General features: G+C 33.9%; 50 protein-coding genes and 1 other annotated feature (2 of these 51 cut by a window edge). Of the genes, 45 read left to right on the top strand and 5 right to left on the bottom strand.

The window, feature by feature from the left end; translation table 11 throughout:
* The 11 genes from CHB72_RS14735 to CHB72_RS14685 all read left to right on the top strand — a co-directional run.
* Window positions 1–258, top strand: partial view of a transposase gene (locus CHB72_RS14735; protein WP_089283647.1) — the final stretch only. It extends 501 nt beyond the left edge of the window; only the last 258 of its 759 coding nucleotides appear in the window; its start codon lies beyond the left edge, outside the window; it ends in the stop codon at window positions 256–258.
* Between the two features lie 142 nt (window positions 259–400).
* Window positions 401–1258 carry an AraC family transcriptional regulator gene (locus CHB72_RS14730; protein WP_089283646.1) on the top strand — a complete coding sequence of 286 codons (858 nt, stop codon included), beginning with the start codon at window positions 401–403 and terminating at the stop codon, window positions 1256–1258.
* Window positions 1258–1710: a hypothetical protein gene (locus CHB72_RS14725; protein WP_089283645.1), complete on the top strand. Its 453-nt coding sequence runs from the start codon at window positions 1258–1260 to the stop codon at window positions 1708–1710. The genes CHB72_RS14730 and CHB72_RS14725 overlap by 1 nt, the downstream gene beginning before the upstream one ends.
* A 271-nt stretch (window positions 1711–1981) precedes the next feature.
* On the top strand, window positions 1982–2524 hold the full coding sequence (locus CHB72_RS14720; RefSeq protein WP_141131433.1) for a hypothetical protein: 543 nt from the start codon (window positions 1982–1984) through the stop codon (window positions 2522–2524).
* A 424-nt stretch (window positions 2525–2948) separates the two neighbouring features.
* Window positions 2949–4136, top strand: coding sequence for a M20 metallopeptidase family protein (locus tag CHB72_RS14715; RefSeq protein ID WP_089283643.1), 1188 nt, complete (start codon window positions 2949–2951; stop codon window positions 4134–4136).
* A gap of 71 nt (window positions 4137–4207) precedes the next feature.
* Window positions 4208–5752, top strand: coding sequence for an AbgT family transporter (locus CHB72_RS14710; RefSeq protein ID WP_089283642.1), 1545 nt, complete (start codon window positions 4208–4210; stop codon window positions 5750–5752).
* Between the two features lie 256 nt (window positions 5753–6008).
* Window positions 6009–6257: a binding site (T-box leader), on the top strand.
* Between the two features lie 60 nt (window positions 6258–6317).
* Window positions 6318–8015, top strand: a complete 1698-nt coding sequence (ilvB, locus tag CHB72_RS14705) for a biosynthetic-type acetolactate synthase large subunit (RefSeq protein ID WP_089283641.1) — start codon at window positions 6318–6320, stop codon at window positions 8013–8015.
* Window positions 8008–8304 carry an acetolactate synthase small subunit gene (gene ilvN / locus CHB72_RS14700; protein WP_089283640.1) on the top strand — a complete coding sequence of 99 codons (297 nt, stop codon included), beginning with the start codon at window positions 8008–8010 and terminating at the stop codon, window positions 8302–8304. The genes ilvB and ilvN overlap by 8 nt, the downstream gene beginning before the upstream one ends.
* A gap of 188 nt (window positions 8305–8492) precedes the next feature.
* Complete coding sequence (locus CHB72_RS14695; RefSeq protein WP_089283639.1) at window positions 8493–9005, top strand: peptidase dimerization domain-containing protein; 513 nt, start codon at window positions 8493–8495, stop codon at window positions 9003–9005.
* A 778-nt stretch (window positions 9006–9783) separates the two neighbouring features.
* Window positions 9784–10329 carry a sigma-70 family RNA polymerase sigma factor gene (locus tag CHB72_RS14690; protein ID WP_089283638.1) on the top strand — a complete coding sequence of 182 codons (546 nt, stop codon included), beginning with the start codon at window positions 9784–9786 and terminating at the stop codon, window positions 10327–10329.
* Entirely contained in the window at window positions 10322–11668 is a 1347-nt protein-coding gene (locus tag CHB72_RS14685; protein WP_089283637.1) for a hypothetical protein, read from the top strand. Before CHB72_RS14690 ends, CHB72_RS14685 begins: the two co-directional genes overlap by 8 nt.
* A gap of 382 nt (window positions 11669–12050) precedes the next feature.
* Here the strand turns inward: CHB72_RS14685 and CHB72_RS14680 are convergent, their stop codons facing one another.
* Complete coding sequence (locus CHB72_RS14680) at window positions 12051–12953, bottom strand: LysR family transcriptional regulator (protein WP_176431391.1); 903 nt, start codon at window positions 12951–12953, stop codon at window positions 12051–12053.
* 306 nt (window positions 12954–13259) lie between these two features.
* On the opposite strand from CHB72_RS14680, the gene CHB72_RS14675 reads away from it, so the two are divergent.
* The 12 genes from CHB72_RS14675 (at window position 13260) to CHB72_RS14620 (ending at window position 28030) form a co-directional block, all read left to right on the top strand.
* Window positions 13260–14708: a YfcC family protein gene (locus CHB72_RS14675; RefSeq protein WP_089283635.1), complete on the top strand. Its 1449-nt coding sequence runs from the start codon at window positions 13260–13262 to the stop codon at window positions 14706–14708.
* A 17-nt stretch (window positions 14709–14725) separates the two neighbouring features.
* Entirely contained in the window at window positions 14726–15901 is a 1176-nt protein-coding gene (locus CHB72_RS14670) for a M20 family metallopeptidase (RefSeq protein WP_089283634.1), read from the top strand.
* 211 nt (window positions 15902–16112) lie between these two features.
* On the top strand, window positions 16113–16556 hold the full coding sequence (locus tag CHB72_RS14665; RefSeq protein WP_089283633.1) for a MarR family winged helix-turn-helix transcriptional regulator: 444 nt from the start codon (window positions 16113–16115) through the stop codon (window positions 16554–16556).
* Between the two features lie 19 nt (window positions 16557–16575).
* The gene (gene arsM, locus CHB72_RS14660) at window positions 16576–17388 is read left to right on the top strand and encodes an arsenite methyltransferase (protein WP_089283632.1); all 813 of its coding nucleotides are present in this window, start codon (window positions 16576–16578) and stop codon (window positions 17386–17388) included.
* A 13-nt stretch (window positions 17389–17401) separates the two neighbouring features.
* Window positions 17402–17899, top strand: a complete 498-nt coding sequence (locus tag CHB72_RS14655; RefSeq protein WP_089283631.1) for an arsinothricin resistance N-acetyltransferase ArsN1 family A — start codon at window positions 17402–17404, stop codon at window positions 17897–17899.
* A gap of 18 nt (window positions 17900–17917) precedes the next feature.
* Window positions 17918–18151 (top strand): hypothetical protein, encoded by a 234-nt coding sequence (locus CHB72_RS14650; RefSeq protein ID WP_089283630.1) that lies wholly within the window; start codon window positions 17918–17920, stop codon window positions 18149–18151.
* 655 nt (window positions 18152–18806) lie between these two features.
* A complete protein-coding gene (locus CHB72_RS14645; RefSeq protein WP_089283629.1) occupies window positions 18807–20828 on the top strand; it encodes an ATP-binding protein in 2022 nt (673 codons plus the stop codon).
* A gap of 1 nt (window position 20829) precedes the next feature.
* Window positions 20830–22191: a sigma-54-dependent transcriptional regulator gene (locus tag CHB72_RS14640; RefSeq protein WP_089283628.1), complete on the top strand. Its 1362-nt coding sequence runs from the start codon at window positions 20830–20832 to the stop codon at window positions 22189–22191.
* Between the two features lie 263 nt (window positions 22192–22454).
* Window positions 22455–23885, top strand: a complete 1431-nt coding sequence (locus CHB72_RS14635) for an APC family permease (RefSeq protein WP_089283627.1) — start codon at window positions 22455–22457, stop codon at window positions 23883–23885.
* An 83-nt stretch (window positions 23886–23968) separates the two neighbouring features.
* A complete protein-coding gene (locus tag CHB72_RS14630; RefSeq protein WP_330397049.1) occupies window positions 23969–25351 on the top strand; it encodes an aldehyde dehydrogenase family protein in 1383 nt (460 codons plus the stop codon).
* A gap of 30 nt (window positions 25352–25381) precedes the next feature.
* Entirely contained in the window at window positions 25382–26758 is a 1377-nt protein-coding gene (gene gabT, locus CHB72_RS14625) for a 4-aminobutyrate--2-oxoglutarate transaminase (protein ID WP_089283626.1), read from the top strand.
* Window positions 26759–27172: 414 nt separating this feature from the next.
* Entirely contained in the window at window positions 27173–28030 is an 858-nt protein-coding gene (locus CHB72_RS14620) for a DegV family protein (RefSeq protein ID WP_089283625.1), read from the top strand.
* Between the two features lie 140 nt (window positions 28031–28170).
* Here the strand turns inward: CHB72_RS14620 and CHB72_RS14615 are convergent, their stop codons facing one another.
* Window positions 28171–28686: a hypothetical protein gene (locus CHB72_RS14615; RefSeq protein WP_089283624.1), complete on the bottom strand. Its 516-nt coding sequence runs from the start codon at window positions 28684–28686 to the stop codon at window positions 28171–28173.
* A gap of 475 nt (window positions 28687–29161) precedes the next feature.
* Here CHB72_RS14615 and CHB72_RS14610 point away from each other — a divergent pair, with 475 nt between their 5' ends.
* The 4 genes from CHB72_RS14610 to CHB72_RS14590 all read left to right on the top strand — a co-directional run bounded on the left by CHB72_RS14610 (window position 29162) and on the right by CHB72_RS14590 (window position 33126).
* On the top strand, window positions 29162–30058 hold the full coding sequence (locus CHB72_RS14610; RefSeq protein WP_089283623.1) for an EamA family transporter: 897 nt from the start codon (window positions 29162–29164) through the stop codon (window positions 30056–30058).
* Window positions 30059–30466: 408 nt separating this feature from the next.
* Entirely contained in the window at window positions 30467–30913 is a 447-nt protein-coding gene (locus tag CHB72_RS14600) for a helix-turn-helix transcriptional regulator (protein ID WP_089283622.1), read from the top strand.
* Window positions 30914–30923: 10 nt separating this feature from the next.
* The gene (locus CHB72_RS14595) at window positions 30924–32204 is read left to right on the top strand and encodes a coproporphyrinogen-III oxidase family protein (RefSeq protein WP_089283621.1); all 1281 of its coding nucleotides are present in this window, start codon (window positions 30924–30926) and stop codon (window positions 32202–32204) included.
* A gap of 19 nt (window positions 32205–32223) precedes the next feature.
* On the top strand, window positions 32224–33126 hold the full coding sequence (locus tag CHB72_RS14590) for a radical SAM protein (RefSeq protein ID WP_089283620.1): 903 nt from the start codon (window positions 32224–32226) through the stop codon (window positions 33124–33126).
* Between the two features lie 257 nt (window positions 33127–33383).
* Here CHB72_RS14590 and CHB72_RS27780 read toward each other — a convergent pair whose 3' ends face one another.
* Complete coding sequence (locus tag CHB72_RS27780; RefSeq protein WP_278277844.1) at window positions 33384–33515, bottom strand: hypothetical protein; 132 nt, start codon at window positions 33513–33515, stop codon at window positions 33384–33386.
* Between the two features lie 270 nt (window positions 33516–33785).
* Here CHB72_RS27780 and CHB72_RS14585 point away from each other — a divergent pair, with 270 nt between their 5' ends.
* The 15 genes from CHB72_RS14585 (at window position 33786) to gdhA (ending at window position 52071) form a co-directional block, all read left to right on the top strand.
* A complete protein-coding gene (locus CHB72_RS14585) occupies window positions 33786–35018 on the top strand; it encodes an efflux RND transporter periplasmic adaptor subunit (protein ID WP_089283619.1) in 1233 nt (410 codons plus the stop codon).
* A gap of 34 nt (window positions 35019–35052) precedes the next feature.
* Window positions 35053–36249: an ABC transporter permease gene (locus CHB72_RS14580; protein WP_176431389.1), complete on the top strand. Its 1197-nt coding sequence runs from the start codon at window positions 35053–35055 to the stop codon at window positions 36247–36249.
* A gap of 18 nt (window positions 36250–36267) precedes the next feature.
* Complete coding sequence (locus tag CHB72_RS14575; RefSeq protein ID WP_089283617.1) at window positions 36268–36858, top strand: hypothetical protein; 591 nt, start codon at window positions 36268–36270, stop codon at window positions 36856–36858.
* Window positions 36859–36862: 4 nt separating this feature from the next.
* Window positions 36863–37537 carry an ABC transporter ATP-binding protein gene (locus tag CHB72_RS14570; protein ID WP_089283616.1) on the top strand — a complete coding sequence of 225 codons (675 nt, stop codon included), beginning with the start codon at window positions 36863–36865 and terminating at the stop codon, window positions 37535–37537.
* Window positions 37538–37710: 173 nt separating this feature from the next.
* Window positions 37711–38385, top strand: coding sequence for a response regulator transcription factor (locus CHB72_RS14565; protein WP_089283615.1), 675 nt, complete (start codon window positions 37711–37713; stop codon window positions 38383–38385).
* 1 nt (window position 38386) lies between these two features.
* Entirely contained in the window at window positions 38387–39877 is a 1491-nt protein-coding gene (locus CHB72_RS14560; protein WP_089283614.1) for a sensor histidine kinase, read from the top strand.
* 58 nt (window positions 39878–39935) lie between these two features.
* Window positions 39936–41036 carry a TolC family protein gene (locus CHB72_RS14555; RefSeq protein ID WP_089283613.1) on the top strand — a complete coding sequence of 367 codons (1101 nt, stop codon included), beginning with the start codon at window positions 39936–39938 and terminating at the stop codon, window positions 41034–41036.
* A gap of 665 nt (window positions 41037–41701) precedes the next feature.
* Window positions 41702–42703, top strand: coding sequence for a LacI family DNA-binding transcriptional regulator (locus CHB72_RS14550; RefSeq protein ID WP_089283612.1), 1002 nt, complete (start codon window positions 41702–41704; stop codon window positions 42701–42703).
* Between the two features lie 52 nt (window positions 42704–42755).
* Window positions 42756–44252, top strand: coding sequence for a sugar ABC transporter ATP-binding protein (locus CHB72_RS14545; RefSeq protein ID WP_089283654.1), 1497 nt, complete (start codon window positions 42756–42758; stop codon window positions 44250–44252).
* Between the two features lie 15 nt (window positions 44253–44267).
* On the top strand, window positions 44268–45257 hold the full coding sequence (locus tag CHB72_RS14540) for an ABC transporter permease (protein ID WP_330397047.1): 990 nt from the start codon (window positions 44268–44270) through the stop codon (window positions 45255–45257).
* A 48-nt stretch (window positions 45258–45305) separates the two neighbouring features.
* Window positions 45306–46301 carry a sugar ABC transporter substrate-binding protein gene (locus CHB72_RS14535; RefSeq protein ID WP_089283611.1) on the top strand — a complete coding sequence of 332 codons (996 nt, stop codon included), beginning with the start codon at window positions 45306–45308 and terminating at the stop codon, window positions 46299–46301.
* A 96-nt stretch (window positions 46302–46397) separates the two neighbouring features.
* Window positions 46398–47438: an NAD(P)-dependent alcohol dehydrogenase gene (locus CHB72_RS14530; RefSeq protein WP_089283610.1), complete on the top strand. Its 1041-nt coding sequence runs from the start codon at window positions 46398–46400 to the stop codon at window positions 47436–47438.
* Window positions 47439–47465: 27 nt separating this feature from the next.
* Complete coding sequence (gene xylB, locus CHB72_RS14525) at window positions 47466–48938, top strand: xylulokinase (protein ID WP_089283609.1); 1473 nt, start codon at window positions 47466–47468, stop codon at window positions 48936–48938.
* Between the two features lie 449 nt (window positions 48939–49387).
* Window positions 49388–50407 (top strand): GIY-YIG nuclease family protein, encoded by a 1020-nt coding sequence (locus CHB72_RS14520; protein WP_089283608.1) that lies wholly within the window; start codon window positions 49388–49390, stop codon window positions 50405–50407.
* 329 nt (window positions 50408–50736) lie between these two features.
* Entirely contained in the window at window positions 50737–52071 is a 1335-nt protein-coding gene (gene gdhA, locus CHB72_RS14515) for an NADP-specific glutamate dehydrogenase (RefSeq protein WP_089283607.1), read from the top strand.
* A gap of 149 nt (window positions 52072–52220) precedes the next feature.
* Here the strand turns inward: gdhA and CHB72_RS14510 are convergent, their stop codons facing one another.
* The gene (locus CHB72_RS14510) at window positions 52221–52562 is read right to left on the bottom strand and encodes a hypothetical protein (RefSeq protein WP_089283606.1); all 342 of its coding nucleotides are present in this window, start codon (window positions 52560–52562) and stop codon (window positions 52221–52223) included.
* A 600-nt stretch (window positions 52563–53162) separates the two neighbouring features.
* Here CHB72_RS14510 and CHB72_RS14505 point away from each other — a divergent pair.
* Window positions 53163–54821, top strand: coding sequence for a PucR family transcriptional regulator (locus CHB72_RS14505; protein WP_089283605.1), 1659 nt, complete (start codon window positions 53163–53165; stop codon window positions 54819–54821).
* A 79-nt stretch (window positions 54822–54900) separates the two neighbouring features.
* Here the strand turns inward: CHB72_RS14505 and CHB72_RS14500 are convergent, their stop codons facing one another.
* On the bottom strand, window positions 54901–55593 hold the full coding sequence (locus CHB72_RS14500; RefSeq protein ID WP_089283604.1) for a cyclase family protein: 693 nt from the start codon (window positions 55591–55593) through the stop codon (window positions 54901–54903).
* A gap of 428 nt (window positions 55594–56021) precedes the next feature.
* Between CHB72_RS14500 and ftcD the strand changes: the two genes are divergently transcribed.
* Both ftcD and CHB72_RS14490 read left to right on the top strand, forming a co-directional pair.
* Complete coding sequence (gene ftcD, locus CHB72_RS14495; protein ID WP_089283603.1) at window positions 56022–56930, top strand: glutamate formimidoyltransferase; 909 nt, start codon at window positions 56022–56024, stop codon at window positions 56928–56930.
* A gap of 335 nt (window positions 56931–57265) precedes the next feature.
* Window positions 57266–57671, top strand: the 5' portion of a protein-coding gene (locus CHB72_RS14490) for a dihydroorotase (protein ID WP_089283602.1). 1010 nt of this gene lie beyond the right edge of the window; only the first 406 of its 1416 coding nucleotides appear in the window; the start codon lies at window positions 57266–57268; its stop codon lies off the right edge, out of view.

Below are 57671 nucleotides of genomic sequence, written 5' to 3'. Positions count from 1 at the left end.
ATAGAAAGTTTTAAGCTTTTTCATGAAGAAAGCAAAAATGAAAGGTGTATAGATATTAATGAAAAGAAAAAAATTTCAGATAGTGAAGCTATAGAAATGATAAAAAGAGTATGTATCGTATCTCACTGTATGGATGTTCAAAGAATAGAAAAAGAGCAAAAGAACAAATGTTTAAGTTTGCTTAAAGAAAATGGACTATCAACGAGGCAAATTGCCAGATTAACGGGTGTAGGTAGGAGTATAGTATTAAAAGCTTAATAATGTGTATGGTTTATAGTGAACAACAACCAGAAGAACCGTCCCTATGGTTCTTTGTGGTTCTATAATCTCTCTTTATCGGGCAAGAAAAGAGAGGTGACCAAATCAGATATAGTATATTTTATTATTAGGAGTTGAAGGAATGGAATGGATTGAACGATTAAACAGTGCTGTAAATTACATTGAAGAGCATATGAGTGAAAATATCGATTATGAAGAAGTTGCAAAGATTGCATGTTGTTCGACATATCATTTTCAAAGGATGTTTTCATATATGGCAGATATACCGCTGTCCGAATATATACGCCGCAGACGAATGTCATTAGCAGCAGTAGATTTACAGAGTGGTGATAAAAAAGTAATTGATATTGCAGTTAAGTACGGATATAATTCACCGACCGCTTTTAACAGGGCTTTCAAAAACGTTCATGGAATAGCACCGTCTCAGGCAAAAGAAAATGGCATTGTTCTAAAGGCATTTCCGTCTATCAGCTTCAAGATAACCATAAAAGGAGATGTTGAAATGAATTACAGAATTGAAAAGAAAGAAGCTTTTCGAATTATTGGTATTTCCGAACCATTGCAGCCCGAGATTGAGAAGAACTTTGAAATTGTACCAAAGATGTGGGAAAATGCAGCAATGAGCGGATTAATACCTAAACTTGTCGCCATGATGGAAGGCATGCCGATGGGCTTGCTAGGAGTATGTTCATGCAATGAAGCAAATAATTGGAGATACTATATTGCAGTCACCAGTAATAAGTCAATTGATGATACCCTTGAAGAATATATGATACCGGCATCAACATGGGCTGTGTTTTCAGGCCAAGGAACCAATCAGTCCATACAGGAATTAGAAAAAAGAATTATAACAGATTGGCTACCGACTTCAGGATATGAATATGCAAATGCTCCTGATATTGAGGTATATTTGTCTGCTGATCCTCAAAATGCTAAGTATGAGGTATGGATTCCGGTTGAAAAGAAGGTGAAATACTAATGGTACATCTTGTATATTGTGATGATAAAGAAAAGGTATTAGAAAAAATATTAAATGGTTCCAAGACAATGATAATTAGAGCTGCTTCAGGAAGAAAGATCCCTCATAGCAGGGTATTCGATAATGAGACATTATACTTTATGAAAAAAGGTACAGGAAAAATTTCAGCAACAGCTACAGTAAAATCAGTTCGGAATGTTATTAAATTGTCTGAAGAGGAGATAGTACAAACACTTGCTGACAACCAGAAAAAACTGAATTTGTCTAAAAATCAACAGGAACGGTGGCATAAGAAATGTATGTGCCTGGTTGAATTTGAGGATGTAGAAGAAATTGAACCACTTGATTTTGATCATCAGGCTAACATGGATGATTGGCTTATCATTGAGAAAATTGAGGATGTAGTTGTTGGCACAAGTATTCCGTACAATTACGACAAGTCAAAGTTTTAAATCGAAGTTTTAGCATGCTCTAGCAGACGACCATAGGAACCGTCCCCATGGTTGTGTAGGAACCGTCCCCATGGTTGCATGTAGGAACCGTCCCCATGGTTGCATGGTTGTTTGTGGTTGTTATAGTATATACGCCCTACTTTTTTGAAAAAATAGGTAATTGTAATCATTGAAGTTGTTTGATAAATATAGTAATATATGTAATATTTATGAATTTCTTAATAAAAGATGGTTCGTAAAACTAAAAATCAGGAAGGAAAGGATGGGAACTATGGCAACATATGCAGTAACGTCAAAACATTATCGGATTATAGGGATTGTATTATTAATTATTGGATTCCGGATGTCAGTGGCCAATATTACGGGATTAATAGAACAAGTAAGCAATTTCCCAAAAGAAATGACTGTGGCCGGAGATTTTTTATTTCAGGCACAATCAGCAGGCAAATATACAATCAAAACACGAGCTGGTTCGTCAACCAGTAAAAAAACAAAATACAGCATTCATTATGAATCTGTGAATGGGCAATATGAATTAAATGAGGCATTGCCGGAAGGAACTGCAATCATTCAATCCCAATTGGCAGGCAAGCAAACAAAGAGAACGGTATTTACTTTTGGCAACGAGTATTATGTAGGAAGAACAGAAGAGATGACACCCGAGCAAGGCCTCAAAGAACTGAAAAAAAGTGTAATCGATGATAAAATTCCACTTGTTATAATCGGGATAGCTTTATTCGCTGCAGGCATTTGGTTCCAGTTTGTGGCGAATTCCAGGAAAAAAACAGGTCCTATTGAAAAAGTTAATGTATAATTTTATCTGTAAGTTGAGGAAGGTGAACTGTATTTGAGAAGCTGCCCGTGACGAGGGCGCAGTATGCCTATGAAGCTGTTCCGGCATTCTGGGAGCAATGTGAAGAAGAACGAACAAAGAAAAGGAGTAAAAGGACTTGAACCCTCGTGGTTGAAGTTTTTTTGTTTTGTTATGCGACTTTTTATATTAATGAAGCATACTACAAAATAAAATGAGACGATAAACCGGTTCTCGGCTCCCGCATAGAAACGTTTCCAAAAATCTTAATTTTCTATATTTTCCTCTGATGCTTGCTCATTTTATTAAAATAGTGTATTATAATCAAAACGTCAAAAAGTTCACGGTAGAAAAACATATTTACATGTGCTGTGAACAATTATTTATTAGGTTTAATATTTAAAAATTGCATAGGAGGGTGATAGCAATGCATACAGAAAAAATTATAGCACTTTCTAAAAAATATTACGGTGATATGGTTGAGTTGAGACACCAATTTCACATGTATCCGGAAATAGGCTTTCAAGAAAAAAGGACCTCTCAGACTATTGTAAAAGTATTAGAGAAACTAGGGATTGAATTTACTGCAAATGTAGCTAAAACTGGTGTAGTAGGATTAATCAAAGGAAAGCATCCAGGAAAAACGGTTTTACTTAGAGCCGATATGGACGCTCTAACTCTACAAGAAGAAGCTAATGTCTCTTATAAATCTCAGGTTCCAGGTCGAATGCATGCTTGTGGACATGATGGACATACTGCTGGACTTCTAGGGGCAGCTATGATTTTGAATGAATTGAAGGATGAATTAAGAGGAACCATCAAACTGGTGTTTCAACCTGCGGAAGAAGATGACGGTGGAGCAAAACCTATGATCGAGGAAGGGGTTTTAGAAAACCCAAAGGTTGATGCTGCCTTTGGCTGTCATTTATGGGGAGGTGCTTTAGAAGGACATATCCATGTGAAGCACGGCGCTGCCATGGCAGCGCCAGATAAATTTGTTTTTAAAGTAATTGGCAAAGGTGGGCATGGTGCTATGCCACATCTAGCTGTTGATTCTATCAGTATTGCTGTTCAAGCCATTAACAATATGCAGACGATCATAAGTCGTCGTATCAATCCCCTTACTCCAGCAGTGATTTCCTTCTGTTCCATCCATGGAGGGGAAAGCCATAATATTTTACCTAATGAAGTAGAGGTAGTAGGAACCATTCGTGTCTTTAATCAGGATTTAAGGCATTGGATTCCTAAAACCATGGAAGAGATATTGGATGGTGTAACAAAACCTCAAGGAGCTAGTTATACATTTGAATATATCGAGCGTTTTCCACCCCTTATTAACGATTATGAAATGACAGATTTAGTCGGTAAAGCTGTTGAAAAAATCGTTGGCGTTGAAAAGGTATCGGAGGCACCTGAACCTAATATGGGAGGAGAGGATTTTGCTTACTTTTGCCAAAAAGTGCCCGCTTCCTTCTTCTTTGTTGGAATATCAAAGGATCCTAAAAATCCTGTATGCCACCATCACCCTGAATTTCAATGGGATGATAAAAACCTGTTGACTGTAGCTCAATCTATGGCACAGGTTGCAATTGACTTTTTATGTAATAATAACTAGTTATTTTATGCAGTTGTTACTGACACGGAGACAATCTGCATCATACATAAATAAAATTAAGGAGTGATTTCATGACTAGTTCTATCAAAGAACAAAGTAAAAAAAGCTGGTTTGAGAAAGTATTAACAGCAATAGAGGTTGCAGGAAATAAGCTTCCTGACCCCGTAACACTATTTGTAATTTTTTGTACCGCAATTATTTTAATCTCTTGGATAGCTTCTTCTTCTGGGGTATCTATTATTCATCCTGCCTCTGGTGAAACTGTTACTGTCGTAAACTTAATGAGTCGAGATGGCATGATCCGAATATTGACTGGATTTGTTTCAAATTTTCAGTCCTTCCCACCTCTTGGGCTAGTATTGGTAGTTATGATTGGAGCTGGTGTTGCTGAGAAATCAGGATTAATGCAAACTGCTATGAAAAATTCCATCAGTAAGGTTCCAGCTAATCTGGTTACAGCTACAATTGTCTTTGTCGGTATAATGGCAAATGCCGCTGGAGATGCAGGATTTATCGTTCTACCTCCTTTAGCAGCTGTTATATTTTTAAGTATCGGTCGTCATCCAGTTGTAGGTATATTTGCTGCTTATGCAGGGGTTGCTGGTGGTTTTGCTGCTAATCTGATGATTAATATGGCGGATATTTTAGCTGCTAGTTTTACTATACCAGCTGCTCAGGTGATTGATCCTAATTATCAAGGTACTCCAGCTATGAACTGGTACTTCATTATGGTTTCTACTCTCTTTTTAGTTGTAGCAGCTGTATTTGTTACAGAGAGAATTATCGCACCTCGTTTTGGAAAGTACGATGGCGTCCTTGAAGAAGATACTGAGACAAAAATAAATTCGCAAGAAAGAAAGGCATTAAAATGGGCTGGAGTATCTATAGTTTTTCTTATCATTGCTCTTATATCCTTAAGTATTGGAGAAAATGCCTTTATGAAGGACCCTGAAACTGGTTCTATCTTGGCTGCTAGTTCACCGCTAATGAGGGGGCTGGTACCTATTGTCACTCTAATATTTCTAGTTCCAGGCTTAGTGTATGGTAAGTTAACTGGAAGTATTAAGAATGATAAGGAAGCTGTTACAATGATGGGAGATTCCATGAGGGATATGGGTCCATATATTATTCTTGCCTTTGTAGCATCTCAATTTCTAGCATACTTTAACTGGAGTAATATCGGTATTATAATGTCCGTAAAAGGAGCAGAATTTTTACAAAATGCTGGTTTTACAGGTATAGGATTAATTATTGGATTTATTATTCTTTCATCCTTTATTAATATATTTGTTGGAAGTGCCTCAGCAAAATGGGCAATCATGGCCCCTATATTTGTTCCAATGTTCTTGTTGTTAGGCTACAATCCAGCTTTAACACAGATGGCTTACAGAATTGGAGATTCATTGACAAATCCTTTGAGCCCGTTATTCCCTTATTTCCCAATTCTATTGGCTTTTGCTCGTAAATACGATAAGAAAGCTGGCATAGGAACAATGATTGCCAATATGTTACCTTACTCTATTGTATTTGCACTTATATGGACCATACTGCTTGTTATTTTTATGCTGTTCAACATTCCACTAGGTCCTGATACTGGTATATATTACACGATGTAAAATATTAAAAGAATAATTTAGAACTTCGAAAGCAGTGGCTTAACTTTTGCCACTGCTTTCCATTTGTCTTGTAGATTTCATTTGTTAGGAATTCAAATACCTTGGGGGGCTTTAGGAGACGATAATTTAATGATAGTTAGAAGATATGAACAATCTATATCACAAATAATGTCAAAAATAAAGAAAATTTCAAAAATAGCTATTGACAAAAACCTTTGCAGATAATAAAATACTAGTTAAATAATTTAATTATTCGTTAAAGGCATTGATGAGGAGGAGTACATATATTCCGAAGTAAAGAGAGGAAATGGTGGTGGAAATTTTCCCTGAAGAATATATGGAAGCTAGCCTTTGAGCCGTGGACCGAAATTGTAAAAGAGTAGACTTCAACGGAGTCCCACCGTTACAGGGGAAGTAGTATCGGAGTAATCCTGTACTATATCAAGCTGTGTACTTTTTTGTACAAAATTGGGTGGTACCGCGGAGATCAACCTTCGTCCTTTTTATAGGATGAAGGTTTTTTTATTTTTGTTAGAGGGAAAATTCATGTAAGGAGGAAAAAATAATGAGGTATAGTGGAGCAGAGATTATTATAAAACTATTGGAAGAACAAGGGGTTGACAAAATTGCTGGGATACCTGGAGGGGCTAATCTTCCTATGTACAGTGTCCTTGCTAAAAGCAACAAAATACAGCATATTCTTGTAAGACATGAGCAGGCTGCCGGGTTTATTGCCCAGGGCATAGCTAGAACTACTGGGAAAGCTGCCGTTTGTTTTGCTACTTCCGGGCCAGGGGTAACAAATTTACTTACAGCTATTGCTGATGCAAAACTGGATTCCGTTCCTGTTGTTGCAATTACAGGCCAAATACCTTCTTCCTTAGTAGGTACCGATGCTTTTCAAGAGGTAGACACCTGTGGATTAGCAATACCTATAACAAAACACCATTTTTTTGTATCTTCAGCAAAGGAGTTAGTTCATATCCTTCCTGAAGCCTTTAGAGTAGCAGAAGAAGGAAGACCTGGACCTGTGATTATTGACATTCCTAAAGATGTTCAATTGGAGGAGATAGAAATTGCAAATTGGTCGTTGGAAGATGTGGCTGCTACCATTGTTGATGTTGAAAAAAATATACCCACAGCAAGCTTGGAAGATGTAGATAAGATTGCCCAAATGATTAATGAATCCAGAAAACCTTTACTATATATTGGAGGAGGAATACTACAGTCAAATTCCCATAAACTACTCTATGATTTTGCTAAGAAAAATACGATTCCAGTGGCTTCTACTTTAATGGGACTAGGATGTTTTCCTTCAAATGACAGCCTTTTTTTGGGCATGTTGGGTATGCATGGAGCACCCTATACCAACCTAGTATTAAACGAAACAGATCTATTGATTGCCTTTGGTGTTCGTTTTGACGACAGAGCCACAGGAAAGATTGCCGAATTTTGTCCTAAAGCCTCCATCATACATGTAGATATTGATCCTGCTGAACTAGATAAAAATAAGTCTACTAATTTTTCAGTGGCGGCAGATATTCGGATGGTATTGGATGAATTAATTCTATTGATTGACAAAAATCCTCGTGAAGAATGGATGGCGGAAATTGAAGCAATAAAAAAAGCCAACCCATTTCCAATAAGTCAAAATAATGATTGCTGGCATCCCCTAAATCTCATTCGAAAAATAGGTGCTTTGGTAGATCCTGATACCATAATAACAACGGATGTTGGGCAGCATCAAATGTGGGTTGCACAGTCCTATCCCTTTCAGCAGCCCCGTACCCTGCTAACATCTGGGGGCTTGGGGACAATGGGCTTCGGATTGCCTGCTGCCATAGGGGCTGCTCTGGCAAATCCCGAGAAAAAGGTTATCTGTATTAGTGGAGACGGTTCTATCCTAATGAATATTCAAGAATTGGCAACCTTGGCCGATCTAAAGTTGAATGTTACTGTGATTATATTGAACAATGGAGTATTGGGCATGGTAAGACAGCTGCAGGAACTATTTTTTCAACAAACCTATATTGCTACTAGATTTATCACCAACCCTGATTTTGCTTCCATGGCAAAATGTTTTGGTATAAAGGGTTATGATCTAAAAAATCAGGGAAATCTAGAAGCTATGTTGGAAAAGATATTGTCGACGTCGGAACCCTGTGTCATAAACATACCTATTGATTTTAGAGAAAACGTTATGCCTACAGTACCACCTGGTGCAGGGAATCATCAGATGATAGGAGGAAAAAAACATGGATAAAGCAAAGGATGTTATTATACAATTAACAGTAAACAATCATGCAGGAGTGATGTCCAACATTACAGGACTTTTTACACGAAGAGCCTTTAATCTTGAAGGAATTTTATGTGGTAGATTAAAAAATACAAAGACGAGTAAAATGTACCTGTTGATTAATAACGATAATCGAATTGACCAGATTGTTAAACAATTAAAAAAGCTCTATGATGTACTAGAAGTATCCATATGTGAAAACTGTGACTATAATATTTTCGACAATGTTCATGAGCTGATGCAAGGAAAACAATAGCTATAGCTACTATATGGTCTATTTAACAGGAGTCTTTTCATGAATACGGATAGACATTGGATTTGTTCAAGAGTCCTGTGATAGTATGGCAAGCAGAAAAAACAAATAAATTGGAAATTCTTTAGCATATCTACCGTAAAATAAGCAATATTAAACCAGCCCAGTGACGATATGTAAATAACTAGGAATTGACCAAAGAATTTTGTGGGAGCTTTTCTCCTATCTATACTTTCTTTAACGTAGGTATTGTAAATGGAGGAACCATGATTAATGCAGTACCAGATTATGCAGAAATTAAAGTAGATATTCGATTTGTTAGTGATGATGTTGTAGAGGATATAAAAGAAGATTTAGTCAAAATAGTAAGCTCAAATACTATTGAAGAGGCAAAGTCTGAGCTGATTATAGACAATATTTTTTCTGCCTTTAGTAATGAATACAATAAAAAATTTTATGAATTTGTTAAATCGATTTCTATTAAAAATGAATTGGGAGAACCTGAGGGATTTTTATTAGGTGGTGCTTCTGATGCTGCATATATATCAAAAGCTGGTGTGCCTTGCCTTTGTGGCATGGGTGTAAAGGGTGTAAAGGGTGAGTGGAATCATACCAATAGAGAATATGCTATAATCGACTCTGCTTTAGAAAGAATAATCCTTATTGTAAGTAGTATATTAGAACTGGAAAATAAAGAATTATAAGTAAAAAAAGCAGGAGACTAAGGGACAGGTGATTTGTCCCACTAATATAGTGGATTTCACATATAAATTGCATGACAACATTAGAGTATCGTGATTTTCTGTTAAGATCAGTTGCATAAATATAGCGCTAATCACAATGGATTGACGCTGCACATTTTAATTATTTCCACTGTCTGTCTGGCAGTTCATAAAAAATGACTGCGGTTTTTTAAATGTAAACATGTTTTCATAAACAGTAGTAAAAAAACTAGATTAATTAATATCTTCAGATAGCGTGAAGCAGTAGTTTCGAAATTCTTTTGGTAAGCGATTAATAACTCGTCACATTGACGGCTATTAATCGCTTTTTTGTAGGGGGTAATTGATATATACTGGTTTTAAAGACCTGTTTTGCTATCAATTCGGCATGAAAGGTATTAGTGAAATAGGAACTTGTTCTTTTGGCTATATTAAATAATTGTGAAAGAATGATGAAAAGTACAATGATATGACTTTGGGGAATTAACAAATATAGGAATAATGTCACAGCCTAGAAAAGCATTTACTATTTTTGTAAGACATGACATATACACATGTAATTGAGCCATCATTTTAGTAGCATCATTGCAAAAAATATATAGCAGAGGTGCTTTCAGTGAAATGTATTTAACTAAAAAAGATATTGCTATTAATTGTTATTTTAGTAGGCTATGTAGAAATTTTAAGAGAAAAATAACATTTTGTGCGTAGTAATATATGAAAGGCCAGACATAAAAAAAACAAATAGGAGGTGAAGATTTTGCAGTATTCACAAAGTGCACTTGTGGAAGGAATAAAAACTAAAGATGTATTTGTTTACAACTATATGATAAGCAAATATACAAAAACAATTTATTGCCTAGCTTATAATATTTTATCGCCATCACTTAATAAACAAGATATTGAAGAATGTGTGTCGGATGTATTTTTAGACGCATGGATAAAAATTAATGAATTTGATCAAGAAAAGGGGAATTTTAGAACATGGCTTTTAGTTTTAACAAAGTATAAAGCACTTACATATAGACGTAGAAAAACAACAAAAAGAGTTGTTGATATTGAGGAGTTTGAAATAAAAGATAGCTATAATCTGGAGCAACAATTTTTTCTAAGACAAGATCAAGAAAAAGTTATAAAAGTAATCAATTCTTTTAACCCAATAGATAAAGAAATATTTTTTAGAAGATATTTTTTAAATGAAAAAATAGGTGATTTGGCAAAAAACTTTAATTTATCTAGATCTGCTATAGACAATAGACTTTTGAGAGGTAGAAAAATTATAAAGGAGGCATTAAATTATGAATGAGGATAAATTGATTCAATTGTTAAATAGTTTGGATGATGACTTGGTGGAAGAGGAAATTGATAAACTACTAGAAGGAGTGGAGATAGATATGGATTCTATAAATAAAAAAGCTCACAAAAAACTAAATAATAATAATAAAAAGGTTAAGGGCAAAAAAAGATTTTTATATGTAGCAGCCTGCCTATGTTTTTTTAGTATAACTACTATATATGCTAATGACATTTCGCAAGTAGTAAAGGCATTCTTTAATAAAACACCAATATACTCAACGATTGTTGATGGAGAAGCCTATTATTTAAAAGAAAGGTATTCTTTAGATGATAATATTATCCTAGAAAATGTAATGGTGTCAGAAGGAAACCTAGAAATGGAAATAACTACAGATTTAAGTTTGGATGAATTAGGGGGCATAAGCATAAATGTTATACCAAAAAATAATCCTAATATAGTCTATTTTCCTGGAGGTTACTCTCAGGAGGGCAATGAATACTTCTTTGACTTTATGAATCAAACAGAAGAAAATTATAATATTACGCCTTTTAAAGATTTTACATTAAGCATTGCAGGAAATTCCTATGAAGTTTCATTAGAAAAAGCCAAAAGTTTAGATATTAATAGCAAAATCTACGCTTCTAATGTAGCTGCAAAGGGCTTGGAAGGTGTAAATATTGGTGCTAAAATCATTGAAGGCAATGATAAGGTAAATGTCCAATTGATTACATCCTTTGAAGACAAAAATTTAAAATTAACTAATTTTGGTAAACCAAAAGAAACAAACATTTCATTAACAGTGGAAAATCGTGGTGAAGATGGCTTGATAGGCTCAAGGAGTTCATCAGTAACAGAGGATCTTTACGTATTTGATGAAACGGGTAATGAATATAAGCTTGAAATTCCGCAAAACTCAAAAGGGTATCCAGTAACGATATTTGAAACAAACGCACCAAACAATAAAGACCTGACACTAAAATTACCTGCAATCACTGCCTCCTATCATGAAACAATTGACTCATTTTCATTGGATATTCCGAATGAAGGGGAAGTGAATTTAAATAAAGAAATTAATTTCAGGATTCAAAAGGCTATTGTTAAAAATATTAATAGAATATCACCAACATCTGCTGAGATAGAATTTCAGTTAAATACAGGTGTGAATGAAAATATTAATATAAGCTCATTTCATTTTCATAGCCCTGACATGAAAAAAATGTCTACTGAATTTAATGGGGACAAAGCCATAATGACTTTAGAATTTGATGAAAGTCTTGTTACTACTAATCTTGAAATAAGCTATCCTGATTTTGTGATGAATGGAAACTGGATCATTGATATGAAGTAAGGAGAATAAAAAATATAGTAGAAGAGACCATGCATTTCAGCAAAGATATAAAGCTATATTATGGAGTAAAGATAATGATTCACTGCAACGAATTAGGTGCATACACCAATCCTTGTAGGGGCTATAACTAGTTTTTAACATCTCCTGTGGGGAACTAACAATTTATAAAATAACGAAAAATATTAAACCATCTGTGTTTTATTATACAGATGGTTTAATTTATGGATTCCTTTTATGAGTTGCTATTTTATCGAGGGTATATTCTATTAAGCCTGTGCCTCCCCATTTCCCATGACCTGGAATAACTTACATGAAAACGGATAAATACTATATTTTTTGTTCCTTAAGTCTTTTAAGGATTAAATGAGATTTTTAGATTAATTTATTTTGATAAAAAAATCTCATTTTGTGAATTAATACGAGATGAACACTCATTCATTACATAATCTATAAAGGTTTTTGCTGCTGGTTGTTCTAAAGCTTTATTTCGGTAAAGCATAAAGGTTTTTCGCAACATAGGCTGTCCATCAGGCCAAGTCAAAGGATAAAAGAAAATAGAACGCCGGTTTTTAACATGCATTTTAGGTACAATCGTCCACCCAAAACCATGAGATACCATTTGAATACTGGCTTCTATTGAGTTTACTAGTATAATATTAGAAGGTGGTGGAGAGGAAAATTGTCTTTGCCACCAATAGAAAAATTCTTTATCTAACTTTGTAATTATTGTTGTGTCATCTTGAATCCAAGGTATAGAGGGTAGTTGATTAAATTCGATAGGAAATGCAGATATAATACCATAGGGCTCCTCCAAGATAACATGCTTTTTTTCCTTCCAATCCATATCTCCTCTGCGAATGATTACGTCAACGAGGTTTTCTTGCAGCATATTAGGAAGCTGTAAAGTACTTGACCCTGTTTTCAAAATAATTTTCACATCTGGGAAGCGATGTTGATATGTCTTGAGAATTGGTGCAAGTTTGAATTGAGCAAATACGGTACTAATCCCTAATCGCAGGGTTCCACATATGGGGTCATTTATATTTTGAAGGGTATTTTTTAATAGCTCTAGCTTTTCTAGCATTTCATGGGCATATTTCAATATCTGCTCACCTTGTGTAGTGAAGGAAACTCCATTAGAATGACGGTTCAGTATTTTTACACTAAATTCCTTTTCTAATTTGTTTAAACGATAAGTAAGAGAAGGTTGGGAAATATAAATACGTTCTGCTGTTTTGGTAAGACTTCGTTCTTCATCAATAGTTTTAAGGATAGTACAGTCCATTGAGTCCACATAATCACCCTCTTATGTAATAAAAAATACAATATTTTAATTATTTTAATAATTATACTACAGAGGGAGGAACTGAACAAGCTTTCCAATCATATTAAGACAATATTAATAATAGCTACAGAAGATAAGGCAAAAAATGCAAGGAAAAGTAAGCCATAAAAAAAATCTATGGCTAGGTGATAAAATATTGCTATTTCTGTTGGTGCTTTTTTTATATTAAAATACTTATAATGGCTTATCTAAAGATTACTTTGTTTGAAAATTAAAAAAATTATAATTAAAAGGGAGGATAAAATGATGTCAACAGTTAACGTGAGAAGTGAAAAAAACCTGAAAGCACCAGAAAATCAAGAAAACAGAAAACTCTTCAAGGTACCACATTCATTTGTTATTATTCTTTTTATCATAATATTTGCCACAGCACTTACCTGGATAGTGCCGACTGGAGAATTTGAGAGGTTTGAAAATGATTTAGGAATAACGGTAGTAAATCCAGAAACCTTTAAATATATTGATTCTTCACAAGTTAATCCACTTGGTATACCGTTGTATATCATAGAAGGCTTCATCAAATCTGCTGACTTGTTTTTTCTAATTATACTTTCTGGCGGTGCCTTTAATGTTATTACTAGTAGTGGAGCCTTACAGGCTGCAGTAGGTAAAGTAGCAAAGAAATATTCAACCAAAGAGTCAATATTTATTCCAATACTAACACTTCTATTTGGCTTGATCTGCACTACGCAAGGGGTTAATTTATTTATTGGCTTTGCTCCAGTAACTGTTATGATAGCTAGGGCCATGGGATTTGATTCAATCGTGGGGGTAGCCATTATATTATTGGGAGGCGCAGTGGGGTTTTCCACCGGCACCCTTAATCCCAGTACTACGATAGTTGCACAAAAACTGGCGGATTTGCCCCTTTACTCAGGAATAGAATTTCGTATTTTTAGTTTTATTGTGTATATGATCATTACGAATATATTCTTGATACGTTATGCTAAGTCGGTTAGAAAAAATCCACAATTAAGTCCTATGTATGACTTAGATATTATGGATCAATCCATAGTAGATAGAGACTTAGACTCGTTTGGAGATATGAATTCAAGAAATTGGCTGGTCATGCTTTCTTTGATTGGTACTTTAGCAGTAATCGTTTATGGTGGGGTCAAATTGAATTGGGGCCTGATTGAAAGTTCGGCAGCATTTTTATGGCTAGGGATTATTGCGGGAATAGCTGCCGGATATGGACCCAGTAAAATTGCTTCATGTTTTGTGGAGGGTGCAAAAAAAATGGTTGCAGCAGCTATGATTATTGGATTAGCAAGAGCTGTACCAGGAGTGCTGACAGCAGGTAAAATCATAGATACGATTGTCTACGGGTTAGGCAGTGTGTTGAGTACGATTCCTAAATTTGCACAGGGCATGGCGATGTACATTGCTAATAATTTTATAAATCTATTTGTTACATCAGGAAGCGGACAGGCTGCAGCAACGATGCCTATTATTATCCCCTTATCAGATATAGTGGGTATTTCAAGACAAACCTCTATATTGGCCTTTAATTTTGGAGATGGTTTTAGTAACTATATTATGCCAACCTCCACAGCTCTCATGGGGATTTTAGGGGTTACCAATATTCCTTATGATAGGTGGATGAAATTCATGTGGAAGATGTTTTTAGTATGGGTATTAACTGGATGTATCTTAGTTTTCATAGCACAAATGATAAATTTAGGACCAATGTAAAGAATTGGAGGTTTTTTATGAAGGATAAATTATTTTTAACTATTGATCATATGAAATCTGAATTGATAAGTATGTCAGATTACATTTTTGATAATCCAGAGTTAGCATTTAAAGAAGTTAAGGCATCAAAAATATTAACTGAGTATTTAGAAAAAAATGGATTTGTCGTAGAAAAAGGATTGGGTTCTTTAAGTACAGCATTTAGAGGTGTTTATGAAAATGGCCAAGAGGGACCTACAGTAGGACTTTTATGTGAATACGATGCACTTGAAGGCTTAGGACATGGTTGTGCTCACCATATGCAGGGACCAAGTATTGTAGGGGCAGCGGTTGCCATTAAAGAAATTATCAAAGAACAACCTTATAAATTAGTGGTCTATGGTACACCAGGTGAAGAAGGGGGCGGCGGCAAAATCATCATGTTAAGAGAAGGATATCTGAGGGATATTGATGTGGCACTTATGATGCATGGTGGTCCTGCTACCCAAACAGATATTAAATCATTAGCGGCATCAAGTATAAAGATTACATTTCATGGGAAAAGTGCACATGCTGCTCTAAAACCTGAAGCTGGAAGAAGTGCTCTTGATGCACTATTACTTACATTTCAAGGAGTAGAGTTCTTGAGAGAACATGTTCTTGAAGATACGAGAATGCATTACACTGTGATGGAAGCGGGTGGACCCTGTAATGTAGTTCCGGCAAAAGCGGTAGGCTCTTTTATTCTACGCTCCTACAATTCTGTCTATCTAAAGGAAGTCGTTAGGCGATTTGAAAAAATTGTGGAGGGTGCCTCTTTAATGACAGAGACAACCTATGAAATCGAAACTGAGAAAACACTTGAAAGTAAGGTGCCAATATATAAATTGAACGATCTGCTCATGAAGAATGCTGAACTAGTGAATGCTCCTGTCAGAAGATCAGCAAGAGAAAAAACAGGCTCAACCGACTTTGGCAATGTTACTTATGTTTTACCTGGTTCCTGTATCAGAATAGCTTTTGTCGATGAAAATGCATCCTCACATTCAATTGATTTTATTAACGATGGCAAATCGGAAAGAGGACATAATGCTGTTATAACTGGAACAAAAATATTGGCTGGAACAGTGACTGATCTTATTAACAATCCCCAAATTGTTAAAGAAATTCAGAATGAATTTGAATACACAAAAGAAAAAATGAATATTTTTTAAAATTTCACAATACCGCTTTAAAAGGCAGTATGCATAAATTTATTTTAAGGGACTGTACAAATTTTGTATAGTCTTTTTTTGCTGTTTTGTAAAATATCAAGAGTTACCGGCAACAGTGACTTTTGAAATGAATAATTTTTTAAATAAATGTAAAAAACAATAATTGCAATATACAATTAAATATGATAGGATAATTTTAGGAGGGATCAACATGAATGAAGAGACAAAAGAAGAAAAACTACGGGAATTTATTAGAGTTTTATTAAGGAATATGAATATGCTAGAAAAAAATGAGTCTAGCTGTTGTCAAGTTACACTATCACAGTGTCATGCCATTGTTGAGATTGGTAGGGTAGAAGAAATATCCTTAAATCAATTGGCGACAATACTTAATTTAGACAATAGCACAATGAGTAGAACAATTAATAGTTTAGTAAAAGATGGGTTGGTAGAAAGAGAAACAGATGCTGATGATCGTCGATATGTAAGGATTAAGCTAACCAATGAAGGGATAGCTGTATTTAAGAACATTGAAGAGAGCATGAACGCATATTTTCAGCAAATACTTAAATCTATCGCAGAAGAAAAACATACGCAAGTAATGGAAAGTATTGATTTATTATTAGAGGCAGTGAAAAAAAATAAATGTTGTTAAAAAAGAGGAGGAAAGAAAGATGGAGTTTAATGTAAAGGAAAAAGTGAAGGACTACTATGGTAGTATTGCAAAAGAAGTGATGGAGAAAAAGGGAGGAAGCTGTGGCTGTAATTCGTCCTGCTGTGGTGATGTAAGCAATACCTCCATGATTTATGATTTAGAGTACTTGGCTGATTTGCCGGAGGCGGCTTTAACAGCTTCATTAGGATGTGCTAATCCATTGGTTTTGGCAGAGTTAAAAGAGGGAGAAACGGTATTGGATTTAGGAAGCGGTGGAGGTATTGATGTATTAATGGCCTCTAAATATGTTGGTGAGAAAGGCAAGGTATATGGCTTAGATATGACAGATGAAATGTTACGTTTGGCCAATTCTAATAAAGAAAAAATGGGAGTGGAAAATGTAGAATTTTTCAAGGGTTATATTGAGGAAATACCATTGCCAGATGATAGTATTGATATTATAATCTCTAACTGTGTCATTAATTTGGTAGAAGACAAAGAGAAGGCATTAAAGGAAGTAGCTCGGGTATTAAGACCAGGGGGTAGAATTGCCATTGCAGATATTGTTCAACTGAAGGATGTTTCTGCTGAAATTAAAACTATGGCAGAATCCTGGGTAGGTTGTATAGCTGGTACACTTAAAGTAGATGAATATGAAAAAGTGTTAAAAAAGGTAGGTTTTAAAGATATAAAAATAGAACCTATTCATGTATATACTAAAGCATTAATAGAGGATATTATCGCTAGTAAACACTTTAAGCAAGATATCGATATAAATTGGGACAGCTTAGATAGTGCCTTTGCAGGGGCTAATATTAAGGCAATAAAGTAAAGGAAGGGAAAATATGTGCTACTTTACGAGAATAGCTAATATAGATGATATACCCTATATAACACAAATTTACAACGAGGGAATAGAAGATAAAATTGCTACTTTAGAAACTGATTCTAAAACAGAGAAAGATATGGAAGCATGGTTAACCAATCGAAGTGAAAGTCATAAGGTTATTGTTATAACAGATCAAAGAGGAAAAATATATGGGTGGGCTTCATTAAATACTTTTAATAATAGATGTTGCTATAGTGGTGTTGCAGATTTTTCTATTTACATTAAACGAGACATGCGTGGTAAAGGACTGGGAAAATTACTGCTGGATGCATTGGAGAAAACGGCAAAAAAAGAAGGTTTTCATAAGCTGGTTTTAAGTGCATTTGATTCTAATGAAGCAGGAAAAAGACTTTATAAGAGTAGAAATTTTAGAGAAGTAGGCACCTATATAAAACAAGGATTGTTGGATGGTCAATGGGTAGATATAACGGTCATGGAGAAATTATTAGATTAAATCAATAGTTGCAAGTAAATGTTCATGATAAAAGGATATCGCTTAATCTACACATACAATTTGGAAAAGGATAGTAAAAAATTAGTGCAGCCTATCATTCAGTTTTCCTATATTAATGGGGCTGAAAGACTGGAGGTTGCTTTTACAGACTATCGTAATTTATTGACCTATAAAACAATTGAAATAACGGATGATGTAGAGGGTTGGCAGAACTATGAAGAAATAATTGATGACATTATGAATAATGGTTAAGTGATTTAGGCAACTTGTTGATTTTTTTAAAATCAGAGGGAATTAATCAATAAATCGGTAAGTTACGGTGACAACTTGAATGCTTTCTCTGGCTTCATTTTATTTAGTACAGGTATAAATAGGTTACAAGTGTGCTGATTACCTTTAATAGTTAAACTAAAAGAAGAAGAGGAAAGTTTTGAAAAGAAAAATTAACAGCCTTTGGTAAAGCTAAAGGTTAAAAGGACGATCGACAGAAGGGTTCTATGATAAATGTTGGAGTGTAAATCTGAACATTTACTATATAGAACCTTATTTTTAACAATATAATTAAACTAACTTAAATTGATAAGCACTTCTTTAATTAGGAATGACTCCAATAAGTGCTCTATATCGATATTTATTATCAATTATTTACTTGTTTTTTTCAAGCATAATGTTGGGAGAAAAGTAGTATCATTTAAATTATATAGTTTGATAGATTATTAAAATGGTTATAGAATTTCATGGAACTATTCACAAATAATTCAAAATATTAAAACTTTATGATAAAATATATTCATAAATCAATTTATAATAAAAAGTATATGCTTATTAAATAAATATTTTATATTGAAAAGTTAACCGTAAACACAGTAGATGCAATGAAAATAAATTTTTCTTAGGGGAGTTTATTATGGGGAGAAAAGGAATTGTATATACTTTTACTATGCTATTATTACTAACTTTTCTATTTACCAATAGATGGATGGAAATAACTTATTCAAAAAATATTTTTGAATATTTTAGAAAATCCCAAGCATTAACAGCCGAGGAAAAACAATGGTTAAAAGAAAAGGGGAGCCTTATATTTACAGCTGATTACTCTACTCCGCCTCTCTACTATATAGACAAAGAAGATCAACAGTATAAGGGTCTTGTCATTGATTATATAAATGCCTTATCAAAAGAGTTACAAACAGAGATTACCCTCATCCCCAAAAGTCATCAGGAATCCTTAAGTCTTTTGTCACGGGGTATGGCAGCAGATATTTCTATTATATATCCTACCATAGCTAGAGGTAGTGATTACTTCTTCTCTTATCCTATCTATCATTTACAAGGTGTCATTGTAGTATCCAAGGATGAAAATATTATTGGACATTATAAAGATTTAGAAAATAGAAGAATAGCTTTATCGTCCTATGATTATGCTTTAGAATTTTTACAAAAGAAATTATCATCTGTTGACTATATTTTTACTGCTGATACAGAAGGGGCTTTAAAGCTGTTAGAGACAGGGGAAGTAGATGCTGTTGTTGGGGATGATCCAGTCATAAGTTATTATATAAAAAATTTAAATATAGGAGAAAAAGTCAAAACTTTGAATAATCCCATATATGAAAAAGAATGGGCACTAGCTGTACCTAAGTCTAATGAAATTCTTATTCCTATCCTTAATAAAGCTATCCATAATTTGGAGATTGAGAAAATTACCTCATCATTACATAGAACCTGGTTTGGAATTGCAACTCCTGTTTTTAAAGAAAATATCTCGGATCGTATTTCACTAATTATCTTAGTATTTACTATGGCCATATCTTTAGTTTTCTATTTCTTTTATGTTACTAACAAATTACTAAGAGTAGAAATAGAAAAGAAAATGGATGAACTTTATATGAGCAAAAATGATTTGCAAACCACCTTCGATGGATTAATGGATTTTATGATTGTAACAAATCAAAAAGGCAATATATTGAATGTGAATAAATCTTTATGCAGATTATTAGATATACATAAAAGTGAAATAGTAGGAAAACACTTCGAGGATATATCCGACCTTGTTCTACTAAGCAGTAATCAATCACTTATTAATACTACCTTTGATGAAGGAAAAAGCCTTAGAAAGGAATTTCAACAGAATGGAAATATTTATGAAATCAGCACATTTCCTTTAGAAGATCAGAAGAAGCGAATCCCTAAGATTCTTATTATCATTAAAGATATAACAAAGGCTCGCTTAAGCGAACAACAACTCCTGCAGGAAAATAAAATGGCTACTATTGGTCAGTTAGCAGCAGCAGTGACTCATGAAATTAGAAATCCTCTAGGTTTAATTAGAAATTATTGTTATCTCCTTAAAAATAGTAAACCTTTGGAAGAGCATAAAATAAAAAAAGCAGTTACAGTTATTGAATCCTCCATTGAAAAATCAAATCACATTATTAATAGCTTATTAGACTTCTCTAGAATGGCCAACAACAAATGGGAAAAGGTGGATTTGAAAGATTTTATTCACAGTATCATTGCTTTACAGCAGAATAAAATAAAGCAACAACAAATTGAAGTGACTATTGAATGTAAGGAAAACAATGTGTATTTTGTGAATGTCAGTTCTCTAGAAATCATTTTAATGAATCTTATTGCCAATGCTATAGATGCTATGATGGATGGAGGAAGGCTTATTCTTCAGTGTGGTCAACAGAATAATGTATTAACTATTAAATGCATAGATACTGGTATAGGTATAGAAAAGGAGCATCTTAAAAAGCTTTTCAGTCCATTTTTCACAACAAAACCCCGTGGGAAAGGAACGGGTTTAGGATTATATATTACTTACAATGAAGTTCAAAAACTTGAAGGGAAAATTTATGTGCATAGTGAAATTAAAAAGGGAACCACCTTTGATATATTACTGCCATTAAAAGAGGTGATATAGGATGACTGATGTAACGAATGGATTTAAAATATTGATTGTAGACGATGAAGAGGAGTATAGAGAGGTTTTACATATGATTTTATCAGAAGAAGGATATATTACAGAAGTCTGCAATAATGGAGAGGATGCATTAAAAAAATTAGAAACTTCTACCTTTGATTTGGTATTGACAGACCTAATGCTGGGCGGCATGAATGGAATCCAGCTGTTAAAGGCTATTAAAAGCAAATATAAGAGCTTGGATGTTATTATTATCACAGGATATGGTTCTATTGAAAATGCTGTGAAAGCCATAAAGGAAGGAGCATTTACCTACATTATAAAGGGTCATGACCCCGAAGAATTTCTTATAGAAATAAAAAAAATAAAAAAAATTAAGGAGCTGGAAAATGAAAATCAAATCCTTAAGAGTCAAATAAAGAACTTGAATTTCATGTTGGAAACCAATAATTCAACCTACAAAAATATCATTCATATTGCAAAAAAAGCAGCACTAAGTAATTCCAATATTTTAATATTAGGAGAATCTGGAGTAGGGAAGGAAGTGTTGGCTAGGTATATTCATAACCATAGCAATAGAAGAAAAGACCTTTTTATGGCAGTAAACTGTCATTCATTTTCTCATAGCATCTTGGAATCAGAACTGTTTGGACATGAAAAGGGAGCTTTTACAGGTGCTACTCAACGAAGAAGAGGCAGATTTGAAGCTGCCAATGGAAGCACTTTATTTCTAGATGAAGTGGGGGATATGCCGTTAAGCACGCAAGTAAAGCTTTTACGAGTTATTGAAACGAAAACAATAGAGAGAATGGGGAGTAATCAAACGATAGATGTAGATTTTCGATTAATTTCTGCAACGAATCAAAATTTGAATAAATCCATCCCAGAAGGTAGTTTTAGAGATGACTTATTTTATAGAATCAGTACGATTACAATAGAAATTCCTCCCCTAAGAGAACGAAAAGAGGATCTAAAGCTCTACATAGATTTTTTCTTAAAAAAATCTCAAGGAGAACTTAAAAAAGAAATTCATACGATTGAAACAGATGTAATGAACTTTCTTTTATCTTATAACTATCCTGGGAATGTCCGAGAGCTAAAAAACATTATTGAAAGATTAGTTGTATTATCAGAAAACGGTGTTATTAGAAAGTGCGATTTACCAGAGGTGAAAAAGTTTTTTGCTAACACACTAGACATAGACCCTATTAAACCCCTTAAAGATATAAGAAGAGAGATAGAATCTCAATATATTGAAAAAGTTTTGGAAAGCTGTGGCTATAATATATCAGAAGCTGCTAAGCTACTAGTCATCAGTAGAAGGCAACTGTTTAACAAAATTACTGAATATGGTCTTAAATAAATAACATATGGCAATTTATTTCCTATGTGTATTGGAAATAAATTGCCTAAAATGTAAAGATGTCTTTCAAAAGAGAAGACATCTTTATGAGTTATTACCATTTTTATCACTAAAATTGTTTGAATATTAAGTAAACTGCCAGGGGCGTTAATTATAATTTCGAATTCTAGAAAAATGGCATAGGTCTTGCTTGTTATATAAACATATAGGACAAATTGATGGTTCTATATACTATATTAATCATTTAATAGGGAGGGAGATCGATGGAACAAAGGGATAGTTTGAGTAAAGTTTTAGGGAGGACAGATGTGTTGGCCTTAGCTTTTGGCACAATGATTGGCTGGGGATGGGTTATGCTTGCAGGCTATTGGGTGGCAGAAGCAGGAGTATTAGGAGCGATCGGGGCATTTCTTATTGGTGCTGTGATGTGTATTTTTGTTGGACTAACCTATGCTGAACTGACACCTGCTCTACCATTAGCCGGTGGTGAAATGGTTTTTGCTTATCGTGGTCTAGGATATTTATCGGCATGGGTAACGGCATGGTCTATAGCTCTTGCCTATATTGGTGTTGCAGCTTGGGAAGGCATTGCCATATCTACTGCTATCAATTATATTTTTCCATTACCACAACTTGGCTACTTATGGACGATAGCAGGTTATGATGTTTACTTATCTTGGGCACTTGTGGGGGTTGTTTTCGCTATAGGTCTTCATTGGCTAAACTATGTAGGCACAAAACCATCTGCTATCTTTCAGATTATGGCAACAACTGGGTTAATCTTATCAGGAATTGCATTCCTATTTGGGGGAATTGCTTTTGGAAATACAGAATATCTCGTACCTACTTTTACTAGTGGAGCAGGCATGGTAGCGGTTCTATTAATGGCTCCGGCAATGTTTGTTGGCTTTGATGTTATTCCTCAGTCCGCAGAGGAAATGAAGATTCCTTTAAATCAGATTGCTAAGATTTTAATTATTTCAATTATCATGGCAGCTGCTTGGTATATTATTATGATCGTAGGAATAGGTCTTTCTGCACCATCCGCTGTTCGAGACAATGCTGCTGTTCCTGTAGCGGATGCTATGGCCTATGCCTATGGATCTCCTGTTTTTGGAAAAATATTGATTCTAGGTGCTATGTGTGGCATTCTCTCCAGCTGGAATGGGTTTATTGTTGGTGGAACAAGAGTACTATTTGCAATGGGTAGAGCAAAAATGCTTCCTCAAGTATTTGGAGAGCTTAATCCAAAGTATAAGACTCCTGCTGCTGCTATCGTTTTATCTGGAATAATCTGTATTTTAGCCCCCCTTTTAGGTAGAAATGCCTTAGTTTGGTTTGTTAATTCCAGTGCCTTTGGTACAGTAGTTGCGTATCTGATGGTATCTCTATCCTTCATTGCTATTAGAAAGAAAGAACCAGAGCTAGAAAGACCTTTTAAAGTTAAAAATGGTAAACTTTGTGGATATATAGCTGTTCTCATATCGGCTATTTTCATATGCCTTTATCTTCCGATAGGCCCTGGTTCTTTAGTATGGCCTTATGAGTGGGGAATGATTTTAGGTTGGGCAGTCATTGGTGTCATTCTGGCCATAGGTGCTAAAAACAGTTATCCTAATGTAGGTGCTCCAGAAAGAGAGTATTTAATCTTTGGAGAACAATATGCTAGAAAGCAGTCAACGACTATTAAATAATCATAAAGTTTCTTTTGATTGCTTTTCAATTGTTTTAACAATTTAAGTATCGTCAATTTTAGATATAAACGGAGGTATGTAATATGAATACAATGGTAGCCTTAGAGCCAAGAGAATATATTGCTTCATTAGTAGAAAAAGCTGGAATAGCTCAAAAACAATTCCAGTGCTTTACTCAAGAGGAAGTAGATCAAGTGGTAAGAGAAATAGGAAAAGTAGTTTATGATCATGCTGTTGAATTGGCTAGCATGGCAGTTGATGAAACTGGTATGGGTGTTTTCGAGGATAAGGTAAAAAAGAATCAAGGAAAATCCAAAAGCATCTGGAATAGTCTAAAGGATAAAAAAACAGTAGAAATTATTGAAAGAGATGAAAAAACAGGAATCGTAAAGGTGGCGAAACCAATTGGTGTGATAGCTGCTGTTACACCTACCACGAATCCAATTGTTACCCCTATGTGTAATGCTATGTTTGCCCTTAAGGGGAGGAATGCTATTATTATTGCTCCTCATCCAAGAGCAAAAAAATGTAGTAGCTATACAGTAGAATTAATGAATAAAGCTATAGCCAAATATAATGCACCGACAAACCTAATACAAATTATTGCAGAACCATCCATTGAATTGACAAATGAATTAATGAAGGCTACAGACGTCGTGGTAGCCACTGGCGGCATGGCTATGGTAAAGGCAGCCTATAGTAGCGGGAAACCTGCCTATGGAGTAGGAGCAGGAAATGTGCAATGTATTATAGACCGAGATGTAGACATAGAAGAAGTGGTGCCTAAAATCATCACCGGTAGAATCTTTGACAACGGTATTATCTGCTCTGGGGAGCAAACAGTTATTGCTCCTGAAGAGGATTATGATAGAATCATGGAAGAATTCGTAAAGAATGGGGGCTATTTTGTAAAGGATGCAGTGGAGAAGGAGGCATTTAGAAAAGTATTATTCGTGGATGGAATAATAGGTAAGGATGTAGTAGGTCAATCACCTAAAAAAATAGCCTCCTTAGCAGGAGTGAAAATACCTGAAGGTACAAAGGTGATATTAATTGAGGCTGATGGTATTGGAGAAGAGGATGCGTTATGTAAGGAAAAAATGTGTCCTGTACTTGCCACCTTCAGATATAAAGATTTTAAAGAAGCAGTAAAAATAGCTCAAACGAATCTAGAGGTAGAAGGAAAAGGTCATAGCTGTGCAATTCATTCTAACAATAGGGAACACATTGAATATGCAGGAGAGCAATTAACTGTCAGCAGATTAGTAGTTAATCAACCATGCTCCACCAGTGCTGGGGGCAGCTTGTATAATGGTTTTGCCCCTACAACCACCCTTGGATGTGGAACATGGGGAAATAATAGTATTTCCGAAAACTTTACCTATAAACATATGATCAATATATCCCGCATAGGTTATTATATGGCGGATAGACAGGTGTCAACAGATGAAGAAATATGGGGGTAAAATAATAACAGATTAAGGAGGTTTGTGAAAATGCTAGAATTACGTGAACCCAAAATTGTTACAGAGCTGCCAGGTCCTAAATCTAAAGAAATGTTGAAGCAAAGAGCAGAAAATGTTCCTCAAGGTGTTTCTAATATCGTTCCACTTTATATAAAAAGAGGAGAAGGCGCTCTGTTTGAAGATGTTGATGGCAATGTATTTTTAGACTTTGCTGGAGGTATTGGTGTACTAAATATTGGCTATAGTCATCCAGAAGTGGTAGCAGCAGTAAAAGAACAAAGTGATAAATTCTTTCATACTAGCATCAATGTAGTACTCTATGAACAATATGCAAAGCTGGCTGAAAAATTAAATAAGCTTATTCCGGGAGATTTTAAAAAGAAAACCATGCTGGTAAATAGTGGAGCAGAAGCCGTAGAAAATGCAATAAAAATAGCTCGTAAGTACACCAAAAGAACAGAAATTATCACCTTTACTGGAGCTTTTCATGGTAGAACCCTACTTACCATGACTATGACAAGTAAAGTGAAACCCTATAAATGGGATTTCGGACCCTATGCACCAGGAATTCGTAGAATGTTATTTCCTTACTGTTATCGATGTCCCCACGGATTAGAAAAAGCAACCTGTAACCTCCATTGTGCAAAACAATTTGAAGCCTTCTTCTTGGAAGAAGTAACACCAGAAGACGTAGCAGCAATTATTTTAGAGCCCATTCAAGGGGAAGGGGGATTTATTATACCTCCAGATGAATACATAAAAGCTCTAAGAAAAATATGCGATAAACATGGAATTCTACTTATTGCAGATGAGGTGCAAAGTTCCTATTGTAGAACTGGCAGGATGTTTGCTACAGAATATTGGAAAGAATTGGGAGTGTGCCCTGATATCGTTGCAACTGCTAAATCTATAGCTGGGGGTCTTCCTATAAGCACCGTAACTGGAAGAGCGGAAGTAATGGATGCATCTCATGTAGGAGGGATTGGAGGCACTTATGGAGGAAATCCAGTGGCTGCCTCTGCTGCCCTAAAGGTTATAGAAATAATGGAGAGGGATTATATTGCAGAAAAATCTCTACACATCGGTAAAATTTGTATGAAACGCTTTGAAGAAATGCAAGAAAAATATGAGCTTGTTGGAGATGTAAGAGGTCGAGGAGCGATGGTGGCAATTGAACTGGTAAAAGATAGGGGAACTAAGGAAACAGCTAAGGAAGAGACTAATAACATTGTTCAGGAATGCTGGAAAAATGGGTTGGTGGTATTATCGGCAGGAGCGAGAGGGAATGTGCTGCGTTTTCTAATGCCATTAGTTATCACAGATCATCAACTAAACATAGGATTAGATATACTTGAAAATGCAATTGCAAAAGTAAGTAGTGATGCTTTAGCATACAACGCAACCTGATAAATACGGCTAGCTTGTAATTATATTAAACTATTTTCAACAGATGGGTTTAAAACTACATCTGTTCTTTTTTTATAATACATAGGATTATACTTGAATGAACATAAACCTTGCAAAATAAAAAAATTAGCAAGCAAGATAACTAATTAAATTTTATTTATAAAATTGGTGAAATTTACTCAAGATTTGATTAGAATAAAAAGTTATTCTGGTCATGAAGAAGAGATTGTATTGAATCAAATGATTTAATATGGTCTTTTGTTTATTGTGTTTACTGTGCTAAATCGATGCACATAGGGGGTAAACAGTCTCGGCATATCATTGATCTTAGATTTTAGACATTAATAAATGCTTATGTTAAAATTATATAAATACTAGATAACAATATATAAACAGATTGAGGTGGATGGACTTATGGCTATTAAAATTTTAACTGACAGTACAAGCTATATCAATGAATCTATAAGAGCATCTTTAGATATAAGGATAGTGTCCTTAATTGTGGAATTTGAAGATATTACTTTGAAAGAAACTGAGATAAATAATGAAAGGTTTTATGAGATGATGGAGAAAAAAGGGATCCCAAAATCTTCACAACCTTCTATAGGAGATTTATACAATGAAATGGAAAGTGTAGTGAAACAAGGAGATGACTTAGTTTGCATTTTTTTATCCTCGGATATGAGTGGTACATATTCAAGTGCTCACATGGCTAAGAATATGATTATAGAGAATTATCCTAATGCTAATATAGAGATTGCAGATTCTAGATCAAATTGTATGCAGTTAGGATTTGCAGCTATTGTAGCGGCAAGGGCAGCTAAAGAAAATAAAACCTTAAATCAAGTGAAACAAGTGGTTAAGGAAAATATAAAAAAAAGTAGATTTCTATTTATACCAGATAACTTAAAATATTTAGAAAAGGGAGGGAGAATTGGGAGAGCAAATGCTATAATGGGAGATCTGCTAAAAATCGTCCCTATTTTAACTGTAGAAAATGGAGTGACTACAATATTTCAAAAAATTAGAACAAAGAAAAAAGCTGTGTTAACTATAGTAAAACAAGTATTAGAAGATATCAAGGTTCTAGGATTAGGAGAAATTGTAATCCATCATATTAACTGTATTGATGAAGCTAAAAGTGTAGCTAACCAAATAAAGGAAGTCGTAGATATTGATATTAAGATGCAAGATATAGGACCAGTAATAGGTTTACATGTTGGTCCTGGTGCAATAGGGATTGCATATTATACTAAAGAGGATATTAGATAAGGAAAAGAAGATATTTTTTTATAAAAATGGAAGCTAACTTTCTATAGACTAATTTAACAGTAAGCCGTGTTTTGCTTAGTAACAACACGGCTGTTTGGCTATAAACTACAGTTTTTAAATCATTGTTAGGGGTAAATTTATTAAGCATTTATATAATCAGATGCTTTTTTATGCTCAGACGGATTCATATGTTTTGAATTGTAAATTTCGACTGATTTTTTTATCCCATCTGATGACATATATGGGAGATAAGGTTCAATATAACCCCAATTACCTGTCCTTTGTATAATATCTAAAGCTTTTTTGTCGGCATCGGTTGTTTCAATATCCAAAGGAATATTTGCATTATTAGAATTGTCATAGCCATTATAAGCATTCATGGTTAAATTAACAGAGCTGTCACTGCTATTCCATTGAACGTTGAATTGCATATATTCCAATAATTCTTTCATCGGCATATACAATTGTGCATCCGAATTACCTTCTTTCTCTATTAAAACCAATGAATTTTTTAATGGTATTTCATTTCCATAAAAATAAACCTTCGAATCGCTGAAAGTAGCTGATTTAATTTCACTGGTGGAAAACACAGTTGTTATTCCTACTATACCAATAACTAAACCTAAAACCAAACTTTTAATATGAATTTTTTTCATTTTCCATCCCTCCAAATATAAATTACAAATTCTTATGCATCAGCAACAGTTAATCACATAAAAGTAATATTTTTCCTATTACTAGTATATCATTCTTACCTTTAATTTTAAAGATTTATTAAATATTATGCACATTGTTTTTAAAAAAACATAAATAGCCCAGATTTAAAAAATATTGAATTATTTCAATTTGATGCGTATAATTAATGTAGTAAAATCATGTGTTATACATAGAAACATACAATATAATATCATAAGAAGATATTGAAAATAACACTCTTTCTACTAATAGTTTTAGTTTTTGTACTTATGAGTGATCGTGGCATTTATAATTCATAAGGGCGAGGAAACAGCCTGATTAATAAGCTTTATCTGGAACGAAGGAGTTCAGTGGAAAGATGATATGTCAGGGAGTTCCCCAAAATAAAAACATAAACTCTGTTTAAAAATCTATTACACTTAGGGGGTTATACTCTTGAACAGGCGTGATATCGGTACAGGATTAATTGTAGCAATTCTATGGGGTCTTAACTTTATTGCCATTAAATTGGGGCTGGCGAATGTACCACCGCTGTTGCTGGCGGCTATTCGCTTTGTTGTGGTCTGTCTGCCGGCTATCTTTTTCTTGCCACGGCCACCGGTAGACTGGCGTTGGCTCACTGCTCTAGGGCTGACCATCAACGTGGGACAATTTGCTTTTCTCTTTATCGGAATTAAGCTAGGCATGCCTGCCGGTCTTTCTTCCCTTGTGCATCAGTCCCAGGCTTTTTTTACATTGGCAATTGCTGTCCTACTGATAGGGGAGACCTGGCATTGGAATCATTTAGTTGGACTTATAATAGCTGCTGCCGGTATGGTTGTTGTGGGGTTGCAGCAAGGGGCTAGTATGACGGCAGCTGGTTTTTGGTTCACCCTTGCTGCATCTGCCAGCTGGGGTGTCGGTAATGTAATCATGCGTCGAGCTACTCAGGGGGTTCCTTCTTTTTCTATGGTATCCTTGGTAGTCTGGGCTGGTGCAGTAGCCATACTGCCTCTAACTCTCTTGTCTTTAGGCATAGAAGGTCTAGCAGCTTGGAAGGCGGCATGGGATTCTGTCAACTGGATCACAGTAGTTTCGGTAATCTATCTAGCTTATTTTTCTTCGCTGGGTGGCTATGGTCTGTGGGGAAAGCTACTTTCTCGATATCCTGCAGCTGTAGTTTCTCCTTTTGCTCTCTTGGTTCCTGTAATAGGCATGAGCAGCGCTGCTCTATTTCTGAGGGAAACCTTCTCGCTGGGGCAGATCATGGGAGCACTGTTGGTGATGACAGGTTTGGTAGTCAATGTTTTTGGAGGAAGGTTGGAGAAAAACGTAGAAAAAGCAAATGGATAAAAGTCGTATTTTATGCGACTTTTTTTGCAGTGTGAGAGTATAAGGAATAAGACGGATATATTGAATTCCATAACATAACTAAGTCCTCACCTTCTAGTAAGATGAGGACTTAGTTATGTTTATTTATTATCTACTCCTTAAATATTAGATCCAAGAGCTCTTAAGGATGTCTCAATTATTCTTTGCCTTTTTTAATCCATGCTGTAACAGTTACAGTTCTTCTAGCTTGATGCTTAACAGCTTCTTTAACGTTTTCGACCATTTTGCCCTCTTGGTCTACTGTTACACTAGTTCCATATGGATTGCCACTTGCAACAAAAATAGACTGAAGGACTTTCTGTTCTGTTATTTACAATTTGTCTTAAAAAGTGTAAAATTACACTATCGATACATGCAGGAGGTGATTGGTTGAAGAGGGATGATTTCATAGAAAAGCTAAATGAAAAGATAAAATTGATTAGAAATGAAAAGGGTTTTACCCAAGATAGGATGGCAGAAGCCATTGGCATCTCTAAAAAGACTCTGGTACAAATTGAAAAGGGACGAGGAAGCCTAGGCTGGACTGGGGCAGTAGCTATAAGTGTCCTATTTAAAGACAGTGAGGTGTTGCATATGACCTTTGGTGGAGAGCCTCAGGACATTATCTTATCCCTTGCCTTTGAAAATTATGAGAAAAACTATGAAACCACCATGGGAGGAAAGGTTTGGTGGCGAGATATTGAAGTAAAGGGAGGCTATAAAATACAGCAAAATATCATTAGCAAGCACTATAGGATATTGGATAAACAGGAGAGGCGGATATGCTCTTCCTTTGATATAGTCTATATTAAAAGGAGACTACAAGAACTACAATAGGGGGAAAAAAATGATTACAGACTTACTAAGAAGAATCGTACTGGGGAAAAAGGAAAAATTTATGTTTAAAAGATATGAGGAGGGACTAATTGATTTTAATCGTATAGATAGAGAGATAGGGATATATATTCATATCCCTTTTTGTAGAAGTCTATGCCCCTATTGTCCTTATAATAAAACTCTTTATGCTGGAGAGGAGGCAAAGGCATATAAAAAAGCTCTTATTAAAGAGTTGAACCTCTATCGGAAGAATCTTGGGGATGCAGAAATTACGTCGATTTACTTTGGTGGAGGAACACCAACTCTTTTAATAACTGAGATAAGGGAGATGGTAGATTTTATAAAAGAAAACTATTCCTTCAAGGGGGATATAGGAATAGAGATACATCCCAAGGAGGTTAGTCATCACCTCCTTAAGGAATTGAAGGAAATAGGGATGAATATGGTGAGTTTAGGGGTTCAGACCTTTAAGGAGGATATATTGCAGTTTCTAGGAAGAGGCTACGGGGTAAAGGAGATAGAAGAAGCGATAGCTACTATAAAGAAATATAATTTTCAATGTGTGGATATAGATATCATGACGAATTTACCAGGACAAAAATTGGAGGACATCCAATATGATCTAAAAAAGGTCTATAGCTATGGAATCGATCAGGTGTCTATTTATCCCCTCATTATTTTTCCTATGACAGAGATGGATATGGATAGGATTATCAAGGAGAAAAAACTTGATAGATTTAGTGAATTAGAGGAGAAAAAAATTCTTCGAATGATAGACGACATATCTAAAGAGACAGGTTATGAAAGCAGCTCAATATGGACCTATTCCAAGAATAAAGAGAATCGATATACCTCTGTTACAAGAGAAAGCTTTGTTGGCTTTGGAGCTGGAGCCAGCTCTCACTTTGGTAATTATTTTTATCTGAATACCTTTGATGTGGATGCCTATATAGAGGCTTTAGAGAAGGGAACGCTGCCAATTAACATTGTCAACCAAATGACAGAAAAAGAAAAAATGATTTTTTGGATTTTCTGGAGATGCTATGATGGTGTTATTGATGAAGACCGGTTTGAAGACCTATTCAAAAAGGAAATGAAGAGGGAGTTTAGGTTGTTGTTTACATTGTTGAAGGTTCTTGGCATGGCTAGAAAAGAAGGAAATCAATATGTCTTAACCCAATGGGGAAGATTTGTTTATCATTTTGTTGAAAAGCAGTATTCTATCTATTATTTAAACAATCTTTGGTATCAATCGATGCAGCAGCCCTGGATTGAAGAAGTAGAAATCTAATAGGGGGGGTAAAAGAAAAATGAAGACAAAAGATTTTCTCTCATTAACTTGGTTTGGGTTAAAAACCATCTTTCTAAAAATGAAAAGACCTATCCTAGGAACCATCATATTAACAGATTACTGCAACCTAAGCTGTAAACACTGCTCAGTAAACAATATCAATAAAAAGATGTACTCCTATAAAGCGATTAGAAGGGAAATAGAAAACTTTTATAGAGAGGGAATCAGAATCCTTTTTTTCTGTGGAGGAGAAACCTTACTTTGGGAGAATGATGGGAAAATCATCAGAGATTTGATAAAGGAAGCAAAGGAAATAGGTTTTTATATTGTAAACATTGTTACCAATGGAACTATAGATCTTGATATACCAGAGGCAGATGTAATATTTTTAAGCATTGATGGTACAAAAGAAATCCATGACGCTATTCGAGGAGATACCTACGATAAGATTTTGGAAAACTTAAACAAGGTGGTAGACAGTAATATATGTGTTTATATGGCTATAAACAAGCTAAATTATCAAGAAGTAGAAGCAGTAACGAAGTTGGTGAAGGAGCATCCCAATATAAATTCTATTTCCTTCAATTTTCATACACCCTATGAGGGGACAGAACACCTTAGCTTAAGTCAGGAGGAAAAGAGAGAAACGATAGACAGCATAAAGAAAATGATAAGAGAGGGCATGCCGATATTTAATCTATATAGTAGTTTAGATGCCTACATAGAGAATCAATGGGAAAGACCCTGTTATCAATGTGTTGTGTCAGAGGAAGAGAAAAGATATGTATGTGGTAGATGTGTTGAGATTGAGGGTTTATGTCAGGAATGCGGCTATTTGTTTGCAGTAGAGTTTTCTCTTTTGTTTCAAGGAAATGCCAAGATTATTTTTGAGATGCTAAAAACCTATCTAAGATATGTTTAGTTATAAATGTTCCCGCCAATACATCAGTGGCATTTATAAACAGGATAATACAGTGATGGTAATTAGCAGAGGTTTAGGAAACAGGATTATTCCACAAAGGATATTCAATAGACCACGGATTATAGTAGTTATACGTACTGAAGAACAGCAATGATTATAAAAATAATACATGTTTAATTAAAAATCATCCACCAACTGCTCTCGTGGATGATTTATTTATGAAGAATGTATACATATTATTTGTATGTAGCTCTATTTTAAAGCTCCTTAGATAAATCAGATAATAATTGGGTAGTAGCATTAAGTTCCTCTAAGGCACTTAAGATTTGTTCAGCATTTCCAGCCTGTGTTTTAGTAGATTTAGTAGTGACAGCGATGACTTCACGCATTTGATCAATTGAATCCTTAAATGATAATAGAATCGTTAGCAGAAAAATAATTTGGGACCCATTTATAATTAAATTTTAATATACGCGGTTTACGATTTCGTCCTCGGATGAAAATCATAATCGAGAACTTCAAATGCAGTCTTTAGCCTATTAAAGAAATAATTGCAAAACTCATAGATTCTTTTCAATACCATCACAATTTCATCATAAATTGGTAATATAATACAACTATGTAAAATCCAAGACTGATCTTAAAGGAGGTAGAAAAGTTTGACAAGCAAGTTAATCACAAAAAAGTTTTTAAAGTTAATAATTATACTTGTAGTTATTGCAGGATTAAGCGTAACTGGATTTAAGATTTTTAATAAAGGAACAGAACCTACTGTTGCAACTGCAGAGTCAAGGGAAGAAGCCGTAAAAGTAGGCGACATAACAATAGGTTTTTCAGGTGATGGGCAAGCAGAGATACCAGTAGTTAACTTAGATTTTGAAATAAACGGTAAATTAAAGGATTTACATGTTAAAGTTGGGGACGAAATAAAAGTGGGGCAGATTCTAGCACAGCTAGATGATACAGATTATCAAAAACAATTAAAAGTAGCTGAAACTAATTATAATAAAGCCCTATTAAATCGGCAGCAAAAAGAAGAAAATATTAAGTTGAATCTAATATCAGAGAAACAAAAACTAGAGGATTCAGCAGTTAAACTGGAACAAGCAGAAATGGAATACAATACCATGCTTAGTTTAGAAGAGCATTACCCTAAACAAGATATTGAAATAAAAAGAATGGCAGTAGATACCGCAAAATCTGCATATGAAATACAACTTGAACAATATGATGCTCTATTAAACTCTAACATAGAGCTTGAGTTAGAAGAGATAAATGTAGAAAATGCAAAAATTAATTTAGAAGTGGCTCAAGATGATTTAAGAAAAACTATACTACATTCTCCTATAAATGCAACTGTTTTAAATATAGGTTACAAACTAGGAGAAACAGTTTCAAGTGTAAGAGAGACAGGACAAGTGACCGCAGATACATCACATTTTATGATTGTAACGGATTCAGATAAGGTAGAAGTTGTTGTTCCTGTTTCTGAGATAGATTTAGCAAATGTAGCATTGGGTCAGACAATAGAAGTGAAATTTGAAGCGTATGAAGGAGAGACCTTCACTGGTGAGGTAACTTCAATAGCAGCTCTACCTAAAATAGATCAAAGTGGCTTAGTTACTTATGATGTTAGAATTGAGCTTGGAGAAGGGATTGATAGAATTAAATCTGGAATGACCTGTTCTGTAGCATTTATCCTTCGCCAGGAAAAAGATGTTCTTATTATCCCAAATAAAGCAGTAAAAATGCAAGATGGCGTACAGATTGTAAAGGTGAAAAATCCTAATGAAGAAACAAAAATTAGAAATATCAAAACTGGGTTAACCGATGGCAGAAATGTAGAGGTTCAAGAGGGGTTAGTTGCTGGTGAAACCGTATTGATTGAATAATTTTTAAATACATAATATGAATAGGTGTGATGACATGAATCTAATAGAGATTTTAAGGTCAATATTTATTAACATAAAGGGAAATAAATCTAAAGTATTTCTTACAACATTAGGTATAATTGTTGGTTCACTTACTATCGTATTAGTGCTTGCTATAGGACAGGGGAGTCAAGCCAGTGTAGAAGAACAATTTACCAGTTTAAATGTTGGAACCATTCAAATTATGTCGGGGTTTGGACGACCAGGACCAGGAATGGTAAAACTTAGTATGGAAGAAGTGGAGGCTATAAAGGAAGAGGCTCCCTCCATTGATAAAGTAGCTATTATGATTAATGGAAGAGCTGATGTCAACTACTATAACCTTTCAAATTCAACAACAGTGGGAGGAGTAACAGAGGATTTGATGGAAATCAATAATTTAAAGCTAGAATATGGAGATTTTATAAGTGCAGAGAACAATGAATACGCTGATAGAGTGGCAGTTCTTGGAGTGGATATAGCAGAATTGTTTTTTGAAGAGGATATTTCGGAAGCAATTGGTTCAAGGATCACCATTTCTGGAAAAAGATATGAGATTATAGGTGTGTTAAAACGACTAGGGGATTCACAAATGAGAGGAATAACTCCTGATGAAAGTGTGTTTGTACCCTATAGCGTAGCACAACGATATATTGTAGGTAATAATACGAATCCCAATATTATCGCCTTGGCCAAGGATATAAATAATGTCTCTACAGGAATAGAAGAAATGGAGAATATTCTCTATGACACATTTAAAGATAAAAGTGAACAATTTATGATTGTTGATGCCGGCAGTAGACTGGAATCTGCAAAAGCATCAGCAAGGGTAATGACCCTCATGCTTTTTTCTGTTGCAATAGTAGTACTGATTGTAGGTGGGATAGGGATTATGAATGTACTATTTGTATCTGTTAAAGAACGAACTAGAGAAATAGGTATTATGAAGGCTATAGGAGCAAGAAAAAAAGATATTTTACTAATGTTTCTATTTGAAGCAATTATTATAAGCGCAGTTGGTGGTATTTTGGGAATTGCAAGTAGTACTCTTGCTATGCCAATTATGAATTATTTTGAAGTGAGGGTGGTACCTACTTCTTTTGGGTATCTTTTAGCTTTTGGATTTTCTGTTGTAACAGGAACATTTTTTGGATATTATCCAGCTTCAAAAGCAGCATCTTTGAATCCTATTGATGCATTAAATTATGAATAGAAGGAGTTGTTGAAAAAAATGAAAACAAATTTTAAAAAAATGGCAGGCTTAATGATGATTGCTCTATTATTTACAGCGTGTGCAAAGGCAGAAGAATCAACACAAGCACTACCTCAAGCATCAAATCAAATACAACAAAACGACAACATAGAAAATGTTAAAGGTGAAAATCCAAATGCTAAGAGAGAGCAAGGACCAGAAAATGGAAAAGAAGAAGAAAAAGCAGATTTGTATGGAAAAGTAAAGAGTATTATAGGCAATGAGATAGTCCTTGAACTTGCAGAAATACCTGCAATGCCAGAAAGAGAAGAAAACAAGCAAGAAGAAAAACAATCCATCAACCAAATAGCTATGGGTGGGGGTGGTCAAGGACCTATGCCAGGAGGAATGCCAGGAGGTCAGCGAAACGGTGGAAATGCAGAGTTGAACCTTACTGGAGAAACTCAAACAATTATGATACCAGTAGGTGTTCCCATAACATCCTTAGGTCAAAAAGCTTCTAATGAGCTAGATATTGGTGATGTTACAGAAGGTAGTATACTACAAATTTGGTTCGATAAAGATGACAGTGAAAGAGTTGTGAAAGTAAGAATGATGCAGGGAAGGTAATTGTATGGATAATAAACTGATTTACATGAAGGATATCGTTAAATATTATAAAATGGGAAAAAGCACTTTAACTGTTTTAGACAAGGTGTCTTTAGAGATTCAAGAAGGGGAATTCGTAGCAGTCCTTGGACCATCCGGTTCAGGGAAATCTACCCTTATGAATATTATTGGTTGTATAGATGTGGCGAATTCAGGAGAATTCAGTTTGGTTGATGAAGATATGATGAAAAAAAATGAGGATCAGCTTGCTTATATAAGAAATAGAGTATTAGGGTTTATTTTCCAAAGGTTCAATCTCTTACCTAAGTATAAAGCTATCCATAATGTAGCATTTCCATTGCTCTTAAGAGGATATAACAAAGAAAAGGCCTATAGCAGGGCGAGTGAATTGTTGGAGAAGGTAGGCCTGGGAGATAGGATGGATCATAAACCCACTGAACTATCGGGGGGGCAGCAGCAAAGAGTATCTATTGCAAGAGCATTAGTGGGAGATCCTAAGATATTGTTAGCCGATGAGCCTACAGGGGCATTAGATTCTAAATCTGGTGGAGAGATTATGGATTTGTTTATGCAGCTCAATGATGAAGGAAATACCATTGTGTTAATTACCCATGATTTGCAAATTGCTCAAAAAGCTCATAGGATCATTCGTGTAAAAGATGGAAAAATATATGCTTAATTGCAATAGCGTTTATTTAGCAGTTTTTATTTAAAGAAATAGATTGTAATAAAATATGAATTACTAAATTTAAAAGGTTATGTGAACAAGAAAACTCTTTTTATAGCAGGTGTATAAGTATTTGTGTTATATTGAATAAATAATAGATTTTTAGAAGAACAGAGGTATGGAAAATGAAAATTCTTGTTGTTGATGATGAAGAAAAAATGAGAAATGTTATAAAGGTCTATTTAACCAATGAAGGGTACATAATAGAAGAGGCTGGTAACGGAAAAGAAGCGCTGGATAAAATAAATAATACTAAATTTGATTTGATTTTATTAGATGTTATGATGCCTGAAATTGATGGTTGGACAGTATGCAGAAAGATTCGAGAAGAATCTTTAATACCAGTTATATTGTTAACAGCAAGGGGTGAGGAATACGACAAAATTTTTGGATTTGATCTAGGAGCAGATGATTACATAACAAAGCCCTTTAGTTTAAAGGAAATGGCAGCAAGAATTAGAGCAGTTCTTCGAAGAAATCAAAAAAACACTGAAGGTTTACAAAAAGATATAAAAATTGGCGCATTAGAAATTAAAGCCATGTATAAACAAGTAATATTAGAAAATCAAGAGCTTGTATTAACACCGAAAGAATATGAACTACTATATTTTCTTAGCAAAAACTCTCAAATTGTTTATTCTCGAGAACAACTCCTTAATCAAGTTTGGGGTTATGATTTTGTGGGAGATGTCAGGACGGTGGATACTCATATTAAACAGTTAAGGGAAAAACTGGGGAATTATAAGAAATACATACAAACTGTTTGGGGCACAGGTTATAAGTTTAAGATAGGAGAATAAAATGAAAAATATACTCAGTAAATTATGGCTCTGTTTTACTGTCTTGGTATTAATTATTCTTTTAATTATTTGGTTATTTCAAATAGGGTTGTTAAATCAATTCTATATTAGAGAGAGAGAAGATATTCTAACGAAGGAAGCAAAAAAGCTAAGTTCAATTATAGTAGATTCGGAAGGTTCTAATCCTGCATCTAATGAGGTAATAGAAGAAATTCAAAGATTTGGCACTTCGGTACATGCTCTAATACTGGTACTTGATAAAGAAAATAATGTAGTGTTAGACGTACCAGACATCGATAGGTATTTAATAAATGGAAACGAGACAAATAAAATTGACAAGAGGCTTTCCACAGGAATTTTAGCTGATGAGATGATTATATCCTATATCAATGAGGGGCGCTCTTTTACTATCCATAGAAAGCGGCCACATCCGCGGGGTCTGGAAGCATCTATTATCGTGGGAGTACCTATAGTTGATGGAGAGAAAGTATTAGGAAATGTTATTATATCTTCACCATTGTATCCCATAGAAGAGACAATAACAATCTTAAAGAAACAATTATCGATTATTTCCATTCTTTCTTTAGCAATAGGAACCATATTGGCGTTGTCCTTTGCTAAGTTTTTTACAAAACCTATTATGAAGATCATAGGTGCCTCCAAGGAGATAGCAAAAGGTAATTTTGCTGTTAGGGTAAATCATCAATCCAATGATGAAATAGGTACTTTAGGAGAAACTATCAACGATATGGCTAAACAGCTCAGTAAAATAGAAGCACTTAGGAGAGAGTTTATTGCCAATATATCTCATGAATTAAAGACACCCCTTAGCTTGATCAAAGCCTATGCTGAATTAGTAAAGGATATGAACAGTTTTTCGACAAAGGATAAAGAGCAATATCTACAGGTGATTATTGATGAGTCAGATAGATTAAACCATATGATTGAAGATATCCTTTATTTATCTAAAATGGAATCAGAGCATATGGATCTAACTTATGAAAAAATTTCTTTAGAGGAGCTTTTAGATTGTATCATCGATAACTTAGTATTCTTTGCTGAAAATAGAGATGTAAAGATTATGATAGTAGCTAAAAGTAAAGAAGATATAATTTATGCAGACAAAGATAAAATGTATCAAGTTTTCTATAATATCATCAATAATGCAATTAATCATTCTTATGAAAACGGCAAAATACAAATCAAAATATTCGATACAGATAATAAGATACGAGTTGAGGTAATCGATGATGGTAAGGGAATTTCAGAAAAAGATTTGCCCTATATATGGGATAGATTTTATAAGGTGGAAAAGTCAAGAAAAAGAGACAATAACAGTGGTACAGGTCTTGGTATGTCAATTGTAAAAAATATTTTGGAAGCACATGATTTTAAATATGGGGTAGAAAGTCAACTGAATAAAGGAACAAAAGTTTGGGTGGAGATAGGATTGAAAGAAGCATCTAATAAAATTTATTGCAGTGAAAAGTAAAAAGCTTCTCTAAGAAATAAATACAGAAAAACTTTCAAGTAAAGGAGAATTATTTAAAATGAAAAAAATGAAAATGTTTATTCTAATGATTTTTTTACTTTTATTACTAAATGCTTCTTTTATATATGCAAACCAAGAAATAGATTTAAATGACGAAGAAAATTTTGAAACTGGGTTAGTAAATATATTAACTTATGAAGAGGCAGCTGAAAAAGCAATCAATTATAGCTATAAATTAAAAAATCAATTAAAAGAACTAGAAAAATTAGAGGAACAAAGAGAAACTGCAGGAAGAGAATTATCTTATGGTGGGGATGATGAGACACATTTTAGTCGTATAAAAAAAGTAAAGAGTCTAGATGCAAGCATACAAATGGCAAAAAAAGAAATTGAGATTTCTAAAGAAAGTCTCACTTTTGAGACAAAAAACGCAATGAATGATGTCAATAAGCTGCTAAATGATAAGAAATTAGAAGAACTTAATCTACAAGATACGAAATCAAAGTTAGATGCTGCGATGGCTAGGTTTCAAAAAGGAACGATTAGCGCACATGAACTAAAAAATCAACAAGAAGCATATGATAAGAAAATAAAAGAATTAGAAATGTTGCAAAAAACCATTGAAGCTGCATATTTAAGGCTAAATACACTATTAGGTATAAAAAATAGCCAAGAATATGTACTGGAAGAAACTGATGTTTATGAACCGTTGAAAGATACAGATATTAATTCATTTGTATCTAGGGTGTTAAGCAATAATCCTTCTATATGGAATCAGGAAAAGAAAATAGAAATGGCTGAGTTAGATTTAGTTCTACACGTTTATAATGTAGGAGGAGATTCTTATGACACGAAAAAAATAAATATAAGTGTTGAGAAAAATAATTTAGCTACTTTAAAAATTAGTTTAGAAGAATCCATAAGAAACACCTATAATCAAATCCGACAAACAGAAAAATCTTATGAAATTTTAGAGGATAATCTTAAAAGTGCAGAAAATACATTGGAAATTCTACATACTCAGTACAATGCAGGAGTTGCAATTAGTTCCCAACTACAAGAAGCTGAATTGCAAATTATTCAGTTGAAAAATGATATTAAAAACAAAGCAATGGATCATGAGAAACAAAAAGAATTGCTTTATAAACCTTATTTGTAAAAAAAAATGAGGGTATAAATAGCGGTGTAAATTTTTAGAAAATATACTTATTTCTATATAAGAATTAAATATACACATGATAATGCCACCAAAAGGCGGCATTATCATGTAATCTATTAGTTAAACGCTAATAAAAGCATTAACAAAAAAATAAAACGGAAAATTTAGAATTATATTGACAGGTGACAAAATATAGTGGTATAATTAATATGGAACATGTTCCATATTCTTTCGTTGATATATTAACTTAAGCAAGAAAAAGGAAAGACAACTTATTTAATATATAGGAAAAATGTTACATATGTTCCCTATAACCGATCAGGCACAAGTTACAATGAAAAGATAATGCATAATGTATAGAAGCGTATTCAGTTTATTATTCAAAGATAAATTTGGCGGAACAAAATGTAAATGATCGACGTAGGGACAATTTTTACATCATATATGGAACATGTTCCATATGGCTATTCATATAAACTAACTTAAACAAGAAATATAGCAAAATAATGAGTGATATTATCAGAAGCATCCCGTATGTTATTAAAAGGTAAGCTTAATAAAGTAAAATCTGGATGATTGATAGATTAAGACAAAAGAATACAAAAGATTGGCTCAAATTATAATTTAGTTGGACTATATAAAGTGAAATAGGAGTAAGATGGCTCATGTCAAATATTAGAGAAATTGCAAAAAAAGCAGGCATAGGTATTGCTACAGTATCTAGGTATTTAAATGATACCGGTTATGTAAGTGAAGAATCAAGGAAAAAAATTCAAAAGGTTGTTGAAGAATTAAATTACACACCAAATGCATTAGCTAGAGCAATGTTTACAAAGAATTCCAAGATAATAGGATTAATGGTTCCTAATATATCCAATCCCTTTTTTAACCAAATGGCGTCCATAATTGAAGAATATGCAAAAAATATGGGATATACTATATTTTTATGTAACACAGATGATGACAAAGAGAAGGAAAAAAATTATTTAGAGGTTTTGCAAAGTCATAGAGTAGCAGGAATTATTGCTTCCAGAAGTCAATGCAAGGAAGAATACACAAATATTGATATTCCAGTAGTAGCATTTGAGAATCACATATTAGATAACATTATTACGATTTCCTCTGATAACTATAATGGTGGGAAAATGGCCTTTGACCATTTATATAAAAAAGGGTGCAGAAAAATATTGCATATAAAAGGACCTAAGTCTTTTGAAGCAACGGAACTGAGATATGAAGGATTCTTAGATGCAGCAAAAGCTAAGAACATAGAAATTGATTTCATTGAATTTCAAAGTGACTTTCAAGTTGAAATGCTAGAAGCAGATATAAACAGCATGGACAATATTAGTGATTATGATGGAATATTCGTTTTTAACGATATTGCTGCCGCTACAGTAATGAGATTCCTTAAAAAAAGAGGAGTTGAAATCCCACAGGAAGTTCAAATCATTGGATTTGATAATAGTTTTATTGGGGAATTATTGTACCCTTCTTTAACTACTATAAATCAGCCTATAGAAGAGTTAGGTAATACTATTATCGAATTATTAATTAAATTAATCAACGGAGAAAACGTTTCTATTGAGGATTATATCATGGAAACAAAACTAATCGAGAGAGAGACGACTATATCCGCAAATCTGAAGTATGAGCCTTCTATATAATAAGAAGAACGAATATTAGGTGAAATAAGTTAAATATATGAAAGGAGAAAAAATGGATGTGGACATAAAATTAAGAGTTTCTAATATTGAAAAATCTTTTCCTGGTGTTAAGGCATTAGATAAAATTAATTTTTCCGTAAAGAAAGGTACAGTTCATGTATTATGTGGAGAAAATGGTGCTGGTAAATCCACATTAATGAAAATTATAAATGGAATTTACAAAGCTGATGCAGGAGAGATATTAATTGATGAAAAGGTTGTAGAAATACAAAATCCTATTAAGGCAAGAAGTCTTGGTATATCAATGATATTTCAAGAGCTAAACTATATGCCAGAAATGACAATTGAAGAGAGTCTATTTGTTGGTAATTGGCCTATAAATAAGTATGGGAACGTGGATTGGGCTGAAATAAGAAAGCGAACAATTACGTTGTTAAAGAAGGAAAGCCTAAACTATTTACCTGAGACAAAGCTTAAGGATTTGACAGTTTCAGATATACAAATGCTAGAGATATTAAAAGCTATTTCTTATAACTCTGATATTATTATAATGGATGAACCTACCTCCGCAATTACTCAAAAAGAAGTTGAACTGTTGTTTAAAAAGATTAATGAACTAAGAGATAGAGGTGCAAGCATCATATATATATCCCATAAGATGGATGAAATTTTTAAAATCGCTGATGAAATAACGATATTTAGAGATGGATGTGTTATAGATTCAAGAGCAAAAGAAGATTATGATATGGAAACTGTTATCGCTCAAATGGTTGGAAGAAAACTAGAAAATAATTTTCCAAAAGAAGATATCGAAATTGGTGAAAAACTACTTGAGGTTAAAAACTTAACGAATGAGGGGAATTTCCGAGAAGTAAGTTTCTGTGTTTATGAAGGAGAAATTGTTGGATTTGCAGGTCTTATGGGGGCAGGTAGAACTGAGATTATGAGGTGCTTATTTGGACTTGATGAGTATCAATCAGGGGAAATTACAATTAAAGGAGAAAAAGTAAGAATTAGAAATGTTAAAGATAGCATAGATAAAAAAATGGTAATGCTTTCAGAAGATAGGAGAAGATATGGAATAATACCTGTTAGAAGTGTGAAAGAAAACGTTTCTTTAGGCAGTTTGAAAAAATTTATCTATGGTGGGAGACTCCATGCAAAAGAAGAAAATGATACAATTGGGGATTATTGTACAAAAATGAGGGTGAAAACACCGTCAATTGAAACTTCCATCGAATCATTAAGTGGAGGAAATCAACAAAAGGTTATTTTGGCTAAATGGATGGTCACGGACCCAGATGTTTTGATTTTAGATGAGCCAACACGAGGAATCGATGTTGGTGCAAAGTTTGAAATATATAAATTAATGACAGAACTTGCAAAGCAGAAAAAGGGGATTATAATGGTTTCTTCAGAACTTCCAGAACTTATAGGAATGTGTGACAGAATTTATATTATGGCAAAAGGCAGGATCGCAGGAGAACTAAGTAGAGAAACCTTCTCACAAGAAGGCATTATGAGATTTGCTACTAAAACAACAAGTTAAATCGAGGTGAATAACGTGAAAACCAGTAATATGAATAAAATATGGTCGGACATTAAAAGCAAATACAGTATATTTTTAGTACTTGCTGTACTGTTTATTATATGTTCGGTTGTAAATGAAAACTTTTTATCAGTCAACAATCTATCCAATATTTCAAGGCAAATTTCTGTAGTTACGATACTTGCCTTTGGTCAAACAATACTAATTATATCTGGTATGTTGGACTTATCATCTGGTTCGGTTCTAGCACTAGCAGGAGTGCTTTCTGTATCGGTCTATACAATGACAGAATCACTTTTACTTGCTTTTTTAGTGGCTATTATAGCTAGTGTAGTATGCAATATAATCAATGGATTAATGGTTACTAAGTATAAGACACCGCCTTTTATTGCAACCCTTGCTATGATGACGATGGCCCGAGGGGCAGCATTGCTATATACTAATGGACAAAATATTTATCAAATTGGAGATTATGTGAAGTTTGGACAAGGATCAATTTTGGGTATTCCTACACCAATAGTATTCATGGCAATTATTTTATTAGTAACATGGTATATATTAAAGCATACAGTTCTGGGTAGGTCCGTATATGCAATTGGAGGAAATGAAGAAGCGGCAAATGCATCTGGCATAAATGTAAATAAAATAAAGATGAAAGCATTTATTATTAATGGAATATTTGTTGGTATAGCAGGAGTAATATTTATGTCTCGGGTCAATGGTGGTATGCCCAATGGTGCAATTGGATTTGAATTTCATGCACTTACTGCAGCAGTAATTGGTGGGACAAGCTTTACAGGTGGCATTGGTACAGCCATAGGGACCTTAGCAGGCGCATTTATAGTTGGTTTTTTAGATAATATTATGGTTTTAACACGAGTAAACTCATATTTGCAACAAATTATTCGCGGTGCCATAATAGCACTAGCTGTAATATATGATATATGGGCAAAGACAAAAAGAACAAAGCGTAAACTTGGAAATATAGAGGCAAAGTCAAAGTAGGCTTTAATAGAGCATATCTATTAAAATAAAACTTTAGGGGGAAATGAAATGAAAAAATGGTTAGCAGTTTTTTTAGTAGCAACATTAATCATGTCTATGTTGGCAGGTTGTACAAGTCCTGCTACAAATGAAGAAGGAACAGGCGAACCAGAAGAAAGTGGAGACAAGGTTTATAGAGTTGCCTATGTGGCAAGAGCACAGGCAGACTCTTTCGCAGCATGGCTGGCAAATGCTGTTAAAGAAGAAGCTGATAAATATGACAACATTGTTGTCGACATATTTGATGGGCAAGCTTCTGATTCTACACAAAATGCATTGATTGAGAATGCTATTACAAGTAAATACGATGCAATTATTATTCAGCCAAATAATGGTGAAGCGCAAAGACCATATGCTGAAAAAGCCGTCGCAGCAGGTATAATTACTATTACTACCAATGCTCGAATTGATGGTATTCAAGGAGCATCTTCTGTTGATGCTGACCCATATGAGCAAGCTAAAGTAAATGCTGTTGTTGCACTTGAGCAGATTCCTCAAAATGCAAACGTAGTTGTGCTGAAAGGACCTCCAGGAAACTTCCATGCTGATGCAAGACGTGACAGCTGGCAAAAAGAGTTTTTTGACAAACGTCCTGATGTAAAAATTGTTGGAGAAGAAATCGCCAACTGGAACAAAGATGAAGCTATGAACTATATGGAAACATGGGTACAAGCGAATAGTAAAATTGATGCTATTATTGCGATGAATGACAACATGGCTGCGGGTGCTCTAGAAGTTATTAAAGACGATTCTAGATTTAGCGAAATATTAGCTTATGGTGTTGATGGAACCGCTGAAGCTGTGTTATTAATTGAAGAAGGGGTAATGACTTCTACAAGCTTACAAAGTGCATATGCTCTTGCATCAGCACTTTTAGATACTAGCAATAAACTTTTAACTGGTGTTGAAACGCAAATTGATATTGACATCGATTGCCCTTTGATTAATAAAGACAATGTTACAGAGTACATTGAAATGCACAAAAGGGCAGGGGCCATAAGATAGTAAGCATTGCTTATTAATTAAATATTTGGTGCGCGGCTAGAAATAGTACGCGTACCAATTTAATTATAAAGACTAAAAAACATGGAGGTTGAAAAAATGAATAACAAAGCTGTCTTTATGCAGGGTATAAATAATATGACTATTAAGGATATTCCAATGCCTGAATTAACAGATAAGGATGTTTTAATAAAAATAGATACTGTTGGCATATGTGGGTCAGATGTCCATTATTATCAACATGGGAAAATAGGTGATTTCGTTGTTGAAGGCGATTTTATTCTAGGTCATGAATGTGCCGGAGAAGTTGTAGAAGTGGGCAAGGATGTAAAAAACCTTTCTATCGGAGATAGAGTTGCGTTAGAACCAGGTAAGGCATGCGGAAAATGTGAATTCTGTAAAGGTGGTAAATATAATCTTTGTCCAGACGTAGAATTTTTTGCTACACCACCATATCATGGCGTATTTGCAAACTATGTTTCTCACCCTGAGGATATGTGCTTTAAGTTACCAGAAAGTGTATCTAATGTAGAAGGAGCATTAGTAGAACCACTGGCAGTAGGATTGCATGCATCTAATCAAGGTGGAGTAAAGCTGGGTGATGCTGTTGTTATTTTTGGAACAGGATGCATTGGACTTGTGACGATACTATCCTGTAAAGCGAAAGGTGCTTCTAAAATAATTGTTGTGGATATATTAGATAATAGACTTGAAACTGCAAAAAAAATTGGGGCGACTGATATAATCAACGCAAAAGATGTTGATGTTTTAAAGAAAATAGAAGAATTAACAGAGGGTAAAGGTGCGGACGTTGTGATTGATGCCGCAGGGGCTGAGGCTACTGTCAAACATACAGTAGATGTAGTAAAGACTGGTGGAACAATTGTTTTGGTTGGAATGACACCTAAAGATGAAGTGGAATTTAACTTCATGAAACTTATGGCTAAAGAAGCGGAAGTAAAGACGGTTTTCCGCTATAGAAATCTATATCCTATTGCGATTAATGCTATTGCAAGTGGAGCTATAAATGTAAAAGACATTGTAAGTCATGAATTCGATTTTGAGCATACTAAAGAAGCTTTTGATTTTGTTGTGGGTAATGCAAGGGATGTTGTAAAAGCTGTGATTAAGATACAGTAAATTGCTTAAACAGAAAGAAGGGAAATAATGTATTTTATAGGTATAGATATTGGAACAACATCAGTAAAAATCATTGTGATTGATGAAAATGGAAAGATTATCAAATCCATTGGCAAAGAATATCCACTATCTTTTCCTAAACCTCTTTGGTCTGAACAAAATCCAGAGGATTGGTGGAAGCAATCTATAGATGGACTCGGGGAACTTTTAGACGGTTTAGATAAAAATGAAGTGAAAGCAATAAGCTTTAGTGGACAAATGCATGGATTGGTTACCCTTGACGAAAATGATAAAGTTGTAAGACCTGCAATTCTTTGGAATGATCAAAGAACTGATAAAGAATGTGAGTATCTTAATAATGAAATCGGAAGAAGTAAAATATCTGAGTGGACAGGAAATTTAGCTTTGGCAGGATTTACTGCTCCTAAAATTTTATGGTTAAAAGAAAATGAACCAGAAAATTTTGCTACAATGAAGAAGATCATGCTTCCTAAAGATTACTTAGCATACAAAATGTCAGGTGTATTTGCTACGGATATGTCAGATGCATCAGGCACTCTATATCTAGATGTAAAAAATAGAAAATGGTCATTAGAGATGTTAAAGCTTTTGGATATTTCTGAAGGACAATTACCTAACTTATATGAATCCTATGAAGTAATTGGGGACATAAAATCTGAACTTGCTGATGAGCTAGGATTAAATAAGAATGTAAAAATTATTATTGGTGGTGGAGATCAAGCTGTTGCCGCTGTTGGCGGTGGCGTAGTAGGAAGTGGTTCGTGTTCGTTATCTCTTGGGACTTCGGGCGTTGTTTTTACATCAAATGAACAATTTTTTGTTGATGGAAATAATAGCTTACATTCATTCTGTCACGCAAATGGAAAATATCATCTTATGGGAGTAACACTTGCAGCGGCAGCATCACTTAAATGGTGGGTTGAAAAAATAAATAAATCAGATGACTTTGATGGATTATTAAATGAAGCTAAAGAAGTGACAATAGATGATAATTTGTTTTATCTCCCATACTTAATGGGGGAAAGGACGCCTCACAATGATCCTAACTGTAGAGGAACCTTTATAGGCTTAAATATTACCCATGAAAGAAAACATATGACTCGGGCTGTATTAGAAGGTGTTGCATTCTCCCTCCGTGATACATTTGAAATCATGAAAGAAATGGGCGTTGAGATTACTAGCATTAATATTAATGGTGGCGGTGCGAAAAGTAAACTTTGGTGTGAGATTATAGCTGATGTATTAAATGTAAAAGTGAATAAGCTTAATACAAATGAAGGTCCTTCATACGGCGCAGCAATATTAGCTTCAGTTGGATTTGGACTTTTTGATACAGTTGAAAATGCTTGCTGTAAATTTATTAAAATAACTGAAAGCATTAACCCTAACAAAGAAAATAGCCAGCTTTATAATAAAAAATATAAAAAGTTTAGAAAAATTTATCCTGCAACAAAAGAGTTATTTAAGCAGTTAACTTAAAACTTCTTAGTAAGAGACGTCTTGAGTTTAAGTTAGACTATTGGGATCAGTGGAATCCATATTTAAAAGTCACATTGTATGTGGCTTTTTATATTTATAGATTAATATTTATACGATGGATGTGCATTGAAATTAAAGCATAGAAGCATATATCCATATAGACATACGCCTCTAAATTTTAATATACTAAGGGCTACATTTGCAGCCCACGGTTTTGGGCGAAACCGTAGCCCGTGTATATTAAAATTTAGTTTTAAAAGCGTATGTCTATAGCAGTTAAGAATTAAGCTATTGTTCAAGATATTATGTTTAATTTATAACAATTAGCTGGTTGGTATTTTAAAAATTGTCTGCGAAGAAAGGTTTAAAATATATAAACCTTTGAGAAACTATTGTATACTATTAATAAAATAAGAAGAGTTAGAAATTAAATCTAGCAGGTGGTTAATTTGTCAAAAATACCAAAGTGTTTAGTCGAAAAAATTAATTCTGTACCAGCAAAACCAGGCATCTACCAGATGAAGGATTCTGATGGAAACATTATATATATTGGAAAAAGCAAGTCGTTAAAGTCAAGGGTGAAGTCATATTTTAATACACAACACAAGTGGAATAAGATAAAAAAAATGGTGTTTCATATCCATGATATAGATTTTATTGTTACGGATACACATTTAGAAGCGCAGCTACTAGAATGTGCCCTCATAAAAAAAATGAAGCCTATATACAATGTTCAATTCAAAAACGATAAGAAATATAAGTATTTAAAGATAGAGCATTGCTTTAAGAATAAACCTATAACAATAGTGGATGAAAGAGAGAATGAAAATTGCTTTGGACCATATAGAAGTAAAAATATACTTTTTGCTATAATAAATTTTTTTGAACACATATATCCAATATCAAAATATGAAAACGCATACGATTTTACATACAATATGCTGCCACAACCTATAAAAAAAGAGACATTTGAAGAGAATAAAAATTGTATAATTGAGATATTTTCAAAGAAAAAAAAGATGTTAAAATTCTTATCTGAGATTGAAAGTAAGATGCAATTAGCTGCTTCAGAATTTCAATTTGAGACAGCTTCAATTTATAGAGATATACTGCACTATATAAAATATTTAGATGATTCTCTTGTTAATGAAAATAGTAATTTAAGGACTTCAAGGGTTTTAATAGGTGAGAAAATAGAAAATGGATATAAGATTTTTTATATTTCAAATAATAATATCATTCTAAAAAAGAAATATAAAAAACTAACAGGAAAAGCTCTTGAAGAATTTTTAATACAAGCTCAAAAGTTAGAAAACGATATATCCCATAATAAAAATGAAAAAAGTGATTTAGATTTTAAAAATATTATTAAGGCCGAAATTAGGGATACAACTTCAAAAGTATTATTAACTATTGACAATAATTATAATACAGATGAATTTATAAATAAACTTATGAAAAATAATTAACTTTATATACTTTTTAAGAATTTAAAAATAGATTAAGATATTTTCAAAAGAAGATAATTATCAAAATATTTGATATATTTTAATTTCAATAAAAATAGTAATTTTACGGTTAAGAGTGGAGAATAATTCATAAGATAATTATCAATAATACATGTAAAAATAACTAAAAAACAAATAAAATAGTTAGAAAATTTTAAATATTACAGCTTGTGAAACTTGTCTATTTTTGGTATAATTAAAAATTATATTTTGTATAGGTATTATAGAAGCTGCATAAATATAACAAATTTAATCAGGTAATGAAAATATCATAAAGGAGTTAGATAAAAATGGAATTATTACAAAATGTTATGGAACAGGTTATTAAAAGAGATCCAAATGAGCCAGAATTTCATCAGGCGGTAAAAGAAGTTCTAGAATCTTTAGAACCTGTAGTGGAAAAAAAACCACAGTGGCTTAAAAGAAGAATATTGAATCAAATTGTTGAACCTGAAAGGCAAGTAATCTTTAGTGTGCCATGGATCGATGACAATGGTGATATTCAGATAAACAGAGGTTTTAGAGTTCAATTCAACAGTGCAATTGGGCCTTACAAAGGTGGTTTAAGATTTCATCCATCGGTTAATCTTGGTATAATAAAATTTTTAGGATTTGAACAAATGTTTAAGAATTCATTGACTGGACTACCACTAGGTGGGGGAAAAGGTGGAAGTGACTTTGACCCTAAAGGAAAATCAGATCGAGAAGTCATGAGATTTTGTCAAAGTTTTATGATAGAACTTTACAGACATATCGGAGAAAATACTGATGTTCCAGCAGGTGATATTGGAGTTGGTGCACGTGAAATTGGTTATATGTATGGTATGTACAAAAGAATTAGAAATAATTTTACAGGTACATTAACTGGAAAAGGATTAACTTGGGGTGGAAGTCGTGTAAGAACTGAGGCTACTGGTTACGGACTTTGTTACTTTATGGAGGAAGCAATGGAATCCATGATTAGAAAATCATTTCAAGGTGCTACCGTTGTTGTATCTGGTTCTGGTAACGTCGCTATTTATGCAACTGAAAAAGCTCAGCAATTAGGCGGTAAAGTTGTAGCTTTAAGTGATTCCAGTGGATATATATATGACGCTGATGGTATTAAATTAGATACTATAAAACAAATTAAAGAAATTGAAAGAAAAAGAATTAGTGAGTATATAAAATACCATCCAAATGCAAAGTATACTGAGGGATGTTCAAATATTTGGTCAATAAAATGTGATATAGCGCTGCCATGTGCTACTCAGAATGAACTTGACGAGCAGGCTGCAAAGATGCTTATTGACAATGGTTGCTTTGCAGTTGGTGAAGGTGCTAACATGCCAGTAACATCTGAGGCAGTAAAGCTATTCATTGAAAATGGAATTGTATTTGGACCTGCAAAGGCGGCTAATGCCGGTGGAGTTGCTACTTCAGGTCTTGAAATGGCTCAAAATAGTGTGAGATATTCATGGACATTTGAAGAAGTTGATGCTAGGCTTAAAAATATTATGATTGATATCTATAAAAATACAAGTACTGTTGCAAAAGAATATGGTTATGAAAATAACCTTGTGATTGGTGCTAATATAGCAGGATTCTTGAAAATTGCTAATGCAATGTATGCACAAGGAATATAAATATGATTATAGATTGAACTGCAAATGAATCTATAAATAAACTTATGAAAAATAATTAAGTGCTATAAAAGTAGATGACACAAATCTTTGATTTGGTGTCAGTCACTTTCACAGAGTGCAAAAACTAGGAAAAGCTCTACGAGCCTTTCCTAGTTCCTATCTAATAGTTTTTTTTCCTCTTTTTTGAGTTGATTTAAAATACCTAGCAAATAATCTACATTTTGTTGAGCATCGTATAAAATCATAGAAGCATCATGATTAGTTTCAGGACATATATCTAAGTGCTTTATTGATTTTATTTTAGAACTAATGGTTCCATATTCCTTTAATATCTCTATAACTAATTCATTTGCCTTGTCAAAACCGTGCATACCTAGAGTTTCATAAATAAATAGAGTATGATAAGGCAAATCATTCAAATAATTTTGGGCGGCTTTGAGGTATGCAATGGCACTAATAACTTCGTTGACGAAGATTATTTTTCCTCGCATTTTATTACCCCTTTCTTTCACATGGCATATAGTACTAATTTGTTGTAACTAGACTATATATAACTTGGAATGTGGGTATTCAATTTTGAGTAGATCATTTTAATATAGATCTTACATTTAGTATGCACCACTTTAGATATATGAACACATAAAAGAGAGGAAAAGAATAAGCTAAAGTTGTTTAATTTTCTCCTTGAGAGGACTTCTATGTCATTTTGGGGATTTTAAGGATGAGATAATAGAATTTGAACTTTTTATATTATATTTTTTTTTTTGATATTTTTAAATTTAATATAGAATTCTGAGCCTTGGCGAAGAATCTAAGTATTTAAAAGGCTTTAAAGATTCTTCATTTCACTTCGTTACATTCAGAATGATAAATGATCTAAAAAACAATGGTGTTTTCACAGGATTTTTATTTGTTATGTAGAATAGTAACGATAAGTAGTAGTTAGATTCAAATCATGCTAATAATTTTAAGCATCTGTCTCACATAAATGGGGCTTCACATGAAAGTTACCAAGACAAGCTATCGAATTAAATGAATGACAATATCATTAACCTAACAAAGAAATATTGGTAATTAGGAGTGGGATATTTATGAGAAGGCAAAATGGCATTACGATAGACGATGTTATGAGAATGGAATGCATGGAAAAATGTAAATTGATAGCAGGCTTTAAAGGAAGTCGAAATACTGTATCGAGAGTAAATATCATGGCAGATCCTGATATTCTCAACTGGGTAGATGCAGGGGAACTTCTATTAACTACTGCTTATTCCTTCAAAAAGGACGATGTGGAAACACAAAAAAAGTTGATTCGAGAATGTGCAAAAAAAGGATTAGCGGGAATTGGAATTAAAATATATCCCTATTTAGAATCTATATCTCAAGAAGTAGTTGATCTTGCTGATTTCTTGAACTTTCCAATTATTGACTTATACTATGCAATTCCTTTTTCAGATATTATGACTCCTGTTTTCATGGAGATATTTAACAAGCAGGCTTCTTTACTACAAAGATTGGAGAAAGTCCATGAACAACTCATGAACGTTGTCTTGAGTGGTGGAAAGATTAAGGATATGGGGAAAGTGATATATGAGAATTTACGGAATCCTGTTTTAATCAGATTAGAATTTACAAATGAAATAATAATGGAATTAGGGGATATTGAAGGAGAAACAAGAGTTTTTTTGCTGGAAAACTTCAGCGGGTTTTATGAATCCTCTAAAGGCAAAATAATAAATAAAAGAAAATTTGAAGAAACAGTAGAAAACATTCAAGGTAAGTATTTCAGAAGAATGGTAATGCCTATTGTAGTAAAAAACAATGTTTATGGACATATTTTCTCCTGGGCCATGCAAACACCTCTAGGAGGTTTTGATCTATCTGTTTTAGAAACAGCCTCTACAACAATTGCTTTGGAGATTCTTAAACAGATATCAGTACGAGATGTAGAAAATAGATATCGTGCTGAGTTTTTGGAGGATCTTCTGTCATTAGATAAAAATAGAAAGGAAAAAGCTTTGGAAAGAGCAGAGGTTTTTAAATTAGGGCTAGAGGAAGAATATATTATGGTAGTTATTCAGTTGGAAAGCCAGAAAACTATGGTTACTGACGAAATGTTAAAAATAATAGCCATTTTAAATAGCGACATTGAAGCATTGTTAAATGAGTTGAACCTTAAAGCTTTTATTGCAAACAAAACTGATAGTATCAACGTTTTGTTAACCCTTTCAGCTGATAACAGAATGCAGACATCCACAAAGGAGTTTTGTGAATGCCTGCAAAAAAACTTAGGGCAACGTCTAAAAGAAAAACAATATAAAATTGGAATAGGTAGACCTTATCATGGATTAGCTGAGGTATACAAAAGCTATATTGATGCTATTAAGGCAATAGAAAATGGTGGGCTGATAGGGGAAATAAACATGACTTATTTTGAGAAAATGGGAATTTATAAAATATTATGTCAAGATTCTTTACGAGAGGAATTAGAAAGATTTTATGAAGCTACTATTTTACCTTTGGTAGAATATGATAGAAAAAGATCAGCTGAATTAGTAAAAACCTTAGATATGTACTTTCAAAGCAATGGAAATTTGAAGAAGCTATCAGAGGATTTATTCACACATTACAATACCACCCTATATCGTATTCAAAGAATTCAAAAGATTACAGGTATGAATTTAGAGGATCATAAAGATCGTTTAAATCTGGAAATAGCAATTAAAATTAAAAAATTACTCAAAAAATAGCCCTTACTAAATAAAGTAAGGGCTTAAATTTCACCTTGTATAAGTGACTGACACAAAATCATAGATTTTGCTCATCTACTTATTCCTCCAATAATGCAATCGCACGTATCGGTGAACCAGAGCCATCTCGAATTTTTAAAGGAAGTCCAAAATACAAAAACCGTTTGTTTACTACTAGATGCAGGTTACAGAGATTTTCGGTATTGGTAATATCATATTCACCACAAACCAAATGACCTGAGAAGTCTAAATCCTCCGGATGATCAATTGCTGGAGCATCTACACCAATATTCACAACGCCTTTTTCTGCCAGCCATTTTGCCGCCCTATAGCTTAAACCACTATAGGTAGTTTGCCATTGATCGGTGCCAAAGTAGCGATCAAAGTGACCTGTATATAATAGAATAATATCCCCCTTTTCAATGGTAAGACCAGATTTAGCAAGGGCAGAAGCTAAATCCTCAACTTCTATGTATTGAGTTGGGGAAACACAAGATAAATCGATACAGATAGCACTTCCCCAAAAATGGTGAAGAGGCATTTTATCGATTGTAGAACCTGAGGACTTATACTCCCAAACTGCGTCACAGTGGGTACCGCCATGCTCACTAATTAAGAGATTTCGTGCAGAAAAGCCTAAGGTTTTGCTACCAGTAGCTTGCATATTTTCCTCGTGGGTCATATTGGTCATAATGAAGGTCGGTTGGTGCATAGGGAATACAGACATTCCTTGAAAAATTTCTTGAGATAAATCAATTAACCGTAAAGCCATCATCATTCTCCTTTCTTCATCTTAATCATGAAATGGGATAAGGGTTTTCAAAATTAGAAAAGACTAAGGCGATGATGATTATATTATACATCCTTTTTCAGAAAATTCCTACTCAATATAAATTAATATCATTATTCTAGGATTAAAAACAAAGGAAACTTTAACAGCGGGAATCTTTATTTTATAAGGTTTAAGCAAAATAGCTCCAAAACAATTAAAAAAACACAAGATAAATTTGTATACTTATTACAAAATTACTGGAAATATAATGCTTTATAACTATGTACATTTGTATATATCATACAAAGGTGATTTAGTATTTTTATGGAATTTTCTATTGAAGTTTCAGAATAAAATGAAAATGAGGCAGAAATAAATCCTATGCAAAAACAAGTAAGATATTATTTAGAAGAAGAGGGGGCTTAGCTATGACAGGTGAGAAAAAGTATATTCTAGCAGTGCCTAATTTCAGTGAAGGCAGAAGAAAAGAAGTCATCGAATCAATCGTAGAACCTTTAAAAAACATAGAAGGAGTGACACTAATCAATTATGAACCAGAGTATGACTTCAATAGAACAGTTGTAACGCTTATTGGAGAACCAGAGGCTTTAAAGGAAGCTCTGCTGATTTTGGCTGGCAAAAGCTATGAATTAATTAATATGGAGGAACAGCAGGGGACGCATCCAAGAATAGGAGCTCAAGACACCATTCCTTTATTTCCATTCAAAAATATTTCTTTAGAGGAATGTAAAGCTTTGGCGGAGGAGATTGGTGAAGAAGTCTATAAACGCTTTAAAGTACCTGTATATTTTTCTGGAGCAAATGCCAGATGCGAAGAGAGAAAAGTACTTTCCTTTATTCGTGAGGGGCAATATGAGGGATTGAAGCAAGCTGTCCACAAGGAGGAGAGAAGACCTGATATAGGGCCAGCTGTTTTACATCCAACAGCGGGAGCAACGATTGTCAGTGCTGATGTTGAGGGGTTAACCGCCTATAATGTTTTTTTAGCAACTGAAGATGTAACAATCGCAAAGACCATTGCTAAAGGGGTGCGGGGACCAAGTGGAGGCTTTAGCACCGTTAGAGCTGTAGGAATTAAGTTTCCAGAAAGATCTGGGGTAGTTGTTTCTGTGAATATGTTTGACTGTGGTGCTACGCCTCTATATAGAGCCTTCAATTTTGTAAAGCAAGAGGCTGAACGGTATGGTGTAGCAGTTACTGGATCAGAAATCGTGGGTCCGGTGAAGTTAGACTATCTATTGAATTCTCTAGAATATTATTTAGGCTTAGAGAACTTTAGAAAGGATCAAATATTAGAAAGTCATTTAATGAAATAAAATGAGACTTAATTCATAAGTAGGCAACCGAAAGTTTGATTTGTAACTTTCGAGTTGATCACTTAGTTTGTTTATCTAGAGGGAGTTTTTACTCCCACTGAATTGTAGCCGAATTTACTTCGAGGATGTAGTGCTTGATCTCCCGCTTTAAGTAGACAACCGAAAGTTTGGTTTCTAACTTTCGTGTTGGTCACTTAGTTTGTTTATCTATAAGCAGATAACCAAAATCTTTGATTTTGTGTTAGTCGCTTAGTTTGTTTATCTAGAAGAAGCGGGAGTCTTAGCAATACACCGAAGGATAAAGATAACTTTATTATAAAAAAGGGGGATTTCATATGAAGTATGATGTGATTGTGAAAAATGCAAGGATACCACAGGGAGACGATACCGTATTAACTCATATTCTTGTAAAGGATGAAAAAATAGCAGGCTTTTTAACAGATTTAGAAGGAATTGAATATGACAAGGAAATTAATGCAGAAGGTCATTTAACAATTCCGGGTTGCTTTGATTCCCATACTCATTTTATGGACCCAGGCTTTACCCATAGAGAAAATTTCTTGACAGGAACCTCCTCGGCTGCTGCTGGAGGCTTAACCACAATTATGGATATGCCCTGCTGTTCTAAACCATCAGTAAGAGGCGTAGAAGAATTAGAATCAAAGCTGAACGCTATTAAAGATAAGGCTATTATAGATTATGCAATGTGGGGCGGTGTTACTGGGGAAGATATAAGAGCAG

This window comes from Anaerovirgula multivorans (assembly GCF_900188145.1).
GTDB lineage: Bacteria > Bacillota > Clostridia > Peptostreptococcales > Natronincolaceae > Anaerovirgula > Anaerovirgula multivorans.
Note: the sequence above shows the minus strand (reverse complement) of the source record. Positions and strands in the feature narration are given on the sequence as shown.

Bases quoted from the DNA above. Each gene is read 5' to 3' on its own strand.
- CHB72_RS14730 (WP_089283646.1), top strand. From the start codon at position 401: ATGGAATGGATTGAACGATTAAACAGTGCTGTAAATTACATTGAAGAG.
- CHB72_RS14725 (WP_089283645.1), top strand. From the start codon at position 1,258: ATGGTACATCTTGTATATTGTGATGATAAAGAAAAGGTATTAGAAAAA.
- CHB72_RS14720 (WP_141131433.1), top strand. From the start codon at position 1,982: ATGGCAACATATGCAGTAACGTCAAAACATTATCGGATTATAGGGATT.
- CHB72_RS14715 (WP_089283643.1), top strand. From the start codon at position 2,949: ATGCATACAGAAAAAATTATAGCACTTTCTAAAAAATATTACGGTGAT.
- CHB72_RS14710 (WP_089283642.1), top strand. From the start codon at position 4,208: ATGACTAGTTCTATCAAAGAACAAAGTAAAAAAAGCTGGTTTGAGAAA.
- ilvB (WP_089283641.1), top strand. From the start codon at position 6,318: ATGAGGTATAGTGGAGCAGAGATTATTATAAAACTATTGGAAGAACAA.
- ilvN (WP_089283640.1), top strand. From the start codon at position 8,008: ATGGATAAAGCAAAGGATGTTATTATACAATTAACAGTAAACAATCAT.
- CHB72_RS14685 (WP_089283637.1), top strand. From the start codon at position 10,322: ATGAATGAGGATAAATTGATTCAATTGTTAAATAGTTTGGATGATGAC.
- CHB72_RS14680 (WP_176431391.1), bottom strand. From the start codon at position 12,953: ATGGACTGTACTATCCTTAAAACTATTGATGAAGAACGAAGTCTTACC.
- CHB72_RS14675 (WP_089283635.1), top strand. From the start codon at position 13,260: ATGTCAACAGTTAACGTGAGAAGTGAAAAAAACCTGAAAGCACCAGAA.
- CHB72_RS14670 (WP_089283634.1), top strand. From the start codon at position 14,726: ATGAAGGATAAATTATTTTTAACTATTGATCATATGAAATCTGAATTG.
- CHB72_RS14665 (WP_089283633.1), top strand. From the start codon at position 16,113: ATGAATGAAGAGACAAAAGAAGAAAAACTACGGGAATTTATTAGAGTT.
- arsM (WP_089283632.1), top strand. From the start codon at position 16,576: ATGGAGTTTAATGTAAAGGAAAAAGTGAAGGACTACTATGGTAGTATT.
- CHB72_RS14655 (WP_089283631.1), top strand. From the start codon at position 17,402: ATGTGCTACTTTACGAGAATAGCTAATATAGATGATATACCCTATATA.
- CHB72_RS14650 (WP_089283630.1), top strand. From the start codon at position 17,918: ATGTTCATGATAAAAGGATATCGCTTAATCTACACATACAATTTGGAA.
- CHB72_RS14645 (WP_089283629.1), top strand. From the start codon at position 18,807: ATGGGGAGAAAAGGAATTGTATATACTTTTACTATGCTATTATTACTA.
- CHB72_RS14640 (WP_089283628.1), top strand. From the start codon at position 20,830: ATGACTGATGTAACGAATGGATTTAAAATATTGATTGTAGACGATGAA.
- CHB72_RS14635 (WP_089283627.1), top strand. From the start codon at position 22,455: ATGGAACAAAGGGATAGTTTGAGTAAAGTTTTAGGGAGGACAGATGTG.
- CHB72_RS14630 (WP_330397049.1), top strand. From the start codon at position 23,969: ATGAATACAATGGTAGCCTTAGAGCCAAGAGAATATATTGCTTCATTA.
- gabT (WP_089283626.1), top strand. From the start codon at position 25,382: ATGCTAGAATTACGTGAACCCAAAATTGTTACAGAGCTGCCAGGTCCT.
- CHB72_RS14620 (WP_089283625.1), top strand. From the start codon at position 27,173: ATGGCTATTAAAATTTTAACTGACAGTACAAGCTATATCAATGAATCT.
- CHB72_RS14615 (WP_089283624.1), bottom strand. From the start codon at position 28,686: ATGAAAAAAATTCATATTAAAAGTTTGGTTTTAGGTTTAGTTATTGGT.
- CHB72_RS14595 (WP_089283621.1), top strand. From the start codon at position 30,924: ATGATTACAGACTTACTAAGAAGAATCGTACTGGGGAAAAAGGAAAAA.
- CHB72_RS14590 (WP_089283620.1), top strand. From the start codon at position 32,224: ATGAAGACAAAAGATTTTCTCTCATTAACTTGGTTTGGGTTAAAAACC.
- CHB72_RS27780 (WP_278277844.1), bottom strand. From the start codon at position 33,515: ATGCGTGAAGTCATCGCTGTCACTACTAAATCTACTAAAACACAGGCT.
- CHB72_RS14580 (WP_176431389.1), top strand. From the start codon at position 35,053: ATGAATCTAATAGAGATTTTAAGGTCAATATTTATTAACATAAAGGGA.
- CHB72_RS14575 (WP_089283617.1), top strand. From the start codon at position 36,268: ATGAAAACAAATTTTAAAAAAATGGCAGGCTTAATGATGATTGCTCTA.
- CHB72_RS14570 (WP_089283616.1), top strand. From the start codon at position 36,863: ATGGATAATAAACTGATTTACATGAAGGATATCGTTAAATATTATAAA.
- CHB72_RS14565 (WP_089283615.1), top strand. From the start codon at position 37,711: ATGAAAATTCTTGTTGTTGATGATGAAGAAAAAATGAGAAATGTTATA.
- CHB72_RS14560 (WP_089283614.1), top strand. From the start codon at position 38,387: ATGAAAAATATACTCAGTAAATTATGGCTCTGTTTTACTGTCTTGGTA.
- CHB72_RS14555 (WP_089283613.1), top strand. From the start codon at position 39,936: ATGAAAAAAATGAAAATGTTTATTCTAATGATTTTTTTACTTTTATTA.
- CHB72_RS14550 (WP_089283612.1), top strand. From the start codon at position 41,702: ATGTCAAATATTAGAGAAATTGCAAAAAAAGCAGGCATAGGTATTGCT.
- CHB72_RS14545 (WP_089283654.1), top strand. From the start codon at position 42,756: ATGGATGTGGACATAAAATTAAGAGTTTCTAATATTGAAAAATCTTTT.
- CHB72_RS14535 (WP_089283611.1), top strand. From the start codon at position 45,306: ATGAAAAAATGGTTAGCAGTTTTTTTAGTAGCAACATTAATCATGTCT.
- CHB72_RS14530 (WP_089283610.1), top strand. From the start codon at position 46,398: ATGAATAACAAAGCTGTCTTTATGCAGGGTATAAATAATATGACTATT.
- xylB (WP_089283609.1), top strand. From the start codon at position 47,466: ATGTATTTTATAGGTATAGATATTGGAACAACATCAGTAAAAATCATT.
- gdhA (WP_089283607.1), top strand. From the start codon at position 50,737: ATGGAATTATTACAAAATGTTATGGAACAGGTTATTAAAAGAGATCCA.
- CHB72_RS14510 (WP_089283606.1), bottom strand. From the start codon at position 52,562: ATGCGAGGAAAAATAATCTTCGTCAACGAAGTTATTAGTGCCATTGCA.
- CHB72_RS14505 (WP_089283605.1), top strand. From the start codon at position 53,163: ATGAGAAGGCAAAATGGCATTACGATAGACGATGTTATGAGAATGGAA.
- CHB72_RS14500 (WP_089283604.1), bottom strand. From the start codon at position 55,593: ATGGCTTTACGGTTAATTGATTTATCTCAAGAAATTTTTCAAGGAATG.
- ftcD (WP_089283603.1), top strand. From the start codon at position 56,022: ATGACAGGTGAGAAAAAGTATATTCTAGCAGTGCCTAATTTCAGTGAA.